This is a genomic window from Caulobacter sp. GW821-FHT11A05 (assembly GCF_058809015.1).
Map to the genome: position 1 here is coordinate 1 of NZ_JBXASF010000018.1, position 57,009 is coordinate 57,009.

The 57,009-nt window shown below is 70.5% G+C and carries 45 protein-coding genes and 1 pseudogene (1 of these 46 only partly in view); 17 read left to right on the top strand and 29 right to left on the bottom strand.

Going from position 1 to position 57,009, the window contains the following annotated elements; genetic code table 11:
• Positions 1-146: 146 nt before the first annotated feature.
• Positions 147-2,213 carry a hypothetical protein gene (locus AC1RSK_RS20885; protein ID WP_492909615.1) on the top strand — a complete coding sequence of 689 codons (2,067 nt, stop codon included), beginning with the start codon at positions 147-149 and terminating at the stop codon, positions 2,211-2,213.
• 163 nt (positions 2,214-2,376) lie between these two features.
• On the opposite strand, the gene AC1RSK_RS20890 is transcribed toward AC1RSK_RS20885, so the two are convergent.
• Positions 2,377-3,042, bottom strand: coding sequence for a transposase (locus AC1RSK_RS20890; RefSeq protein ID WP_492909616.1), 666 nt, complete (start codon positions 3,040-3,042; stop codon positions 2,377-2,379).
• A 105-nt stretch (positions 3,043-3,147) separates the two neighbouring features.
• Positions 3,148-3,342, bottom strand: a complete 195-nt coding sequence (locus AC1RSK_RS20895) for a hypothetical protein (RefSeq protein WP_492909617.1) — start codon at positions 3,340-3,342, stop codon at positions 3,148-3,150.
• A gap of 216 nt (positions 3,343-3,558) precedes the next feature.
• Between AC1RSK_RS20895 and AC1RSK_RS20900 the strand changes: the two genes are divergently transcribed.
• Together AC1RSK_RS20900 and AC1RSK_RS20905 are read left to right on the top strand one after the other, a co-directional pair.
• A complete protein-coding gene (locus tag AC1RSK_RS20900) occupies positions 3,559-4,230 on the top strand; it encodes a response regulator transcription factor (RefSeq protein WP_492909699.1) in 672 nt (223 codons plus the stop codon).
• Position 4,231: 1 nt separating this feature from the next.
• The gene (locus AC1RSK_RS20905) at positions 4,232-8,425 is read left to right on the top strand and encodes an ATP-binding protein (RefSeq protein WP_492909618.1); all 4,194 of its coding nucleotides are present in this window, start codon (positions 4,232-4,234) and stop codon (positions 8,423-8,425) included.
• Here the strand turns inward: AC1RSK_RS20905 and AC1RSK_RS20910 are convergent.
• The 3 genes from AC1RSK_RS20910 to AC1RSK_RS20920 all read right to left on the bottom strand — a co-directional run bounded on the left by AC1RSK_RS20910 (position 8,422) and on the right by AC1RSK_RS20920 (position 13,575).
• Positions 8,422-12,552 carry an ATP-binding protein gene (locus tag AC1RSK_RS20910; RefSeq protein WP_492909619.1) on the bottom strand — a complete coding sequence of 1,377 codons (4,131 nt, stop codon included), beginning with the start codon at positions 12,550-12,552 and terminating at the stop codon, positions 8,422-8,424. The genes AC1RSK_RS20905 and AC1RSK_RS20910 overlap by 4 nt on opposite strands.
• Positions 12,546-13,232 carry a response regulator transcription factor gene (locus AC1RSK_RS20915; RefSeq protein WP_492909620.1) on the bottom strand — a complete coding sequence of 229 codons (687 nt, stop codon included), beginning with the start codon at positions 13,230-13,232 and terminating at the stop codon, positions 12,546-12,548. The genes AC1RSK_RS20910 and AC1RSK_RS20915 overlap by 7 nt, the downstream gene beginning before the upstream one ends.
• A 115-nt stretch (positions 13,233-13,347) precedes the next feature.
• Positions 13,348-13,575 (bottom strand): DUF5961 family protein, encoded by a 228-nt coding sequence (locus AC1RSK_RS20920; protein ID WP_492909621.1) that lies wholly within the window; start codon positions 13,573-13,575, stop codon positions 13,348-13,350.
• Positions 13,576-13,940: 365 nt separating this feature from the next.
• Between AC1RSK_RS20920 and AC1RSK_RS20925 the strand changes: the two genes are divergently transcribed.
• Positions 13,941-14,723 carry an SDR family NAD(P)-dependent oxidoreductase gene (locus AC1RSK_RS20925; protein ID WP_492909622.1) on the top strand — a complete coding sequence of 261 codons (783 nt, stop codon included), beginning with the start codon at positions 13,941-13,943 and terminating at the stop codon, positions 14,721-14,723.
• A gap of 3 nt (positions 14,724-14,726) precedes the next feature.
• Here the strand turns inward: AC1RSK_RS20925 and AC1RSK_RS20930 are convergent, their stop codons facing one another.
• Both AC1RSK_RS20930 and efp read right to left on the bottom strand, forming a co-directional pair.
• Positions 14,727-17,780 carry a DUF2135 domain-containing protein gene (locus tag AC1RSK_RS20930; protein WP_492909623.1) on the bottom strand — a complete coding sequence of 1,018 codons (3,054 nt, stop codon included), beginning with the start codon at positions 17,778-17,780 and terminating at the stop codon, positions 14,727-14,729.
• A gap of 68 nt (positions 17,781-17,848) precedes the next feature.
• Positions 17,849-18,418, bottom strand: a complete 570-nt coding sequence (efp, locus tag AC1RSK_RS20935) for an elongation factor P (protein ID WP_492909624.1) — start codon at positions 18,416-18,418, stop codon at positions 17,849-17,851.
• 125 nt (positions 18,419-18,543) lie between these two features.
• Here efp and epmA point away from each other — a divergent pair, with 125 nt between their 5' ends.
• The 5 genes from epmA (at position 18,544) to AC1RSK_RS20960 (ending at position 22,973) form a co-directional block, all read left to right on the top strand.
• The gene (epmA, locus tag AC1RSK_RS20940) at positions 18,544-19,584 is read left to right on the top strand and encodes an EF-P lysine aminoacylase EpmA (protein ID WP_492909625.1); all 1,041 of its coding nucleotides are present in this window, start codon (positions 18,544-18,546) and stop codon (positions 19,582-19,584) included.
• Between the two features lie 159 nt (positions 19,585-19,743).
• Entirely contained in the window at positions 19,744-20,781 is a 1,038-nt protein-coding gene (locus tag AC1RSK_RS20945) for a lysine-2,3-aminomutase-like protein (protein ID WP_492909626.1), read from the top strand.
• 170 nt (positions 20,782-20,951) lie between these two features.
• On the top strand, positions 20,952-22,151 hold the full coding sequence (locus AC1RSK_RS20950) for a pilus assembly protein TadG-related protein (protein ID WP_492909627.1): 1,200 nt from the start codon (positions 20,952-20,954) through the stop codon (positions 22,149-22,151).
• A 4-nt stretch (positions 22,152-22,155) separates the two neighbouring features.
• A complete protein-coding gene (locus AC1RSK_RS20955; protein WP_492909628.1) occupies positions 22,156-22,578 on the top strand; it encodes a TadE/TadG family type IV pilus assembly protein in 423 nt (140 codons plus the stop codon).
• The gene (locus AC1RSK_RS20960; RefSeq protein ID WP_492909629.1) at positions 22,575-22,973 is read left to right on the top strand and encodes a TadE/TadG family type IV pilus assembly protein; all 399 of its coding nucleotides are present in this window, start codon (positions 22,575-22,577) and stop codon (positions 22,971-22,973) included. Before AC1RSK_RS20955 ends, AC1RSK_RS20960 begins: the two co-directional genes overlap by 4 nt.
• A 3-nt stretch (positions 22,974-22,976) precedes the next feature.
• On the opposite strand, the gene AC1RSK_RS20965 is transcribed toward AC1RSK_RS20960, so the two are convergent.
• The 8 genes from AC1RSK_RS20965 to AC1RSK_RS21000 all read right to left on the bottom strand — a co-directional run bounded on the left by AC1RSK_RS20965 (position 22,977) and on the right by AC1RSK_RS21000 (position 33,356).
• The gene (locus tag AC1RSK_RS20965; RefSeq protein ID WP_492909630.1) at positions 22,977-24,161 is read right to left on the bottom strand and encodes a M48 family metallopeptidase; all 1,185 of its coding nucleotides are present in this window, start codon (positions 24,159-24,161) and stop codon (positions 22,977-22,979) included.
• 212 nt (positions 24,162-24,373) lie between these two features.
• A complete protein-coding gene (ppdK, locus tag AC1RSK_RS20970) occupies positions 24,374-27,040 on the bottom strand; it encodes a pyruvate, phosphate dikinase (protein ID WP_492909631.1) in 2,667 nt (888 codons plus the stop codon).
• A gap of 624 nt (positions 27,041-27,664) precedes the next feature.
• Entirely contained in the window at positions 27,665-29,842 is a 2,178-nt protein-coding gene (gene glyS / locus AC1RSK_RS20975) for a glycine--tRNA ligase subunit beta (protein WP_492909632.1), read from the bottom strand.
• Positions 29,843-29,844: 2 nt separating this feature from the next.
• On the bottom strand, positions 29,845-30,414 hold the full coding sequence (locus AC1RSK_RS20980) for an endonuclease domain-containing protein (protein ID WP_492909633.1): 570 nt from the start codon (positions 30,412-30,414) through the stop codon (positions 29,845-29,847).
• Positions 30,414-31,304: a glycine--tRNA ligase subunit alpha gene (locus AC1RSK_RS20985; RefSeq protein ID WP_492909634.1), complete on the bottom strand. Its 891-nt coding sequence runs from the start codon at positions 31,302-31,304 to the stop codon at positions 30,414-30,416. The genes AC1RSK_RS20980 and AC1RSK_RS20985 overlap by 1 nt, the downstream gene beginning before the upstream one ends.
• Before the next feature lie 100 nt (positions 31,305-31,404).
• On the bottom strand, positions 31,405-32,382 hold the full coding sequence (locus tag AC1RSK_RS20990) for a fasciclin domain-containing protein (RefSeq protein WP_492909635.1): 978 nt from the start codon (positions 32,380-32,382) through the stop codon (positions 31,405-31,407).
• Between the two features lie 132 nt (positions 32,383-32,514).
• Positions 32,515-32,895, bottom strand: a complete 381-nt coding sequence (locus tag AC1RSK_RS20995; protein WP_492909636.1) for a hypothetical protein — start codon at positions 32,893-32,895, stop codon at positions 32,515-32,517.
• Positions 32,896-32,963: 68 nt separating this feature from the next.
• Complete coding sequence (locus AC1RSK_RS21000; protein WP_492909637.1) at positions 32,964-33,356, bottom strand: hypothetical protein; 393 nt, start codon at positions 33,354-33,356, stop codon at positions 32,964-32,966.
• A gap of 411 nt (positions 33,357-33,767) precedes the next feature.
• Between AC1RSK_RS21000 and AC1RSK_RS21005 the strand changes: the two genes are divergently transcribed.
• A complete protein-coding gene (locus AC1RSK_RS21005; RefSeq protein ID WP_487299085.1) occupies positions 33,768-34,106 on the top strand; it encodes a P-II family nitrogen regulator in 339 nt (112 codons plus the stop codon).
• A gap of 23 nt (positions 34,107-34,129) precedes the next feature.
• Entirely contained in the window at positions 34,130-35,653 is a 1,524-nt protein-coding gene (locus AC1RSK_RS21010; RefSeq protein WP_492909638.1) for an ammonium transporter, read from the top strand.
• Between the two features lie 181 nt (positions 35,654-35,834).
• Here AC1RSK_RS21010 and AC1RSK_RS21015 read toward each other — a convergent pair whose 3' ends face one another.
• The 5 genes from AC1RSK_RS21015 to AC1RSK_RS21035 all read right to left on the bottom strand — a co-directional run bounded on the left by AC1RSK_RS21015 (position 35,835) and on the right by AC1RSK_RS21035 (position 41,144).
• Positions 35,835-36,707, bottom strand: a complete 873-nt coding sequence (locus AC1RSK_RS21015) for a 4-(cytidine 5'-diphospho)-2-C-methyl-D-erythritol kinase (protein WP_492909639.1) — start codon at positions 36,705-36,707, stop codon at positions 35,835-35,837.
• On the bottom strand, positions 36,707-38,425 hold the full coding sequence (locus tag AC1RSK_RS21020) for a tetratricopeptide repeat protein (protein ID WP_492909640.1): 1,719 nt from the start codon (positions 38,423-38,425) through the stop codon (positions 36,707-36,709). The genes AC1RSK_RS21015 and AC1RSK_RS21020 overlap by 1 nt, the downstream gene beginning before the upstream one ends.
• A gap of 208 nt (positions 38,426-38,633) precedes the next feature.
• Positions 38,634-40,319: an electron transfer flavoprotein-ubiquinone oxidoreductase gene (locus AC1RSK_RS21025; RefSeq protein WP_492909641.1), complete on the bottom strand. Its 1,686-nt coding sequence runs from the start codon at positions 40,317-40,319 to the stop codon at positions 38,634-38,636.
• A gap of 72 nt (positions 40,320-40,391) precedes the next feature.
• On the bottom strand, positions 40,392-40,841 hold the full coding sequence (locus AC1RSK_RS21030) for a PIN domain-containing protein (protein WP_492909642.1): 450 nt from the start codon (positions 40,839-40,841) through the stop codon (positions 40,392-40,394).
• Between the two features lie 3 nt (positions 40,842-40,844).
• Positions 40,845-41,144 carry a type II toxin-antitoxin system Phd/YefM family antitoxin gene (locus AC1RSK_RS21035; protein ID WP_492909643.1) on the bottom strand — a complete coding sequence of 100 codons (300 nt, stop codon included), beginning with the start codon at positions 41,142-41,144 and terminating at the stop codon, positions 40,845-40,847.
• A 43-nt stretch (positions 41,145-41,187) separates the two neighbouring features.
• On the opposite strand from AC1RSK_RS21035, the gene AC1RSK_RS21040 reads away from it, so the two are divergent.
• Both AC1RSK_RS21040 and AC1RSK_RS21045 read left to right on the top strand, forming a co-directional pair.
• A complete protein-coding gene (locus AC1RSK_RS21040) occupies positions 41,188-42,015 on the top strand; it encodes a uracil-DNA glycosylase (RefSeq protein ID WP_492909644.1) in 828 nt (275 codons plus the stop codon).
• A 175-nt stretch (positions 42,016-42,190) separates the two neighbouring features.
• Positions 42,191-43,816, top strand: coding sequence for a lytic transglycosylase domain-containing protein (locus AC1RSK_RS21045; RefSeq protein WP_492909645.1), 1,626 nt, complete (start codon positions 42,191-42,193; stop codon positions 43,814-43,816).
• Positions 43,817-44,146: 330 nt separating this feature from the next.
• Here AC1RSK_RS21045 and AC1RSK_RS21050 read toward each other — a convergent pair whose 3' ends face one another.
• Complete coding sequence (locus AC1RSK_RS21050) at positions 44,147-44,632, bottom strand: glycosyltransferase (protein WP_492909646.1); 486 nt, start codon at positions 44,630-44,632, stop codon at positions 44,147-44,149.
• Between the two features lie 136 nt (positions 44,633-44,768).
• Between AC1RSK_RS21050 and AC1RSK_RS21055 the strand changes: the two are divergent.
• Positions 44,769-45,842 (top strand): annotated as a pseudogene (locus tag AC1RSK_RS21055) (PA0069 family radical SAM protein); the annotation flags it as partial.
• Between the two features lie 381 nt (positions 45,843-46,223).
• Here the strand turns inward: AC1RSK_RS21055 and AC1RSK_RS21060 are convergent.
• The gene (locus AC1RSK_RS21060) at positions 46,224-47,543 is read right to left on the bottom strand and encodes a class I SAM-dependent RNA methyltransferase (RefSeq protein ID WP_492909647.1); all 1,320 of its coding nucleotides are present in this window, start codon (positions 47,541-47,543) and stop codon (positions 46,224-46,226) included.
• 108 nt (positions 47,544-47,651) lie between these two features.
• On the opposite strand from AC1RSK_RS21060, the gene AC1RSK_RS21065 reads away from it, so the two are divergent.
• Positions 47,652-48,074, top strand: coding sequence for a glycine zipper 2TM domain-containing protein (locus tag AC1RSK_RS21065; RefSeq protein WP_492909648.1), 423 nt, complete (start codon positions 47,652-47,654; stop codon positions 48,072-48,074).
• 55 nt (positions 48,075-48,129) lie between these two features.
• Here the strand turns inward: AC1RSK_RS21065 and AC1RSK_RS21070 are convergent, their stop codons facing one another.
• The 4 genes from AC1RSK_RS21070 to AC1RSK_RS21085 all read right to left on the bottom strand — a co-directional run bounded on the left by AC1RSK_RS21070 (position 48,130) and on the right by AC1RSK_RS21085 (position 51,974).
• Complete coding sequence (locus AC1RSK_RS21070) at positions 48,130-48,852, bottom strand: TlyA family RNA methyltransferase (protein ID WP_492909649.1); 723 nt, start codon at positions 48,850-48,852, stop codon at positions 48,130-48,132.
• A 186-nt stretch (positions 48,853-49,038) separates the two neighbouring features.
• Positions 49,039-50,031 carry an HlyD family secretion protein gene (locus AC1RSK_RS21075; protein ID WP_492909650.1) on the bottom strand — a complete coding sequence of 331 codons (993 nt, stop codon included), beginning with the start codon at positions 50,029-50,031 and terminating at the stop codon, positions 49,039-49,041.
• Positions 50,032-50,052: 21 nt separating this feature from the next.
• On the bottom strand, positions 50,053-50,808 hold the full coding sequence (locus AC1RSK_RS21080) for an ABC transporter ATP-binding protein (protein WP_492909651.1): 756 nt from the start codon (positions 50,806-50,808) through the stop codon (positions 50,053-50,055).
• A complete protein-coding gene (locus AC1RSK_RS21085) occupies positions 50,805-51,974 on the bottom strand; it encodes an ABC transporter permease (RefSeq protein ID WP_492909652.1) in 1,170 nt (389 codons plus the stop codon). Before AC1RSK_RS21085 ends, AC1RSK_RS21080 begins: the two co-directional genes overlap by 4 nt.
• 172 nt (positions 51,975-52,146) lie before the next feature.
• Here AC1RSK_RS21085 and AC1RSK_RS21090 point away from each other — a divergent pair, with 172 nt between their 5' ends.
• On the top strand, positions 52,147-54,225 hold the full coding sequence (locus AC1RSK_RS21090; RefSeq protein ID WP_492909653.1) for a S46 family peptidase: 2,079 nt from the start codon (positions 52,147-52,149) through the stop codon (positions 54,223-54,225).
• Positions 54,226-54,433: 208 nt separating this feature from the next.
• A complete protein-coding gene (gene hisN, locus AC1RSK_RS21095; protein ID WP_492909654.1) occupies positions 54,434-55,258 on the top strand; it encodes a histidinol-phosphatase in 825 nt (274 codons plus the stop codon).
• Here hisN and AC1RSK_RS21100 read toward each other — a convergent pair.
• The 3 genes from AC1RSK_RS21100 to AC1RSK_RS21110 all read right to left on the bottom strand — a co-directional run.
• Entirely contained in the window at positions 55,255-56,226 is a 972-nt protein-coding gene (locus tag AC1RSK_RS21100; protein ID WP_492909655.1) for an alpha/beta fold hydrolase, read from the bottom strand. The genes hisN and AC1RSK_RS21100 overlap by 4 nt on opposite strands.
• A complete protein-coding gene (locus tag AC1RSK_RS21105; protein WP_492909656.1) occupies positions 56,223-56,888 on the bottom strand; it encodes a hypothetical protein in 666 nt (221 codons plus the stop codon). Before AC1RSK_RS21105 ends, AC1RSK_RS21100 begins: the two co-directional genes overlap by 4 nt.
• Before the next feature lie 112 nt (positions 56,889-57,000).
• Positions 57,001-57,009, bottom strand: partial view of an SCP2 sterol-binding domain-containing protein gene (locus AC1RSK_RS21110; RefSeq protein ID WP_492909657.1) — the 3' end only. Its footprint extends 300 nt past the window's final position; 9 of the gene's 309 nt are visible here — the last part of the coding sequence; its start codon lies off the right edge, out of view — the gene reads right to left on this strand; the stop codon is at positions 57,001-57,003.

Consider the following 57,009-nt stretch of genomic DNA (forward strand, 5'->3'; position numbering starts at 1 on the left):
ACCGGCCAGACTTGGCAACCAAACTACCAAGCCTAAACACAGTTGCTCATCCGTCGGCTTCGCCGACACCTTCTCCCGCGAGGGGAGAAGGGCGCCCAGAGGCGAAATCACTTGCCGTTGGTCTGTATTTTTTGTACAGTATAAGCATGCCCGCTTCGATAACGCCCCCTGCCCCGGCGCCAGCCGGCGGCCGCCGCTCGGCCCTGGAAATCATTCGGCAGGCCGGTGGCCGGGCCCTCGTCGCCGAGGTGTTCGGCTGTCCGGTGGATACCGTCTCGGCCTGGAGCGGCGCGGGAATTCCGGACCGGCGGTGGGCAGTCTTCATCACGCGGGGCTGGGCCAGCCACGAGGAACTCAAGGCGACTGCCGTGGCGGCGGGGGTGCGGAAGCATGCCCACGGCCCTTCACCCGCGGCCTTGAAGCGAATGGCCCAGACGCCGGTCGGCGGCGGGCGCACGGCGGCCCTGATCGTCGATGAGGCAGGCGGTGTCACCAAGCTCGGGCGGGCGCTGGGTCTGCACGTGTCGACGGTTTCGGACTGGCGCACCGACGGAATTCCGGAAAGCCGATGGGAGCGATTCCTGGCCGAGGGGTGGGCGAAGGACCAGGAGGAATTGCGAGCCGCCTGCGAGGCGGCGGGGATGGCGTCGGTCGCGGCGCAGCCCCCTGCCCCGGCGATCAACGATTTCGCCCGCCGGCGCGTGCGGGCCGAGAAGGGCGGCCTGACCGCCTTCTGCAAGCTGATCGACATCCCCGGGGCCGGGCCGGGGCGGAGCCTGAAGCTGGCCGCCCACCACAGGCTGTGGCTCGAGAAGCTCGAAGCCGTCGAGCGCGGCGAGATCCGGCGGCTGATGGGCTTCATGCCGCCGGGGTCGGCCAAGTCGACCTATGCGGTGGATGTGTTCACCCCCTGGTTCCTGGCCCGGGCTGAGAACCGCAGCGTGCTGGTGGTGACCTACGCCACCGCCCTGGCCGGGCGGCGCGGCCGCAAGGCCCGGAGCGTGACGCGCCAGCCGGTGTTCCAGTCGCTGTTCGGGGTCACCCCGGAGAAGGGCCGGGCCAGCGCCGTCGACTGGGCCTTGAGCAACGGCGGCGAATGGATGGGGGCCGGGATGCTGGCCGGGATCACCGGCAACCGGGCCGACCTGATCGTCATCGACGACCCGGTCAAGGGCCGGGCCGAGGCCGACAGCCCGCTGGTGCGGCGCCGGACGCGGGAGGAGTTCGACGACACGGTGCGCACCCGGCTGAAGAGCGGCGGGCGGATCGTGCTGATCCAGACCCGCTGGCACGAGGACGACCTGGCCGGGAGCCTGCTGCCGGCCGACTATGACGGGCGCTCGGGACCGGTGCTGTGCCGCGACGGCGAGACCTGGGAGGTGGTCAGCATCCCGGCCCAGGCCGAGCGGGCGGACGATCCGCTGGGGCGGGCGGTGGGGGATTATCTGTGGCCCGAGTACTGGGAGGCCGACCACTGGCCGCAGTTCCGGCTGAACCCGCGCACCTGGAACGCCCTCTACCAGCAGCGGCCGCGGCCCGAGGAGGGCAGCTATTTCGAGCGGGGGTGGTTCCGGCGGTTCCAGGACCATGAGCTGCCCAGGGCGCTGCGCTATTACGGGACCAGCGACTATGCGGTGACCGACGGCGGCGGCGACTTCACGCGGCTGACGGTGTGGGGCGTCGACGAGGCGCTGAACCTGTGGCGGGTGGCCAGCTGGGGCGGCCAGACCAGCAGCGACCAGTGGATCGAACGCCAGTGCGACCTGATCGCCGACTTCCGCCGGGCCGGCGGCGGCATCCGGCGCTGGTTCGGCGAGGCCGGGGTGATCCAGCGGGCGGTGGAGCCGATGCTGGTCGCCAAGCTTCGGGCGCGGCGGCTGAGCTGTGTTCTGGAGTGGCTGAGCTCGGGCCAAGACAAGGTGACCCGGGCGCGGAGCGCCCAGGCCCTGGTGCGCGAGGGGCAGGTCCATGTGCGCGACGACGGCGACGGCGACTGTTTTGTCGACGAGTGCGTGGCGTTTCCGACGGGGCGGTATGACGACGAGGTGGACTGCCTGTCGCTGATCGGGCGGGCGGTTGACCGGCTGACGCCGCCGGTGGCGCACTGGCGGCCGTTGCCGGAGTTTGCGGAGTGTGGGTCGGTTTGGGAGCCGGGGGTGAACAGTGGGTGGGGGCTGCCGGAGTTTGCGGAGGGGGGGAGTGTGTTTGAGTGACGGGGGCGGCGAAGGGCGCCGCGTAACGGCTCCCGCTTCCACCGGCAGCGCCGCATAATCCGGGGACACTATATAGATTTTCGATGCGGCGGCGGCCGGAAGCACGGCGAAAATCTATATAGTGTCCCCGGATTATGGTTCGCTGGCGGGGCGGCTTCCGCCTTCAGTCGAGGGCGCGACGTGGCCGGCCGGGCTTGCCCGGTTCGAAGGAGCGGCCGGAGCGGTTTTCGATCTCGGCGATGAAGGCCTTCGAGCCCAGCGGACGGCCGGTGCGTTCGGCGGCGCGGAGGGCCTGGTGGTCGGCGTCGGGCAGGCCGGCGGCGAGGAAGCCGGCCCAGTCCGGCATGCGGGTCAGCATCGGGCCGATGGAGACGACGCCGTCCGGCCTGGCGTCCAGATGGGCCCGGGCGCTGGACCAGGCCCAGTCTCGCGGCGCGGCGACGAGCCGGGCCCGCACGGGGTTCAGCTCGACATAACGGCAGGCGGCCAGCAGGTGGCGCTCGTCCATCGGCGCCGAGGCGAAACGGCCCTGCCAGAGATAGCCGGTCCAGCCCTCGCGCTGATTGATCCGTCGGGAGTAGCGGCGGTGGGCGTCGGCGAGGGCGGCCCGCAGGCCGTCCTCCGATGTCGGGGTCAGGACCAGATGCACGTGGTTGGGCATCAGGCACCAGGCGAGGACGTCGACGTTCGCCGCCTTGCAGCCCTCGGCGAGCAGTTCGCGATAGGCGCGGTAGTCGTCGTCACCGAAGAAGGTCGGCAGCCGGCGGTTGCCGCGCTGAGTGACGTGGTGCGGGACGCCGGGGACGACGACGCGGGAAATCCTGGCCATGACGGGAGGGTGGCGGAGGCGGGCGAGACTGTCAAAATCTATATAGTGTCCCCGGATTATGGTTCGCCGGCGGGGCGGCTGTGGTCATTGCCCCGCCCCGAAACCTCAGAGCCCGCGGAGCACGACCCCGGCGGTCAGCAGGGCGAAGGCGGCGGCCAGGGTTTCGATGACGTGGCCGCTGACCCAGGGGATGGCGACGCCGCCGTAGTGGGCGACCAGGGCGACGATGGCCAGCACCACGGCGATGGCGAAGACGGGCATGGTGGGGGCGGTCAGGGCGAAGGCGGAACGGGCGGCCATGGGCGGACTCCTGGGCGCGTCCAGGAAGACCAGACGCGGGGCACCATGGGCCGTGGGGGGCGGCATGGCAAATGCGGGGTCTCGAGGCGGCGGGCGGCCGGGCTGTAAACCGCGTGTGAACGGCCGGTCGATTTCCTTGAGACGGCGCTTTCGAAGCGGCCGGCGGCGGGCGTATGGTCGCCCCTAACCTTGAGGGGAGAAGCCCGCTTGCGCGTCGTGGTGGTCGAGGACGAGGTGCTGACCCGTCGGGCCATCGCGCTGGCGCTGCGCCAGGAGGGGTTCTCGGTCTCCGAGGCGGCCGATGCGGTCACCTGCCGGGCGGTGCTGGAAAGCGTGCGGGCCGATGTCATCATTCTCGATCTGGGCCTGCCGGGCGTCGATGGCCTGACCCTGGCCCGCGAGCTGCGGGCGGCGGGGGACACAGGCCTGATCGTGGCGACCCGCGAGGCCAGCCACGAGGCCCGCATCCAGGCGCTGGACACCGGGGCCGACGACTATCTGGTCAAGCCGATCCACTATGGCGAGCTGGCGGCGCGGATCCGCAGCGTCATGCGCCGCCGGGGCCTGTTGCAGGACGGCCGCAAGCGGCTGGCCGGCTGGACGGTCGATCTGAAGGCGCGGACGGTGACGGCGGGCGAGAGCAACGCCGGGCTGACGCGCGGCGAGTATGACGTGCTGAGCCGGCTGATCGAGGCCGAGGGCAAGATCGTCACCCGCGAGCATCTGTTGCAGGTCGTCAGCCGCCGGCCCGAGGAGGCCGACCTGCGCACCGTCGACGTGCTGGTCAGCCGGCTGCGGCGCAAGCTGGCGGTGGGCGGCGACGAGGGGCTGATCGCCACCGCGCCGGGGTTCGGCTATCGCCTGACCAAGACGGCCGAGGCGCTCTGAGTTGGCCGGCGACGGCGATCCGCCCCCCGCCCTGGTCGGCCGCGACCGGGAGAAGGCGCGGCTGAAGGCGGCGATCCAGGATCCGAGCCGGGCGGCGGTGGTCATCCGCGGGGTGTCCGGCGTCGGCAAGACGGCGCTGGTCATGGCGGTGGCGGCCGAGTTGGGCCCGGGGGCGCTGTTCGGGGCCGGCAAGTACGCCGAGGCCGAGGTGCGCAACGGCTTCCTGCCGATCCTGGCGGCGCTGTCGCAGGCCGTCGACCAGGCGCTGGACCTGCTCTACGACCCGCATGCCGGGATCGAGTCCCTGCGGCGGGCTGTCGGGCCGGGGTTCGATCTGTTGTCGCGCAGCGGCTTTCAGGCGCCGGGCAGTCCGGGCGATCCGTCGCCGGCCGGGCAGACCCCGATCACCGCCCAGGCGAGCGCCGCGCGGCTGGCCGACGCGGCGATGCGGGTGGTCGACTGGCTGAGCGGCTTCGGCGCGCCGGTGGTGCTGTTCATCGACGACTGGCAGCGGGCCCCCAGCGAGGTGCTGGCCCTGGCCGCCGCCCTGGCCCGGGACGACCGCCGGCCGCTGTTCACCCTGGTGCTGGCCGAGCGGGACGCGCCGGCCCCGGCCCCCGAGGCGCCCAGGCTGGACGTGCTGGCCATCGACCTGGAGCCCCTGGCGCCCGAGGCGCGGCAGGCCCTGCTGGCCCGCAGCCTGGGCGACGAGGCCAGCGCCGAGGCCGCCCTGCGCTGGCTGGGCGAGGCCGGGGCCGGCCTGCCGCTGGCGCTGCTGGAGAACGCCCGGGCGCTGTCGGAGGCGAAGGCGCTGGTCCGTGAGGGCGAAGGCTGGCGGGTGGACGACGCCCGGGCCGCCGCCATCGACCGCGGCGACCTGACCGCCACCATGGTCCGCCGCAGCCGCGACCTGCCGCCCGAGGCGCGCGACCTGGGGCTGGCCCTGGCCCTCTGGGGCGACCAGGCCGAGGTGGCGGTGCTGGCCCTGGCCCTGGGGCTGTCGCCGGCGCAGGCCGACAGCCGGATCGCGCGCCTGGCGGCCGGCGGCATCGTGCGGCGGATCGGCGACGAGATCGGCTTCCTGCACGACCGCCTGCGGGCCAGCAGCCTGGAGGCGGCGGGACCGGAGGCCTGCATCGCGCTCGCCGCCGGCATGGCCGAGGCCCTGCTGCGGCAGGCCGGCGATCGCTGGAGCACGATCGGCAAGTCGGTGCTGCACCTGCGGCTGAGGGGCGGGCTGGACGGGGCGGCGCCGGACGCCTGGCGGGACGCGTTCGCCGTCGGGGCGCGGGAGGCCCGGGGCGTGGCCGACACCCGCTCGTCGGTGCTGTTCGCCGAGGCCGCCTGGGCCCTGAGGTCGCGGGCGCGATCGGCGGACCGCGACCTGGACGCCGTGCTGGTCAAGGAAGCGGCGCTGGCGGCCGGCGCCCGGCGCGACCCCGGGGCGGTGGCCGAGCGGGCCGACCTGCTGCTGTCGCTGGCCAGCGGGGCGGACGCCAGGGCCGACGCCTACGACCTGGCCATCAACGCCCTGCGGCTGAGCGGCGACGCGGACGCCGCCTGGGCCATGGCCAAGGCCGGCCTGCGCGCCTTTGGCGTCCGCCTGCCGGCGGGCCCGGGGCGGCTGCGGATCCTGACGGCGTCGCTGGTCTGGCGGCTGTGGCTGCGGCTGCGGCCCAGCCGGGCGGGCGACGGCGGCCCCTACCCGACCGACTCGCTCAGCCGCATGAGCCACACCGCCGGCGGGGTGGCCTTCGAGCGCGATCCCGGGCTGGCCGTGCTGGTCGCCCTGAAGACCTCGGTGCCGGTGCACATCCGGGGGCCGCACGACCCCTCCTGGATCTCCGGCGACGCCTTCCTCGCCGCCTGCCTTGGCGATTTCCGGCTGGCCGCGCGGCTGGGCGAGCGGGCCCTGGCCGAGCTGCCCAGGGGACGGGTGGTGCGCGGTCACTCGACCTATCTGGCGGCCTTCTTCGGCGCCATCTGGAGCCGGCCGCTGGCCGAGATGCCGGCCTACTGCCAGACGGCCTACGACCTGGCCCTGGCCGAGGGCGACCTGGTGGCGGCGGGCTATGCCGTGCGCAACCGCATCCTGCTGCTGTGGCGGGTCTGCCCGAACCTGGACGAGCTGATCGCGCAGTTCGCCGACGCCGAGGAGACCGCCGGCCGGCTGGGCGATCCGACCATCATCGCCGGGCTGACCGCCATGACCGACACCATCCGGCGGGTGATGGACGGCTCGTCCGCCGCCCTGGCGGCGGACAGCCGGGCGCCGGTGTCGGTGGCCATTCCCATCGTCCGCATCGAGATGCTGGCGCTGGAGGGCGACTGGCCGGAAATCCGCCGCTTCACCGAGGAGATGCGGCCCCGGCGCGGCGCCTGGAGTTCGCACCCCGGCGGCGCCACCTGGCGCTACTACGAGAACCTGGCCCGGCTGAAACTGGGTCTGCCGGCCCGGCCGGGCGATATCCGCTACCTGAAGACGGCGGCCCGGCTGAACCCGCGCGACCACCGGGCCAAGCTGCTGACCCTGGAGGCCGAGGCCCTGCGCGGCCAGGGCCGGCCGACGGCTGTCGGCCGCTATGGCCAGGCGGTCGAGGCGCACCGGCAGTCGGGCTTCCAGCTCGACGCCGGCGTGGCCGCCGAATGCGCCGCCGACGCCGCCCGGACGCTGGGCGACGACCAGGCGGCCGAGCGCTTCGCCCGGCTGGCGCAGGCGACCTGGGCGGCCTGGGGGGCGCGCAGCAAGCTGCCCCCCGAGGCCCGCGACGACGAACCGACCACCGAGGCCGTGCGCACCCGGCTGGCGGCGGCCGAGAGCCAGGCGGCCCTGGCCCAGAAGGCCGACCGCGCCAAGATGCGCTTCCTGGCCGATGTCAGCCATGAACTGCGCACGCCGATGCAGAGCATCCAGACCCTGCTGGAACTGGCGGCCGACGATCCCGGCGCCGTCGACCTGGCCGGCCTGCGCGACGCCTTCGGCAGCCTGCGGGAGGTGGTCGACGACCTGACCGACCTGGGGGCCCAGGCCGGCGGCGACGCCGTGCTGCGGCTGGGACCGGTCGACCTGGCGGTGCTGGCGCGGACCGAGCTGGGACTGGTCGGGCCGGCCGCCGCCGCCCGGGGGCTGGGGCTGGAGCTCAGCCTCGACCCCGCCCTGCCCGCCTCGCTGGTCACCGATGGGGCGCGAGTGCGGCAGGTGCTGCGCAACCTGCTGAGCAATGCGGTGAAGTATGTCGAGGCCGGCCAGGTGGCCGTCAGGCTGTCGATGCGGGGGACGGACGCGCTGATCACCGTCGAGGACACCGGGGCCGGCGTCAGCGAAGCCCAGAAGACCCTGATCTTCGAGCCCTTCGATCGCGGCGGGCGCGAGGAGCCGGGGGGTCTGGGCCTGGGCCTGACCATCTCGCGGCGGATCGCCGAGCGGCTGGGCGGCAGGCTGGAGGTCGACAACCGGCCGGAAGGCGGGGCCCGTTTCAGCTTCAGCTTCCCCGCCCCGGTCAGCGCCGAGACGCCGGCCGAGCCGGTCAGTCCGCTGATCGCGCCGCTGCGGGTGATGATCGTCGACGATGTGGCCCTGATCCGCCGCAGCTTCGCCGCCGTGCTGCGCCGCGACGGCCACATGGTGGTCGAGGCGGCGACGGTCCGCCAGGCCATCGACTTCTGCCGGGAGCCGCTGGACCTCATCCTGCTCGACCTCGGCCTGCCGGACGGCGACGGGCTGGAGGTGATCGCGGCGCTGCATACCCATTGCGGCGACGGCCACGGCCCGCCGGTCATCGTGCTGACCGGCTCGACGGCGCCCGACCGGGTCGAGGCGGCGCTGGCGGCGGGGGCGGCCAAGGTGCTGTTCAAGCCGGTCGCCGCGCCGGAACTGCGGGCCGCCATCGCCGAAAGCCTGGGCCAGGGCGCGCAGCCGGCGGCGCGGGAGGCGCGTTACGAGGCTGAGCTCAGCAGGCTGGGCGAAGAGGCGCAGGTCGAGGTGGTGGCGCGCGGCCGGGACCTGCTGGCCGCCGTCGCCGCAGGGCCGGACCCGGCCCTGGCGCGGGAAGCCCACCGGCTGGCCGGGCTGGCGGCGCAATTCGGTCTGGCGGAGGCGGCGGGGGTGCTGGACCAGCTGGAGGCGGGCCTGAAGGACGGAGCCATGCCGGAGGGGCTGGTCGCGCGGCTGGAAGCGGTGCTGGCGGGCCTCTAGGCGAGTTCGCGCAAGGCCTCGCAGGCCGTGGCCATAGCTGTTTCGTCCAGATCGGCGGCGGCCCGCTCCGCCGCCGCGAAGGCCGCCTCCCGGTCGGCGAGACCGAACTGGGCGGCGAGGCCGGCGGCCGCGTGGGCCGCCTCGCGGGCCGGGCCGAAGCCGGCGGTCCGCCAGTCGAGCACCTCCGCGGCCCGTTGGCGCAGGACGCCGTCGACCTTGGCCCGCATGGCCTCCGCCTCCTCGCCGAGCACCGCGTCGACCCCGTCCGGCGCGGCGAAATCGCTGGCCAGGCGCGCCAGCTGGACCGCCGTCAGGGGCTTGCGGGCCAGGCGCACCGGCTCCAGCCCGGCCAGGCGGCGGGCCAGGGGTTCGTCGACCGAGGCGCTGAGCATCAGGGCCGGTGTGGTCATCCCCTCCCCGCGCAGCAGGGCCAGCGCCTGCGGGCCGTCGAGGCCGGGCATGCGGACGTCCATGATGAGGAGGTCGAAATGGGTCGCCCGGGCAGCGGCCAGCGCCGCCTCGCCGTCCTCGACGGCGGTCACCGCATGGCCCTGGCGCTGCAGCAGGCGGCAGAGGGTGTCGCGCGACAGTTCGGTGTCCTCGGCCAGCAGGATGCGCAGCGGTCGTCCGGCCTCGCCGAGGCTCCGCAGCATCGTGGGTTCCTCGGGCCGGCGCAGGGGGAGACTGAGGCGGAAAACGGCGCCGCCGTCCGGCCGGTTGTCGCCGGTCAGGTCGCCGCCCATGCGGCGGGCGAGACGGCGGGACAGCGAGAGGCCCAGACCCGTGCCCTCCGCCCGGTCGGAGGCGTCGCCGCGCACGAAGGGCTGGAACAGGCGGGTCTGGTCGGCGGCGGTCAGGCCGGGGCCGTGGTCGAGCACCTCGAAGAGGAGGTCGTCGCCGGCGGTGACACGCAGGACGGTCTCGCCGTCGCCATAGCGTAGCGCGTTGGTCAGCAGGTTGCGGACGATCTGGCCAATGCGCCCGGCGTCGCCGAGGGCGTCGGAGGCGATGTCGCCCTCGGTCTCCAGGCGGAGCGCGCGGCCCCGTCGGGTGGCGTCAGGGGCGGCCAGCTGAAGCTCGATCTGAGCCAGCCGCACCGGCCGAAAGGCCGCCTCGACGATGGCCACCCGCTCGGCCTCGACGGCGCCCAGTTCGGTGAGGTCGTCGACCACGGCGCTCAGGGAGCCAAAGGCCTCGCGCAGGCGGTCGACATCGAGGGTGGCGGGATCGTCGGCGGCCAGGTCGAGCAGGCCCTGGATGCCCTGCATCGGGGTGCGCAGCTCGTGCGCCGCGCCGGCCAGCAGGCGGGTCTTGGCGCGGCTGGCGCGATCGCCCTCCTTCGCCAAGGCTTCGGAGGGTGGGGCGTCGGGGCGTTCTTGCGGCGCCAACGAAGGTTCGGCGTCCTTCAGCATGGCGTGGGCGCCGAGCGTTCGCCAGGCGGTCTGTTCGGCGGCGGCGAAACGCGTCGCCAGGTCGGGGCGGCCGGCCTGCAGGGCGGCCGCGCGGGCGGCGACGGCGACCACGCCCTGTTCCAGTGGAAACCCCGACTGGGCGGCCGCGACCACGGCGGCCTCGTAGGTGCGCATGGCGGGACCGGCCTGGCCCTTGCGCAGCTGGCCCTCGGCCTTCAGGGCCAAGGCCCGGTGGGCGTAGGAGACGGGGTTGAAGCGGGCGCAGCGGTCGACGACGAAAGTCTCCCAGCGTCGTATCGGCATGCCGAGCCGGGCCCGCGCCAGGCCGCAGTGGAAGGCCCAGATGGCGGTGACCGGATGGTGCTTGAGGCTGTCGAAGCGGGGCCCCATGCGGGTCCAGACCGACAGGGTGGTCTCCCAGGCGCCGTAGGCATTGGCCAGCAGCGCCTCGAAGGTCATGCAGGCCATGGCGACGCGCTCGAGGTCGGGGCCGCAGGATTGCTCGAAGGCCGGGCTGTCGAACACCTCGCCGGCCAGGCGCCAGGGTTCGGGGCCGCCCTCGGCCAGGTTCAGGGCCATCTGGGCCAGGGCGTCGATCAGCGGTTCGGTGGCCTGGTCCTGGAAGCGCGCGGCGTTGGCCTTGCACTGGCTAAGCACCTTGCGGTGGGCGGCCAGGGTGATCGGCATGCGCATCGAGGCCAGGGCTCGGTCGCGATTGGCGTAGGCGGCGACGCCGAGGTCGCCTTCGCCGAGGGCCATGGCCTGCAGCCGCTCGGCCTCGGCCATCTGGCGGGTGGCGTCGATGGTCAGGCCGAGGCCGAACTGCAGGGCCAGCTGCATGGCGGCGGCTCGCAACGGGTCCTCGTTGTCCAGCCGGGCGAAGGTCGCCTCGCCCCAGCGGCTGGCGGCCTTCCAGTCGCCGGTCAGGCAGGACAGCATGCAGCGCAGGCCGGCCGCGAAGGGGCCGCCGCGCAAGGCCGGGTGAATGGCCGAGCGGGCGGCCATGATCACCGCGATCCCCGGGTCGCGCTCGAAGGCGATGGCCCCGACGGTGTTGAGCAGCCGGTGGGCGGCGGCCCCTTGCCGGGGGGCCGCGCGGGCCGGCGCGTCGGAGGTCAGGCGCAGGGCGAGGAGCGCCGCCAGGATGGCCGGCAGGGAGGCGCGGTCCGGGGCCGACAGGCCGAAACGGCGGACGGCGTCGCGGCCGATCTGGAAGGCAGCGGCGTGGTCGCCCGACAGCCGGGCGGCGAAGACGGCGGTCTCGGCCGCCTCCAGCCGCTGGGCGTCGTCGCCGGCCCGCTGGTCCATCAGCGCCGCCAGCTCCCGGCCGGCCGCCAGGTCGCCGTCCTGCACGGCGGCGAGACCGGCCTCGCGGACGGCGGCGTAGGTCTGTTTGTGCGCCGCCTCCTCCAGCTTGAGAGCGGCGGCGGCGAAGGCGCGGGCCTGGGCGGCGGCCCCGGTGGCGCGGGCGGCAGCGGCTCCGGCGGTGAACAGCGGAGCCCAGTCGGGGCTGACGCCGGCCGCCCCCGCCTCCAGCCGCAGGCGCAGCATCGCCTCCTGGTCGGCGCCGGCCGTACGACGCAGCTGTTCGGCCCAGAGCCCCGCCAGATGGCGGCGCGCCGGCTTGGCGAGGCCATCGAGGACGGCGGCGCGGATGGTGTCGTGGCGCAGGCGGACCTGACCGCCGGCCGGCTCCAGCAGGCCCTCGGCGGTGAGGGCCGCCAGGGCCGGGGCGAAGCCTTCACCGAGATCGCAGACCGCCTCGAGCCCCGCCCGTGGCGCGGCGTCACCATAGACGGCGACCGCGTCCAGCAGGCGGCGCAGGTCCGGCGCGGTTCCGACGATACGGCCGAGCAGCAGCTGGGCGGCGTCCTGGCCGAGAGCCGCGGCCCCGGCGGCCCGATCGAACCGCCAGCCGCCGGCCGCGCGGACCAGCGCCCCGGCCTCGGTCAGGGCGGCGAGGCCCTGGATCAGCGCCAGCGGCGTCACCGGCCCCGGCCAGAGGGCCAGCACGGCCGAGGCGGTGACGGCGTCGCCGTCCAGCCGGGCGGCGGCGATGGCGTGCAGCGCCTCGCGCGGCAGCGGGCCGAGATCGAGGGTGACGTCGCCGGTCGTCGCCGATTCCTCGCCGCTGCGTTCGGTGGCGATCAGGGTGACGCCCGGCAGGTCGGGTTCCCGGGCCAGCCGCTCGTAGAGGATGGCCGCCTGCCCCCGCGCCCGGCCCCAGTCGTCAAGCACCAGCAGGATCGGCAGACCAAGACCTCCGACCCAGCGCAGGAAGCGGATCGCCGCATAGGCCAGCCGCTCAGCGGCGGCTTCCGAGGTCAGCGGAGCGCCGGACGGGGTCTCATCTGTTCCAAAGGCCGGATCGAGGGCGGCCAGCACGCCGGCGGCGGGGCCCAGGGCGGCGCGCAGCGAAGACAGCCCGGCTTCAGGATCGTGCAGCTGTTCCAGCGCCTGGTCCAGCAGCCGGGCCAGGGCCTGGCCGGCGGCGCGCGCCCCGGTCTCGCCCTCGGCGTGCTTGCCGAGCGCGACCAGCGCTTCCTGCTCGGCGACGGCCTGCATGGCCTCGCGGGCCAGGGCGGTCTTGCCGGCCCCGGCCTCGCCGCGTAGCACGATCAGGCGGACGGCGGGATCGGCCAGGGCGACCATCAGCCGATGGCGCTCGGCCTCCCGCCCCAGGTTCGAGGGGCCAAGGTTTGCCGCCGCTAGCATTCGACCGCTTCGAGCCCGGTGCGGTAGCCGAAGCCCGGGGCGGTGACGATCAGCCGCTCGCCGCCGGCCACCTCGGCGGTCTTGCGGCGAATGCGGCTGACCAGGATGTCGACGGTGCGCAGGTCGCCCTCGTCGGGCTTGCGGCTGATGCGTTCGAACAGGGCCTCGCGGGCCACCACCTTGCCCCCGGCCGCGACCAGCAGGGCGAGGATGGCGAACTCGCCGCGGGTCAGGGGGATGTCGGCGCCGTCGGCGCTGAGGGCGTGGGCTTCGGCGTCCATGCGGAACGGACCCAGCGCCAGCTTGCGGCGGGGGCTGCGCCGGCGCAGCACGGCCAGCACCCGGGCGCAGAGCTCGCCCAGATGCACCGGCTTGGTGATGTAGTCGTCGCAGCCCAGTTCGAGTGCGGCGATGCGGTCTTCGGGCGCATCGCGGCGGGAGACGATGATCAGGCCGAGGTCCGGGGTGTCGGTGAACTCGGCGGCCAGCGACAGGCCGTCGAGGTCGGGCAGGCCGATGTCGAGCAGCAGGCAGTCGGCCGGCGCTTCACGCAAGAGGTGGCGGCAGGCCTGGGCCCCGCCGGCCGTACGCACGGCATAGCCGGCCTGTTCCAGCGCCCGCGCGTAGAGTTCGCGCAGCGGCGCTTCATCCTCGACGACGATCAGACGCTGTCCCGACATGACGCTCCCCCCTGGATGCCAAGTTGGCGGAAGCCTGGGCGTGGCGCAATCCGTCCCCGATCATCGGGAAGTGGGGACACATTGAATTTGCGAGCAAATTCAATGTGTCCCCGTTTCAGTCGCAGGGCGCCGCCGTTCCGTCCGACAGATCGAGGCGCAGGCATTCGCGGCGGCCGTTCTCGCAGTCCGTGATCATCAGCACCACATCGCCCAAGGCGTCGGCCGGGGGATACCAGCGATCGACGAAGGCGAAGGCGGCGTCCTCGACGCTCTCGGCGCGCACGGTGTGGCCGGCGTCGCGACTGTCGTCGGCGGTGTGGACCATGAACGAGCGATCTGGCACGGCGGCGTCCTCCATCCTGCCTCAACGCCTGAGGCGGGGAATGGATTCACCATCCCGGCCGCGACAATACACCATACCGCAAATGGGGATCGCGCCGCCCGTACTTGCTGGTAACGTCGGCGCATCACGGCATCGGCGAACCCGCCGTGACGGGTGTGGCCGCGCATTGCCGCGGCGCCGAGCGACGGATCGTTCGGAGGGGCGAGGCGGGGATTTGGGGCCGCATTGACCTTCCGGAGGGGGCGATCCGCGGCGCCGGCGCGGCCACGCTCCGCGCCGTTTTCCACCGCAAGGCGCCGCTGGGTCATGGTCGACGGACGGTTTCGCCTATGCCAACAGCGTCTCCACATCTCAGGAGACGCGCCATGAACCTCGATTCCTCCATCGCCGCCGTGGTTACCGGCGGGGCCTCGGGCCTCGGCGCCGCCACCGCCCGCCGCCTGGCCGCCGACGGCGTCCGGGTGGCGATCTTCGACCTCAACGCCGAGCTCGGCGAGGCGCTGGCGGAAGAGATCGGCGGCGCCTTCTGCCAGGTCAACGTCGCGGACGACGGCCAAGTGACGGAAGCCTTCGCCAAGGCGCGCGCCGCCCACGGCCAGGAGCGCATCCTGGTCAACTGCGCCGGGGTCGGCGGCGGCGCCAAGACCGTCAGCCGCGACAGGGAAACCCGCGAGATCAAGGAATATCCGCTCGAGAACTTCGAGCGCATCCTGCAGATCAACCTGATCGCCACCTTCCGCTGCATCACTCGCAGCGCCGCCGGCATGCTGACCCTTGAGCCGCTGGAAGACGGCGACCGGGGCGCCATCGTCAACACTGCCTCGGTGGCGGCCGAGGACGGCCAGATCGGTCAGGTGGCCTATACGGCGTCGAAGGCCGGCATCGTCGGCCTGACCCTGACGGTGGCCCGCGACCTTTCCAGCGAGGGCATCCGGTGCAACACCATCCTGCCGGGTATCTTCGACACCCCGCTGCTGGGCCGCGCGCCGGAGCATGTGAAGTCCGCCCTGTCTGCCTCGGTGCCCTTCCCCAAGCGGCTAGGCCGGCCGGAGGAGTACGCCGCCCTGGCCCATCTCATGATCACCAACGGCTACATGAACGGCGAGGACGTGCGGCTGGACGGGGCCATCCGGATGCAGCCGCGGTAGGGTCTACTCCTCCTCGGCCGGCTTCTTCGCCGGCTTCGGCCCGACCCTGAACTTGCCGACCAGCCGCGGCCCGCCCTCCTTGGCGCCGGCCAGGTCGATCTCCATCCGCTCGACGGACTGGTCGGGCCGGCCGTAACTTCTGAACAGCAGGGCCCGGACGGTGGTGGCGCCGTTGGGATCGAGGGTGTCTGGCCGATAGACGTGGACGCGAATCTCGTACTGGCCGTTCGGCGACTTGCGCAGCAGGTACTCCTCGGGCCCGAAGCCGGCGGTCATGTCGTCGGACATGCGGCCGCCGATGGCGGTCTTGGGGGAGCTGTACTTGGCGGTCTCGCCGCTCGGCTCGGCGACCCACAGGTCCATGTCCGAGGCGTCGGTGTTCCACTCCAGCACCACCCGGATGTCGACATCCAGCAGGGCGACGAGGCGGGGGTCGAGCGGTGACTTGCCGCCGAGGGCCTTAAGCTTCGGAATGAGGGCGTTGGCCTCCATCAGCGAGATGACCTCGATCCCGTTGTAGGCCTCGCTCCAGGGGGTGGTGATCACCTTGTTGAGGAGCTCGCCGGCCTGCTCGTAGCGGGCCTTGCGCAGGGTCGGCGAGACGCCGGGCTGTTCGGCCGCCGCGATCAGGGCCAGGGCCAGGTTGCGATGCGGCTGCGGCCGGTCGGGCTCCATCCAGGCGATGCGGTCGTAGAGCCACAGGCCCCGGGCGGTGTCGCCGTAGCGCATCATCCGGTCGGCGACGATGATAAGGGTGGCGGTGTTGGCCTGCGGCATGTCGAGGGCGCTCAGGGCCATCTGGATAGCCTGCGCCTTGCGGTCCTTGCGAAATAGCCACTCGGCGACATCGAGGTAGAAGGCCGGCAGGTCGCCGTGCTTGGCCTGCTGCTCGGCGTAGGTCTTGTCGAAGTCGGCGCCGGACGCGTCGAGGGCCTGCAGATAGGGCCGGTCGGGGTTCCAGGCTTCCACCTCGATGGCGATGGCCTTGCGGGCGGGCGGCGGCGTCGGGCGCCGGACGACGGCGGTCCCGCCGGTGTCGACCACACCCTCGATCGAGGATTGCTCGGCGGTGACCACCGTGATGGGGGCGCTGGCGCCTGCCTCGCTGCGATTGAGGCGCGAACCAGTGATCAACATCTCGCCGACCTCGCCCCGATCTTCGGCCGCCGGTGGGGGTTCGGGCGGCGGCGGCGGGACCGGAGAGAGCTGACCATTCCGCCGCGCCTCGGCCGGGGTGGGAATCCGCGGCAGCGGCTTTGGCCTCTCAAGTTTCGGCGGCGCCTTGAAGTCGGTCTTCCACCAGGCCTTCTGGGCGTCCCACTGACCGATTACCTGTTCGAGGCGCGCGGCCTTGCGGCCCGCCTCCATGGCGGCCTTGCCGTCGACGATGGCCCGGTACTGGGCCAGCTGGTCCTTGCCCAGCGACTCCGGCGGATCGATGCCGGCCTGGGCGTAGTCGTTGATGGTTTCCAGGACGATGAAGGAGGCGGCTGGGGTGGCGACGCTGTAGCGGCGGGCCAGGGCGACCAGTCTGTCCTGGTCGGGCTTGTCGTTGAGGTCGGCGTCGGCGACGGCGCGGGCGCCCCAGAAGGCGCCGGCTGCGTCGTGGTCGGCGATGCCGCCCATGGCGCGGGCGTAGCGGCGGGGCTCACCGCCGCCGCGCAGGCGGACCAGCACCTCGCCGGAGGGTTCCGCCAGGCCGACGACACGGAAGGCGCCGCCCTCGTCCTGCAGCACGACCGCCTCGAGGGGCTCGCCAGAGGCGTCGGTGATGTCCTCGACGACGCGGCGCAGGCTGGACAGCCGCTTCACCGCCACGGCCGGATCGGCGCCGGCCAGGTCGATGTGGAAGCCGTCCGACCGCCGGGCCAGGGCCGACAGCCGGGCCGGGTGGGCATCGGGGGCGGTGGAGATGGCGACCAGGGTGCAGCGCAGCCGCTGGGCCTTCCAGGCGTCCAGGGTGATGCGGCCGTCGGTGAACAGCAGGCAGACGTCGGCGGCCGGCTCGGACCGCTCCAGCACGCTGGAAAGCGAGGTGGCGCCGCCGTAGCGGACGGCCTTCAGGGCGGTCTCGACCTGGGCGGCCGAGGTGAAGGTCTGGCGGCTGGGGGCGTCGCTGGCGAAGGTCACCAGCTCGATGCTGGCCGGACGGGCCTCGCCCAGGTAGCGGGCCAGCAGGTCGGTCTCGCGGGCCAAGTCGTCGTCGCGGCGCGACAGCGAGCGGTCCCAGTAGACGCGCACGCTGCGCGGCGGCTCGGCGGCCTTGGGGGCCGGCGCGCTGTCAACGATGTCGAAGAAGTCGTCGCCCGAGCTGTGGTGGGTGAGGGTCATGGCGCTGGTCGGCCGGCCGGCGGCGATGGTCAGGGCGCCGTCCAGGATCTCGTCCTTCCAGGTCGTGCCGACCTGCATGCGCCCGCCTTTGTCGACGGCGATGACCACGGCCTTGGCGCCCGGGAAGGTGACCTGCGGCGGTTCCACGCCACGGGCGGTCACCTCAATCTTGCCCTCGCCGAGCGGCTTGCCGGTGACCAGCGGCAGCACATAGGGCCGGTCGGCCGACAGCGGGGTGGCGAACTTCAGCTGGATGGTGCGGCCGCGGCCCGGAAAGATCGGGTAGACGTGGGTGCGGAAGGCGTTGTTGCGGGTGACCTGGGCCAGGCCCGGATCGACGCCCCGCCGGACCGTCGCCTCATAGGCCTGCTGGGCCTTGCGCTGGCCGACCAGGACGCCGGGCCGCAGCTGGCCATTGACGTCGAGAGCGTAGCCGATGATCTGCGAGCCGGCCGGCAGGTCGAGGGTGAAGTCGCCTTCCAGCGGCGCCGAGCCGGGGTTCTCGAAGCGGGCCGTGACGGTTGTTACGGCCGCGGCGCCGACGATCTGGACGTCGATGTCCATCTGGGCGATGCGCAGGTCGGCGTTCTCGCCCTTGACGCCGAACTTCTCGGCGGAGAGCTGGGGGTTCAACGGTTTCGGAGCGTCGGCGGCGGGCGCCGCATTGCCGACGCCGAACGCCAGGACCAGCCCGACCAGTCCCAGCCAACCCTTACGCCACGCCATCACATCCCCCGCGCTTGTTGGCGGGAGGATGGATGTTTTACAATTGTGCGTCAAGCAGCCAGAGCCGCTTAGTCCTTGGCGCGCTCGTAATAGCTGCCGTCTTCCAGCAGCACGACGACGCGGGTGCCCGAGGCGATGTAGGGCGGGATCATGATCCGGGCGCCGTTGGTCAGGGTGGCCGGCTTGTAGGACGAGGAGGCGGTCTGGCCCTTCATGGCCGGCTCGGTGTCGACGATCTCGTAGGTGGCGCGGGCCGGCAGCTCGATGGCCAGCGGCACGCCCTCATGCAGGGACAGGTAGACCGCCATGCCCTCGACCAGCCAGATGCCCTTGTCGCCGACGGTGTCCACCGAGACCACGTACTGGTCGAAGGTCTCGGGGTTCATGAAGTGGTAGCCCTCGCCGTCCTGGTACAGGAAGGTGTGCTCGCGCTCGTCGACGAAGGCGCGCTCGACCTGTTCGGTGGTGCGGTAGCGTTCGGAGACCTTCACCCCGTCGGTGATGCGGCGCATGTCCAGCTGGGTCACCGGGGTGCCCTTGCCGGGGTGGATGTTCTCGATGCTGAGAACGACGTAGAGCTTGCCGTCGACGTCGACGACCGAACCTTTGCGCAGCGAGCTGGCGGCAACCTTGGGCATGGTATCCTCGTGAGCGGGAACGGCGCGCCATCTCTAAGATGGGGGGCTCGATTCCGTTGAAACCTGTTGGGGCCGGTCTCTATAGGGTCCCGAGCAATTCCGCCAGTGTCGGGCCGGAGCGACAGATGACCCTCCCCTCCCCCTGGTGGGACAAGGACCGCCACGCCGACCGCCGGCCGTTCCTGATGGCGCGCAACCGGATCACGGCCGCCGTGCGCGGATGGTTCGGCGAGCGGGGGTTCACCGAGGTCGAGGCGGCGGCGCTGAACGTCTCGCCGGGCAACGAGGCGCACCTGCATGGGTTCGCCACCGAGGCCATCACCACGGGCGGCGAGCGGGCCACCCTCTACCTGCACACCTCGCCGGAGTTCGCCGCCAAGAAGCTGCTGGCGGCGGGGGAGACCAGGATCTTCGACCTCGCCCGGGTGTGGCGCAATCGCGAGCGGGGACCGCTGCACAGTCCCGAGTTCACGATGCTGGAGTGGTACCGCACGGGCGAGCCCTACGAGCAACTGATGGACGACTGCGCCGGCCTGCTGGCGCTGGCGGCGGAGACGGCGGGGACGCGGCGGTTCGCCTTTCGGGGCCTGGAGGTCGATCCGCTCGCCGAGCCGGAGCGGCTGACGGTCGCCGAGGCCTTGGAGCGATTTGCCGGCGTCGACCTGCTGGCGACGGTGTCGGCGGACGGCTCGACCGACCGCGATGGCCTCGCGGCCCAAGCCAGGGTGACGGGCGTCCGCATCGCCGACGACGATACCTGGGCGGACATCTTCAGCCGGCTGCTGGTCGAGAAGGTCGAACCCAACCTCGGCGTCGGCCGGGCGACGATCCTCTGTGAATACCCGATCAGCGAGGCGGCGCTGGCGCGGCCCAAGGCGGCTGACCCGCGCGTCGCCGAGCGGTTCGAGCTCTATGCCTGCGGCGTCGAGCTGGCCAACGCCTTTGGGGAGCTGACCGACGCCGCCGAGCAGCGGCGCCGGTTCGAGGCCGAGATGGACGAGAAGGCCCGGGTCTACGGCGAACGCTATCCCATCGACGAGGACCTGCTGGCGGCGTTGGCGGTGATGCCTGAGGCCTGCGGCTCGGCGCTGGGCTTTGACCGACTGGTCATGCTGGCCACCGGGGCGGCCTGCATCGAGCAGGTGCAGTGGACGCCAGTTCCGTAAGCCCTCACCCATGCTGTCATCCTCCGGGCGCCCGCAGGGCGAACCGGGGGACCCAACCTTCCGCGTGAAGACTGCCGGGAGTCCTTCCGGACCGACCATGGGTCCCCCGGTTCTCGCTTCGCGAGCCCGGAGGATGACATTGGGGGGAATGGGCGCCATATGCCGCCCGTGAAGACCCTCCGCACCCCCGCAGAACTCGCCGACGCCGGCCTGATCGCGCCTGAGCGGCTGCCGGCCCTGGAGGCGGTGGCGGCGCGCTATGCGGTGGCCATCACGCCGGGCATGGCCGACCTGATCGACGCGACCGATGCCGCCGACCCCATCGCCGCCCAGTTCCTGCCCCGCGAGGAGGAGCTGACGCTCGACCCGCTGGAGCGGGCCGATCCGATCGGCGATGAGGCCCACTCCCCGGTTCACGGCGTCGTCCACCGCTATCCCGACCGGGTGCTCTTGAAGCTGACCCACACCTGCGCCGTCTACTGCCGGTTCTGCTTCCGGCGCGAGATGGTCGGGCCCGAGGGGCACGGCAACATGAGCTCCGGTCAGCTGGACGCGGCGATGGCCTACATCGCCCAGCGGCCGGACATCTGGGAGGTCATCGTCACCGGCGGCGATCCGCTGGTTCTGGCGCCGCGCCGGCTGCGCGAGACGATGGACCGGCTCGCCGCCATCCCGCATGTGAAGATCGTCCGCTTCCACACCCGCATTCCCGTGGTCACGCCCGAGGCGGTCACCGAAGAGCTCGTCGCCGCCCTGCGCGGCGCCGGCAAGACGACCTGGATCGCCCTGCACGCCAACCACCCCCGCGAGATGACCGCCGCCGCCCGCGCCGCCTGCGCCCGGCTGGTCGACGGCGGTATCGCCATGGTCAGCCAGACGGTGCTGCTGAAGGGCGTCAACGACGATCCCGAGACGCTCGGCGCCCTGATGCGAGCCTTCGTCGAGACGCGGATCAAGCCCTACTACCTGCACCACGCCGACCTGGCCCCCGGCACCGGCCACCTGCGCACCAGCATCGAAGAGGGCCAGGCGGTGATGCGGGCCCTGCGCGGCGCCTACAGCGGGCTGTGCCAGCCAACCTACATCCTCGACATCCCCGACGGCCACGGCAAGGTCCCGATCGGGCCGGGCTACCTGGGTGAAGGCGTGGTCGAGGACCCGGCCGGGCGCACCCGCGCCTATCCGCCGCAGGCCTAGTCGCGAGCCCCGCTGGCACAAGGAAATTCGCGGAAAGCGAACCCGCCGCGCTCCGCACGCTGACGACGCAAATTACGGCAAACGTCGCCTTCATCACCTTTGAGAACGCGCCCTAAACCGCGTTGGCCCACACTCCAGGCTTCTCCAAGAGCCTGTATGGGGGGCGAAGGATGCGAGGCTTCCGTAAAGACGCGCGCGGCAATGTCGGCATCATGGCGGCGCTGACCGTGTCCATGGTCACGGCCGGCGCCGGGTTCGGGGTCGAGGCCGGCTACTGGTTCTACGACACCACCCGCATGCAGCAGGCCGCCGACGCCGCCGCCTACGCCGCCGCCGCCGAGCTGCGGTCGGGCTCGACGACGGACCAGATGCTGGCCGCCGCCCAGGCCGCCGCCCAGTCCAACGGCTTCGCCGTCAGCGTCGACCAGATCCAGATGACCACTCCGGCGACCGTCAACGGCAGCGCCAACGAGAACGCCGTCTCGGTGCTGCTCGAGCGGACCGAACAGCGACTGTTCTCGGCCATGTTCACCAGCACCCCGATGCTGGTGCAGGCCAAGTCGACCGCCGCCTACGCCGTCGCCTCCGACACCTGCATCCTGGCCCTCGACCGGGCCGCCTCGCAGGCCATCAACTTCGCCGGCAACACCACCGCCAACTTCACCGGCTGCGTGGTCATGGCCAACTCCCTGGCCAGCGACGCGGTGCATTCGCAGGGCTCGTCGGTGGTCAACGCCCCCTGCGCCGTGTCGGTCGGCGGGGCCGATGTGACCGCCGCCTTCAACCTGGCCTGCGGCGCGGTGGTGACCGAGGCCCCGCCGGCCGCCGATCCCTTCCGCTCGGTGCCCGAACCCTCAGACAGCGGCGCCTGCAAGAACGGCTCGGGCCGCAACCTCGACCCCGGACGCTATTGCAATGGCCTGACCCTCAAGAACACGGTCAACCTGGCGCCGGGCGTCTATGTCATCTCCGGCGGCACCCTGCGGATCAACGCCAACGCCAACATCAACGGCACGGGCGTGACCATCTATCTGGCCAATAACGCCAATGTCGACATCAACGGCAACGCCACCCTCAACCTGTCGGCCCCGACCACGGGCGACTATCGCGGCGTGCTGTTCATGGGCTCACGGTCCAACAGCGACGTCGGCAACACCTTCAACGGCACGGCCGACTCCCAGATGACCGGCGCCCTCTACTTCCCCAAGCAGCAGGTCAGCTATCTGGGCAACTTCTCCGGCCAGAACGGCTGCACCCAGGTGGTCGCCAAGACCATCAGCTGGTCGGGCAGCACGACCGTCGCCGTCGACTGCAGCGCCCTGGGCCTTCGGCCCATCGTCGCCGGCGGTCTGATCAGCCTGGTGGGGTAGGACCATGCGCAACCTTCTCCAACGCCTCCGTGGCGACCAGTCCGGCGGCGCCGCCGTCGAGTTCGGCCTCATCGCCCCCGTCCTGATCGGGGTGGTGCTCGGCCTCAGCCAGGTGGGCGGTGTGGTCTACAACCGCCACGCCATGCACAAGGCCGTCAACGCCGGGGCCCAGGCCCTGATGACCAGCGGGGCCAACCCGGCGGCCGTCCGCGCCGTGGTGCTGGAGGCCTGGCCCAACCGCAGCGAGGGCGCCGACGTCACGGTCGAGGAGTTCTGCACCTGCGCCGCCGTCCGCCATGCGTGCACGACGGTCTGCAGCGACAGCAGCTATCCGCAGTACTTCACCCAGATCAGCGCCACCCACACCATGACCGGCCCGACCGGTCAGCAGACGCTGGCCACCAGCGAACTGGTCCGCACCCGATGATCCGGCGGCCACGGCGAGGCCCGGAGTCCGGCGCGGCGGCTGTCGAGCTGGCCCTGGTGCTGCCGGTGTTCTGCGCCCTGATCTTCGGCATCTTCAACTATGGCTGGGCCCTATATGTCGGCAGCGACGTGCGCCATGCGATCGAGCGCTGCAGCCGGCTCTTGCTGGTCGATCCGCACACCAGCCAGACGCAGCTGAGAACGGCGGTGTCGGGCCGGCTGAAGGTGGCCCGGATCGAGGACCTGAACCTGACCCTCACCAACCAGACGCTGGACGGCGGCACGCCGGTGGCGCGGATCAGCTGGACCTACAGCTACACGGTCGCCGTGCCGTTCGTGCCGCAGGCGGTGTTCAACTTCGACAACCACATGATCGTGCCGCTGCGCGAGGCCTGAAGATCAGGGCTTGGCGGGCGGGTGGGTCGCCTTCCAGTCCATGGCGTTGCGCACCCGCCAGCCGACCGAAGGGTGGTCGTAGAACAGGATCTCCTCCAGCTTGCCGGGCGTCGCGGCCCGGTACTCGATGGTCTTGACCAGGGCCTTGGCCAGGCCGTCCGGCTCGCGGGCGACCTCGAGGCTGTAGTTGTCGGCATCGACCTCGGCCGTGCGGATCAGCGTGTTGACGATCGGCGTGCCCAGCAGGCCCAGCACCACCAGGATGGCGGTGAAGACCGGATAGCCGGCCGGATCGCTGATGCCGCGCACGTCGCCGGCCCCCGGCAGCCGGCTGGCCAGCGGGAACAGCCGGTCGACCAGCCAGAAGGCCAGCACCAGCAGCGGGATCATCAGCCCCAGCTGCCAGAGGATGTGGTTGCGGGCGTAGTGGCCCATCTCGTGACCGACGACGCCGCGTACCTCGGCGATGTCGGCGCCGGCCTTGAACATGGTGTCGCTCATCGCCACCCGGGCCGAGCCGAACAGGCCCGAGACGTTGGCGGTGTAGCGGTTGGACTGCTTTGAGCCGTCGTAGACGAAGATGCGGTCCGGCGAGATGCCGTTGGCGGTGGCCATCTCGACGACGGTGTCGCGCACCGGCCCGGGCGGAGCGGGCTTGTAGTCGTTGAAGATCGGCTCGATGAGGATCGGCGAGGCCAGGATCAGCAGGGCGCCGGTGAGCGCCGACAGGCCGGCGCCCCAGATCCACCAGGTGCGCGGGGCGGCCCGCAGCAGGGCGTAGAACAGCATCAGCAGGACCGAGCCAATGACCAGGCCGATGGTCGATGAGATGGCCCATTCGGTCAGCCATCCGGCGAAGGGCTGGCTGGTCAGGCCGTAGGACTTCTCCCGCCACCAGCTGGTGTAGATCGACCAGGGCAGGGTCAGGACGGCGGTGATCAGCTGGGCGGCAAACACGACGAGCAGGGCGGCCAGCCAGGGGCGGCGCTTGCGCGCCTCGATCCGCGTGCGCAGGCGGGCGAGGACGCCGGTGCGCAGCAGGATGAAGACCACGGCCAGGGAGATCAGCGTCCCCCAGAGGATCAGCCAGTGGCCGCCTTGCGTGTAGGCCGTGGCCTTGGCGTGGGCCTCCGGCGGCAAGGTGGCGAGATAGCGCGCCGTCTCGGCGGCGGGATCGAACGTGGCCATGAATAGTCTCCCCGACTCTCGGGATGAGGCCATGCGGTGGCAAAGCTGTCAGGTGAATTCGCCGACAGGATGTCTCCCACTCCGACTACCCCGGCGAAAGCCGGGGCCCAGTGTCCGCAAGTGTACCCGGCGCGGCTCAGGTCAGAGCCTCACCCTTCGATAGGTTGCCAGCTGGGTCCCGACTTTCGTCGGGATAATCGGAGTTTGTAGTTTCAGCCCTTGGCCAGCGCCGCCTGCGCCGCCGCCAGGCGGGCGATGGGGACGCGGAAGGGGGAGCAGCTGACGTAGTCGAGGCCGACGTCTTCGCAGAAGGCGATCGAGGCCGGGTCGCCGCCGTGTTCGCCGCAGATGCCGAGTTTGACGTCCGGGCGCACCGCCCTGCCCCGTTCGGCGGCGATGCGGATCAGGTCGCCGACGCCTTCCTGGTCCAGCGACACGAAGGGGTCTTTTTCGAAGATGCCCTTCTCGATGTAGTCGTTGAGGAACTTGCCGGCGTCGTCGCGGCTGATGCCGAAGGTGGTCTGGGTCAGGTCGTTGGTGCCGAAGCTGAAGAACTCGGCGTTTTCGGCCAGGTCCCCGGCCCGGATGGCGGCGCGGGGCAGCTCGATCATGGTGCCGACCAGGTATTCGAGGCTGACGCCCTGTTCGGCGATCACGGCCTTGGCGGTGCGGTCGGTGAGGTCCTTGAGGAACTTCATCTCCGTGCCCTTGCCGACCAGCGGGTGCATGATCTCCGGCACCGGCGCGGGCTTGCCCGACTTGGCGATCTCGCAGGCGGCCTCAATGATGGCGCGGACCTGCATCTCGTAGATCTCGGGGAAGCTGATCCCCAGGCGGCAGCCGCGGTGGCCGAGCATGGGGTTGCTCTCATGCAGCTCGCGGGCCCGGCGCATCAGCTTGCCGGCGTCCAGGCCCGTGGCCTCGGCGACGGCGGTGAGGTCCTCCTCCGAATGCGGCAGGAACTCGTGCAGCGGCGGGTCGAGCAGGCGGATGGTGACGGGCAGGCCTTCCATGATGGTGAAGAGCTCGACGAAGTCGGCCTTCTGGAAGGGGGCGATCTTGGCCAGGGCGGCGCGGCGGCCGCTCTCGTCGTCGGCCAGGATCATCTCGCGGACGGCGGCGATGCGGTGCTCGTCGAAGAACATGTGCTCGGTGCGGCACAGGCCGATGCCCTCGGCCCCGAACTGGCGGGCGGTCTTGGCGTCGAGCGGGGTCTCGGCGTTGGCGCGGACCTTCAGGCGACGCATCTTGTCGGCCCAGACCATCAGGGCGGCGAAATCGCCGGTCAGTTCCGGCTCGATCATCTTCACCGAGCCGGCCAGGATCTCGCCGGTCGAGCCGTCGATGGTGACCGTCTCGCCTTCATTGAAGACCTTGCCGCGAACCGAGAAACTTCGTCCTTTCAAATCGATGGCGATGTCGCCGGCGCCGCTGACGCAGGGGATGCCCCAGCCGCGGGCGACGACGGCCGCGTGGCTGGTCATGCCGCCGCGGGCGGTGATGATGCCGCGGGCGGCGTGCATGCCCTTGATGTCTTCCGGGCTGGTTTCGTGGCGGACCAGGATGACCGCCTCGCCGGCCGAGCCGCGCTTTTCGGCGTCTTCCGATGAGAAGACGATGGCCCCGACGGCGGCGCCGGGGCTGGCCGGCAGGCCCTTGGCGATGACGCTGCGCACAGCGTCGGGCGAGATGGTCGGGTGCAGCAGCTGGTCCAGCGCGGCCGGGTCGATGCGGGAGACCGCTTCGCCCTCGGTGATCAAGCCCTCGCCGGCCATGTCGACGGCGACCTTGAGGGCGGCCTTGGCGGTGCGCTTGCCGTTGCGGGTCTGCAGCATCCACAGCCGGCCCTGCTCGACGGTGAACTCGACGTCCTGCATGTCGCGGTAGTGGCGCTCCAGCCGGGCGGCGACATCGCGGAATTCGGCGAAGACTTCTGGCAGGGCCTCTTCCATCGACGGGTTGCGGTCGCCCATCTCCTCGCGGGCCGCCTTGGTCAGCGACTGCGGGGTGCGGATGCCGGCGACGACGTCCTCGCCCTGGGCGTTGATCAGGAACTCGCCGTAGAGGGCGGCCTCGCCGGTCGAGGGGTTGCGGGTGAAGGCGACGCCGGTGGCGCTGGTTTCACCCAGGTTGCCGAACACCATCGACTGGATGTTGACCGCAGTGCCCCAGCTTTCGGGGATGTCGTGCATGCGCCGGTAGAACTTGGCCCGGTCGTTCATCCAGCTCTGGAAGACGGCGCCGACCGCGCCCCACAGCTGTTCCTGCGGGTCCTGCGGGAAGGGTTTGCCGAGCTCGCGCTCCACGGCCTGCTTGTACTCGGCGACGATGGCTTCCCAGTCCTTGGCGGTCAGGGCGGTGTCGACGTCGACGCCCAGGCGGTCCTTGTGGTCGTCGAGGATCTCCTCGAACGAGTGGTGGTCGAGGCCGAGCACCACGTTGGAGTACATCTGGATGAAGCGGCGGTAGCTGTCGAAGGCGAAGCGGCGGTCGCCGGACAGTTTGGCCAGGCCTTCGACGGTGGCGTCGTTGAGGCCGAGGTTGAGGACGGTGTCCATCATCCCCGGCATCGAGGCGCGGGCGCCCGAGCGGACCGAGACCAGCAGCGGGTTGGCGGCGTCGCCGAAGGTTTTCTGGGTGATCTTCTCAATATGGCCGATGCCGCCGGCCACCTGGGCCGCGAGGTCGGCGGGGTATTGGCGGCCATTGGCGTAATAGCTGTTGCAGGCCTCGGTGGTGATGGTGAAGCCGGGGGGCACCGGCAGGCCCAGCGACGACATCTCGGCCAGGTTGGCGCCCTTGCCGCCCAGCAGGTTCTTCATCGAAGCGTCGCCCTCGGCGCCGCCGCCTCCGAAGCTGTAGACCCAGCGGTTCGTCATCAAGCCGTCCTCAATAAGCGTCGCGATTCCGAAGGCGCCTGTTCGGATGCGGGTCAGATACCCTCCCAGAGCGCCGGGGGGAACACCTTCCGACAGGGTTTGATCCCGCAGCGCAGCAGAAGATGGGGGCGAGAGCCGGCTATCGAAGCGGCGAGCCATTATACCGCCGGTCGTCTCGCCTACAAAAAGGCCGGCGCCGGCAGGAAAGCGCGGAGAGCCGGGTAAACGCCCGTGGCCGTTGAGTTTTGCGTGGCGTTGGCGGCCGGGAATGTAGGCCGGGCGTTGATGGGCGCGTTGATGCCGGCGCGGGGAATGTTGACGGGCGGTGACAGACGGCGGTCTACGCGGGCCGGCGAGGGCGTCGCGGAGGGCGGTTTGGGTGGTGAATATGTCTAGACATATTACTTAAGCCTTTGGCGAATAATCGTTTTTAGACCGTTCTCGACACCCCTCCCTCCCCGAATTGGGGAGGGCAGGCGCGCGCCGCGCGCCGGGTGGGGAAGTGGGCCACCGGCCGCCGCCGGTGAGGCTTCTCAGCGGGTCGTCTCGAAAGTCAGTGACCGACTTCCCCACCCGACGCGCGTAACCGCGCGTCTGCCCTCCCCAATTCGGGGAGGGAGGGCGCTACCCCGTCACCAGCGAGAAGTCGGCGACCTTGCCCATGGCGGACTGGACCTGTTGCAGCAGGCGCAGGCGGTTGTCGCGTTCGGCGGCGACGTCGCTGTTGACCAGGACGGCGGTGAAGAAGGCGTCGACCGGGCCGCGCAGGGCGGCCAGCGCCGTCATGGCGCCGGTGAAGTCCTCGGCGGCCAGGGCGGCGTCGAGCTTCGGGGTCAGCGCCTGGAGGGTCGCGAACAGAGCGGCCTCCTCGGCCGGCTGCGAGACGGCGGAGGGCGCGCCGGTCGGCAGCGGACCCTTCTTCTCCTCGGCCTTGAGGATGTTGGCGGCGCGGCGGTAGCCGGCCAGCAGGTTGGCCCCGTCGTCGGTCTTCAGGAAACCATCCAGAGCCTCGACCCGGGCGACGATGCGGACGAGGTCGTCGTCGTTGAGGGCGAAGACAGCGTCGACCAGGTCGAAGCGCTTGCCCTGGTCGCGCAGGGTGACCTTCAGGCGGTCGGCGAAGAAGGCAACGAGATCAATCGCAATCTTCGTCGATAGTTGCATATCGAATCCAACGGCCAGCTCTTGAGCACGCTCATTGAGCAAACCCAGAACTCGGGGATCAGCTTGAGTGCGGACCATCAACTCCCGCTCAGCTGTGGTTCCCTCGTTGAGCGCTTCGGTATGCTTCGCGACTGCCATCGGCCCGACAGCCTTGAACGCCAGAAGCGTCAGAAGTGGAACTCGAAGGTCGTTTTCAAGAATGAGCCTAATTGCGCCAAGGGCAGCTCGCCGCAGCGCATAGGGGTCCTTAGACCCCGTTGGCCGTTCGTCGATGAAGAAGAAACCAGCCAGGGTGTCGAGCTTGTCCGCCAACGCCACCGCGATGCTCACCGGCGCGGTCGGCACGACATCGCCCGGGCCCTGCGGCCGGTAGTGGTCGCAGATGGCGTCGGCCAGCACCGGATCGAGGTTGTCGGCAACGGCGTAGTACCGGCCCATGACGCCCTGCAGCTCGGGGAACTCGCCGACCATTTGGCTGGCGAGGTCGGCCTTGGCGAGGCGGGCGGCCTTTTCGGCGGTGTCCGGATCGGCGCCAACCAGCGGGGCGATCTCGCGAGCCAGGGCGGCGATGCGGTCGACGCGCTCGGCCATCGTGCCGAGCTTGGCGTGGAAGGTCACGCCCGAGAGCTTCTCCAGCCACGCGTCGAACCCGCTCTTGCGATCCTCATCCCAGAAGAACCGCGCGTCGCTCAGCCGCGCCGACAGCACCTTCGCGTTCCCCGCCGCGATGACCTTGCCGCCGTCCTCGGCGGCGATGTTGGCCACCACCAGGAAGTGCGGGGCCAGCTTGCCGGTCGCCGGGTCGCGGACGGCGAAGTACTTCTGGTGGGTGCGCATGGAGGTGCGGATGACCTCCGGCGGCAAATCCAAAAACGCCGGGTCCATGTCGCCCAGCACCGGGGTCGGCCATTCGGCCAGGCCGGCGACCTCGTCCAGCAGGCCCTCGTCCTCGACCAGTTCGAGGTTGCGGGCAAAGCAGAGGGTGCGGGCGCCTTCGAGGATGCGCTCCTTGCGCTCCTCGGCGTCGAGGACGACGTAGTGGCCGAGCAAGGCCTCGCGGTATTCATCGAAATCGCGGGCCCGGAACACCTGGCCGCTGCCCATGAAGCGGTGGCCCTGGGACAGGTCGCCGGCCTCCAGGCCCTCGAAGCTGATCGGCACGATCTCGCGGTCGAAGACGCAGAGGATGCGCTGCAGCGGGCGGACCCAGCGCAGCTTGCCGCTGCCCCAGGTCATCGACTTGGGCCAGGGGAAGTTCCGCACTGTGGCCTCGACCAGCTCGGCGACGATCTCGGCGGTCGGCCGGCCCTTGGACTGGATGCGGCCGAACCAGACGCCGTCCTGCTGCACCAGCTGCTCGCGGGTCAGGCCGGTCTTGCGCAGGAAGCCGTCGATGGCCTGGTCGGGGGCGCCGACGCGGGGGCCCTTGAGCTCCTCGTCACGGTCGGCCTGGGCGATGGGCAGGCCCTCGACCACCAGGCTGAGGCGACGGGGGCCGGCGAAGGCCTTCATCCCCTCGCTGATCAGGCCGGCGGCGCTGAGGCCGTCGCGCATCATGCGTTCGAGGTCGCGGGCGGCCTGGGCCTGCATGCGCGCGGGGATTTCTTCGGAGAAGAGTTCGAGAAGGAGTTGGGGCATGGCTACTCTCCCTTCCCCTCAATGGGGAAGGGTCGGGGATGGGGTGCGGGCTCGGTGGGAGTGGAAGGGCGCGTTTGGGCGCCAGCGCCTTGCGGACCGGTGATCAGGACGCCGATCTCGGCGGCAAGGTCCCAGGGACGTCCGAAGGCGTCCTGGTCGCTGACGCGATGGACGCGGTAGCCCTGTGAGGCGAACCAGGCGTCACGCTCCTGATCGTGAAGTTGCGCCTCCGGCAACCGGTGGCGCGCGCCATCGACCTCGACCACGAGCCGCGAGGCGTGATGGATGAAGTCGGCGATGTAGCGGCCCATCGGGGCCTGACGGCGGATACCGAGCTTGAGGGCGCGAAGGGCCTTCCAGAGCTTCTCTTCGGAGGCGGTCATGTCGCGGCGAAGAGCGCGGGCGCGGCCAACAGCGCCGGGGCTGTGCCGGTCGTGGTCGAAGGACGCTTTGCCGATGACGGTGGGCAGGGGGAGGTCGGAGCCCGTTTGAGCGCTTCCGGCCCGGCTGGCGCGAACACCCCCTCCCAACCCTCCCCCATCGAGGGGGAGGGCTTTATCGGGCGATGCCATCACGCGGCTTCCTGCTGCTTCAGCCATTCGCTGGCGCAGAGTTTACAGAGGTCACGGATGCGGCCGATGTAGCTGGCGCGCTCGGCCACGGCGATGGCGCCGCGGGCGTTCATGACGTTGAACAGGTGGCTGGCCTTCAAGACATGGTCATAGGCCGGCAGGACCAGCTTCTGGCCCTGCGGACCCACCCCCTCATCGAGGATGCGGACGACCTGGCGCTCCATGTCCTCAAACTGGCGCTTGAGGGTGTCGACGTCGGCGACCTCGAAATTGTAGGCGCTCTGCTGGCGCTCGTTCTCGAGGAAGACCTCGCCGTAGGACATGCCGCGATCGTTGAAGGGCAGGTCGTAGACGTTGTCGACGCCGAACACGTACATCGCCAGGCGCTCGAGGCCGTAGGTCAGCTCGCCCGCGACGGGGTTCACGTCCAGGCCGCCGACCTGCTGCATGTAGGTGTACTGCGACACCTCCATGCCGTCGCACCAGACCTCCCAGCCCAGGCCCCAGGCCCCGACCGTCGGGTTCTCCCAGTCGTCCTCGACGAAGCGGATGTCGTGCACGCGGCTGTCCAGGCCGATGGCGGCCAGGGAGCCGAGATACTGGTCCTGCATGTCCGGCGGGTTGGGCTTCAGCAGCACCTGGTACTGGTAATAATGCTGCAGCCGCATGGGGTTTTCGCCATAACGGCCGTCGCCGGGGCGGCGGCTGGGCTGGACGTAGGCGGCGTTCCAGGGCTTGGGGCCCAGCGCCCGCAGCACCGTCGCCGGGTGCAGGGTGCCGGCCCCGACCTCGATGTCGTGCGGCTGCAGGATGACGCAACCTCGGTCGCTCCAGTAGTTGTGGAGCGTCAGGATCAGGCCCTGGAAAGAGGTCGGTTTGGCGGCAATCATCTTGTCTGTTCGCAGGCGCAAAAAAAGTCGGCGGACCATAGGGCCCGCCGACCTCGGCTTCAATCCCGACCTGAGCCGGACGAAGGCAAGTCTGTAGGGGCTAGTTGCCCTTGGCGGCCGTGCGCTTGCCGGCCCGCGACAGCGGCGGGTACTTGGCGCGGTTCTCGGCGGTGTCGAGCACCGGGCCGTTGGTCACCTTGGCCGGCTCGGCGGCGGCCGTCGCGACGCTGGCGGCCGGGTCGGCCGGCGTGGCCGGGGCCAGGCTCGGGTCGGCGGGGGTCGCCGGCGTGGCGGGCGTCGCCGGAACCTCAGGCGTCACGGCCGGCGGCGCGGTGTTGTCCTCCACCGGCGGCGTGGCGTTGGGGTCAGCCGGATCAGCGGGCGGCGCGGCGGCGGGGACCTCGGTCTTGTCCTCCGGCTGCTGCTGCCAGCTGGCGCGGATGATGCGGCCCTGCGGCATGTCGGTGGTCATGTTGGCGGCGGTCGGCGTGCCGGCCGGCATCAGCACCTTGTCGACCACATGGACGATGCCGTTGGTGGTCTTGACGTCGGCCTGGGTGATGGTGGCGTTGCCGGCCATGATCGCCGCGCCGCTGCCGTCGAGGACGATCTGCGGGCCGGCGACGGTGGCGATCGAGCCCTTGGCGCCCTTGACCTTGGAGGAGTCCACGCTGGCGTTGATCAGGTGGTAGGTCAGCACCTTCTGCAGCTCGGTCGGGTTGGCTTCCAGCCGCTGCAGCTCGCCGGCCGGCAGGGCCGCGAAGGCCGCGTCGGTGGGGGCGAACAGGGTCAGGTTCTTGTTGGTCTTGATCAGGCTGGTCAGGTTGGTCTCGTCCAGCCCGCGCAGCAGCACGGTGAACTTGCCGGCGGCTTTCAGGGTATCGACGATGTCACCCTGGGCGACCACGGCGCCGGCGACAGGCGTGGCGGCGGGCGGCGTGGCGGCGGCCGGCGGCGTTGCGGACGCAGCGGGCGCAGCGGGTGGTGTCGCAGCCGGAGCCGGCGTCTGGGCCAGCGCCGCGCCGCCGGTCAGCAGGGCGATCGTGGCGGCGGCGCTGAGGAGGGTGAACTTGTTCATGGGACATCCTTTCGGGGGGCTCGGGGAGGAAGGGTCACCGGCGACCGGAGGAAGACGGGCGCCAGCGACGAAAAGCGGCGGACGGCCCGGTTGAAGGGGTCGCCGCCGGCAGGGGGATAGGGTGGGAGCGGCCTAGTTGCCGCGGGCGGAGCTGCGCTTGCCGGCCCGCGACAGCGGCGGGTACTTGGCGCGGTTCTCGGCGGTGTCGAGGACCGGTCCGTTGGTGACCACGGCCGGTTCGGCGGTGGCCGAGGCGACGGCCATGGTCGTGTCGCTCACAGGCACGGCGGTCGTGGCGGCGGTGGCGGGGCCTTCGACCTTCTGCTGCAGCTCGGCGGCGCGCAGTTCGTCGTTCTTGTCGAAGGTCGAGCGCTTCTGGTTGGGGTCGATCGGGCCGCTGGGGGTGGTGGTCTGGGTCGGCGGATCCGGATCCTGGGCGGTCTGGGCCGAGACCTGCGAGGCCAGAAGCAGGACGGCGCCGGCGGCGGTGGCGAGAAGGATGTAGGGTTTCATGACGCTATCCTTGGAACTCTGACGCGGAACAGAGGCCGGCGGGACGCCGGCCTCTTCACGGGTGATGGTCAGTTGCCGACCGCGCGGGTTTTCTTGCCGCCGTTCGAATCGGGACCGCCGTAGGCGCGGCGGGTCGCCGGGGTGTCGGGCACCGGCGGATTGGAGACGACGCTCGGATCGCCGGCCTTGAGCAGATAGGCCTGGGCGACGGGGGTCGGCGAGCTCAGCGGGATGGCGGCCGGCTGGCCGGCCTCGGCGGCGACGTCGGTGGCGCTGGACGGGGCCGGCGGCGCGGCGACATCGGCCGCGGTGTTGCCCTCCATCGTGCCTTCCTCGGCGGGCGGGGGCATCGTCTGGCCGCCGCTCGGCTGGCTTTGAGCCAGGGCGGCCCCGGCCAGGAGAGTGGCGAACGACAGCGCCGCCAGGGCGGCGGCGGTCTTGAGGACGGGGGTGGCGCGCATGTCTTCCTCGACGGTCTTGGTTCATCCAAGGATGAACCGGTGAGCCCCCCGTCAGCGGCACAGCGCTTGCGACAGCGGTTGCGTTGCCCGGCATCACGCGGTCGTGAAGTTAAGGGCTGGCCGACAACGCGAAGTTCCCGCCAACGCGGGCCGCGGGGGCGCCCGCCCGCCCCCCGATGGACCCTCGAGGCGGCGCCTTATTATTGAGCAGAACGGCACGCCGTCGCCCAGCGAACAGGCGCGCCGCCTCTTTCTTGCCGATTCCCTAACGCCGCGCGCCCGGCTCGGCCGATCCATCCCGCTAGCTTGCCCCGCGATCGGAGAAGGGGCGCTCAACGCGTCTCGCCGCCGGTCGCCTTTGCACAAGAAACAGAGGGGCGCGCGTCCTTAACCGGCGGGCGGACAAGGCGGATGAAACTGATCATAGCGGTGGTCAAACCCTTCAAGCTGGACGAGGTGCGTGAAGCCCTGGTCGCGGCTGGCGTCGAGGGGATGACCGTCTCCGAGGTGAAGGGCTACGGCCGTCAGAAGGGCCAGACGGAAATCTACCGGGGCGCCGAATACCAGGTGAACTTCGTGCCCAAGGTGAAGGTCGAGGTGGCGGTCGACGACAGCGCCGCCGGCAAGGCCGTGGAGGCCATCAAGGCCGCCGCCGCCACCGGCAAGATCGGCGATGGCAAGATCTTCGTCCTCAGCCTCGAGGACGCGGTGCGGATCCGCACCGGCGAGTCCGGCGCCTCGGCGCTGTGATCAAGAATCAAGGGGATAGAGCAATGAAAACAAGCATGTACGGCAGGTTGGCGGGGCTGATGCTCGCCGCCGCCATCGTCGGGGCGCCGCTGGCCGCTCCGGCCTTCGCCCAAGAGGCCGCGCCGGCTCCGGCCGCCGCCGAGGCCGCGCCCGCGGCTCCGGCCGCCGCCGCCCCGGCCCCGGCTCCCGAAGCCGCCCCCGCCGCCGAGGAAGCCGCTCCGCCGGCTCCCGAGAAGGGCGACACCACCTGGATGATGATCTCCATGGTGCTGGTGCTGCTGATGATCGTGCCCGGCCTGGCGCTGTTCTACGGCGGCCTGGTCCGCTCCAAGAACATGCTGAGCATGCTGGTCCAGGTGACCACCGTGGCCTGCATCGGCATCATCGCCTGGACCTTCTGGGGCTACAGCCTGTCGTTCACCGACGGGGCCGGCCTCAACAAGTTCATCGGCGGCCTCAGCAAGGTCGGGCTCAACGGGGCGATCTTCAACGCCGAGGGGGCCTTCACCAACGTCGAGACCTTCTCCAAGGGCGTGGTCATCCCCGAGCTGATCTTCGTCGCCTTCCAGGCCACCTTCGCGGCCATCACCGCGGCCCTGGTGCTGGGCGGCGTCGCCGAGCGGATGAAGTTCCTGGCCGTGGTGGTGTTCGCCATCCTCTGGCCGCTGCTCAGCTACTACCCGATGGCCCACATGGTCTGGTGGTGGGCTGGCGCGACCAGCGCCTTCGGCCAGACGGCCGACGGACTGGCCGGCGGCGCGGGCCTGCTTTGGGGCTGGGGCGCGCTCGACTTCGCGGGCGGCACCGTGGTGCACATCAACGCCGGTATCGCCGCCCTGATCGGCTGCCTGATCCTCGGCAAGCGCACGGGCTACCAGAAGGAGCCGATGCAACCCCACTCGCTGACCCTGACCATGGTCGGCGCGGGCCTGCTGTGGGTCGGCTGGTTCGGCTTCAACGCCGGCTCCAACCTGGAAGCCAACGGCTATGCGGGCCTGGCCCTGATCAACACCCTGGTGGCCACCGCCGCGGCGGGCGTCAGCTGGCTGATCGTCGAGCAGGTCACCCGCGGCAAGGCTTCGGGCCTGGGCCTGGCGTCGGGCATCGTCGCCGGCCTGGTGGCCATCACCCCGGCCGCCGGCTTCGCCGGTCCGGTGGGCGCCATCGTCCTGGGCCTCATCGTCTCGCCGATCTGCGTCTTCTTCTGCTCGGTCATCAAGAACGCGCTGAAGTATGACGACAGCCTGGACGCCTTCGGCATCCACGCCATCGGCGGCATCGTCGGCGCCATCGCCACCGGCATCCTGGTCAATCCGAAGCTGGGCGGCGCGGGCGTGGTGGACTTCACCAACGGCTCGACCGGCTACGACTTCGGCTTCCAGATCATGGCTCAGATCAAGGCCGTCGGCGTCGCCATCGTCTGGTCGGCCGTGGCCTCGGCCATCGTCTTCTTCCTGATCAAGCTCATCTTCGGCCTGCGCGTCAGCGCGGAAACCGAAGAGGACGGCCTGGACATCGCCGAGCATGGGGAGCGCGCCTACCACTAGTTTTCGGTAGGCAAGCTTCCCCTCTCCGGGGGGAGATCAGCGGGGGGCGTGACGGGCAACCGTCACGCCCTTCGGCGTTTTGGGGGGCGGTGCAGGATAGATACGGGGACACTATACCTATCTCGTCAACGCTCGTTGCGGCCCCGCAGTCGGAACCGAGATAGGTATAGTGTCCCCGTATCTATCCCCCCAACCTACACCGCCGCACCCACCAGTCCGGCCGCATGCTCTCCAGCCGTTCGGCCAGGCCCTCGGCCTCGATGTCGCCGGCGCAGAGGGCAAAGCAGGTCGCGCCCGAGCCGCTCATCCGGGCCAGCAGGGTCTCCGGCTCGCCGCGCAGGGTCTCCAGCACCTCGCCGATGGCGGGGGTCAGGGCGACGGCGGGGGCTTCCAGGTCGTTGCGGCAGGTGGCCATGACGGCGGCCACCTCGACCGCATCCTCGAAGGTTTCCGGCAGCCAGGGCCGCATCGCGTCGCCCGGCGCGCCGGCCTCGTCATAGGCGCGGTAGACCGGCCCCGTCGGCGAGGCGACGCGCGGGTTGACCAGCACGGCGTCGAGCACCGGCATCCCCGGCGCGAGGACCAGCTTTTCCCCGCGGCCCTCGCCGATCACCGTCTCGCCCCACAGGCAGGCGACGCCGTCCGAGCCGAGCTCCGCGGCGATGGCGTTGAGCGCCTCGTCCTGCAGCGGCAGGTCCAGCGCCTGGCGCAGGAGCCGCAGGGTGGCCCCGGCGTCGGACGAGCCGCCGCCCAGGCCGGCGGCGACCGGCAGCTGTTTGTCGAGGATCAGGCGGAACGGCGGCAACGGCTGGCCGGCGACCTTCATCAGGGCCCAGGCGGCGCGCAGGACCAGGTTGTTGGGCTCCATGGCCAGGCCATTGGCAAACGGCCCGGTGACCTCGAAGTCGAGCGCCTCGGCCGGCTGCACGGCCACCCGGTCGCCGACGTCGGCAAAGGCCATCAGGCTGCTGACCGGATGGAATCCGTCCGCCTGCAGGGCCCCGACATGGAGGTAGAGGTTGATCTTGGCGGGCGCGAACCAGCTCAGGGACATCAGCGCTCGGCCACGACCGGCTTCACGCCCTGCAGTCCGTTCTTCAGCTTGCCCTCGGCCCGCGCCTGGATGGCGGCTTCGGGCTTCAGCTGCACCACCCGGGTCCACTGGAAGCGGGCCTCGATCTGGCGGCCGACCTGCCAGTAGGCGTCGCCCAGGTGATCGTTGATGTCGGGATCGGCCGGCTCCAGCGTCACCGCCCGCTCGAGGTATTCGACGGCGTTGCGGTAGTCGCCCATGCGGAAATAGGCCCAGCCCAGGCTGTCGATCATCGCCCCGCTGCGCGGATTGGCGGCGACGGCGCGCTGGACCATGTCCATGGCCGGCCCCAGGTTCTGGCCGCGGTCGATCCAGGCATAGCCGAGGTAGTTGAGCAGTTCCGGCTCGTCCGGCTGCAGCTCCAGCGCCTTCTTGAGGTCGGCCTCGGCCCCCGGCCAGTCGTTGGCCCGGTCCCGCGCCACGGCCCGCATGTAGAACAGCCGCCAGTCGGCCTTGTCGCCGTCCATGGCGATGACCCGGCTGATGGTCTCGACCGACTCCGCATAGCGCTCGTTGGCGCGTAGCAGGTCGGCATAGGTCAGCAGGGCCTCGCGCTGGCCGCTGGCCGCGCCGTCGGCGGCCATCTTCAGCGCCTTGTCCTTGTCGCCGGCCGCCTGCAGCGACCAGGCCAGCCGCGAGCGGGCGGTCCCGTACTCACGCGTGCCGGCCCGCACCTGGGCATAGGCGGAGCGGGCGTTCTCGGCGTCGTTCAGGCCGGTGTAGACGTCGCCCAGCTCGACCCACAGCTCCTCGCGGTTCGGGTCCAGCCGCGACGACAGGCGCAGGTAGGCCAGGGCCAGCGGGTACTGCTTTTCACCCAGCATGGCCGAGGCGGGGATCAGCAGGGCGCGGCCGGCGCCTTCGCGGACGGTCGGCATGGCAGGCGCCTTGCGATGCTTGGCGGCCCGCTCGCGGGCGGCGGTCAGCACCAGATCGGCGGGACGGGCCTGCAGGGCGGTGTCGTAGACGGCCACGGCCTCGGCCCCGCGCTTGCGGCGCTCCAGGAAGGCCCCGTAGTCGGGGGCGAAGATGGCCGAGGCGTCGCCGAAGCCCATCAGGATCTTGTAGTTGGCCTCCGCCTCGTCGAAGCGCTTGAACCGCTCGAACAGCTGGGCCTGGCTGAGCAGGCCGAACACCTCGACCAGCCGGTCGCCGCGCAGGGTCGGGCGGGTGAGGGCCTTTTCCTCATCGCCGGCCGCGGCGGCCGCCCAGGGGGTCAAGAGGACCGAGGCCTGGCGGTGCGGGAAGCCGACGGTCTGGTCGACCATGATGGCCTTGGCGGTGGCGGCGTCGTCGGTGGCCAAGGCCTCGACGGCGCGGGTCAGGAGGCCCAGGCGCACGACCATGACCGAGGCTTCGCCCTCGGCCGGGGCGGTCTTGGCGGCCTTGGCGATGTCGCCGGAGAACAGGGCCGCCTGGAACACCCGCTGCTTGAGGGTCTCGGACTCGGCGCCCAGCGAAATGGCCCGGGCGAAATAGCTGGCCGCCTCGTCGTTCTGGCCGTCGGCCTGGGCCTTCTGGCCGGCCAGGAACTGGCCGTAGCCCGACTGGCCCTCCGTATCGAGCGAGCCCTGGACCGGGCGAAGGCCGGCGTCCTCGGCGCTGGGCCCGCCGGTGGTGGCGCAGGCGGTGAGCAGCAGGGCGCAGGACGCGGCGGAGACGAGGGCAAGGCGCTTCATGGTGCGTAACTTGCCCCAATCGGTGGCGGGAGCAAGGCGCTTCGGTCTCCAGGGGACTGGTTGCGCGCGCAAACGGGCTGGCAGTTGTGTTCATGCGTCTGGAGCGCGCTACCTGTCCCCGATCGGCGCTGATCGGGGACAGGTAGCGCGACTTCAGGCGATTGCGCCCGAACGGCTGGCGTCGGTGCGACGCGCAACCGGTCCCCAGCTACATGTTCGGGTAGTTCGGGCCGCCGCCGCCTTCGGGCGTCGTCCAGACGATGTTCTGCGACGGGTCCTTGATGTCGCAGGTTTTGCAGTGGACGCAGTTCTGGGCGTTGATCTGGAACTTCGGATTGGCGCCGGCGTCGTCGTACAGCACCTCATAGACCCCGGCCGGGCAGTAGAGCCGGGCCGGCTCGCCGTACTGGGGCAGGTTGACGTTGATCGGCACCGACGGGTCCTTGAGCTTCAGGTGCGCCGGCTGGTCTTCCTCGTGGTTGGTGGCCGACAGGAAGACGCTCGACAGCTTGTCGAAGCTGATCACCCCGTCGGGCTTGGGATAGACCTTCTGCTTGTAGTCCTTGGCCAGGCCCGTCGAGGCGGCGTCGGTCTTGGTATGTTGAAGGGTGCCGAAGAAGGAGAAGCCGCCCAGGAGGTGGGTGCACCACATGTCGAACATGCCGGCGGCGCCGCCGAACAGCGTGCCGAGCATGCCGAGCAGCGGCTTGGCGTTGCGGACGACCTTCAGCTCCTTGGCCACCCAGCTGTTTTCATAAGCCGCCTGGTATTCGACCAGCTCATCGGCCTGGCGGCCGGCCTGCAGGGCCTTGAAGGCTTCCTCAGCGGCCAGCATGCCGGTCTTCATGGCGTTGTGGCTGCCCTTGATGCGCGGCACGTTGACGAAGCCGGCCGAGCAGCCGATCAGCACCCCGCCCGGGAAGGTCAGTTTCGGCACCGACTGGTAGCCGCCCTCGGTGATGGCCCGGGCCCCGTAGGCGATGCGCTTGCCGCCCTCCAGATAGGGCTTCACCGACGGATGGTGCTTGAAGCGCTGGAACTCGTCGAAGGGCGAGAGGAAGGGGTCCTTGTAGCTGAGGTGCACCACGTAGCCGATGGACACGTAGTTGTCCCCGAAGTGGTACATGAAGCTGCCGCCGCCGGTGTCCATGTCCAGCGGCCAGCCGGTGGTGTGCTGGGCCAGGCCCGGGCGGTGGTTGGCCGGCGGCACCTGCCACAGTTCCTTGATGCCGATGCCGTACTTCTGCGGGCTCTTGCCCTTCTGCAGGTCGAACTTCTGGATGAGGATCTTCGACAGCGAGCCACGCACGCCCTCGGCGAAGAAGACGTACTTGCCGTGCAGTTCCATGCCGGGCTCGTAGCTGCCCTTCTTGACGCCGTCCTTGCCGACGCCGACGACGCCGACGATGACGCCCTTCACCGAGCCGTCTTCACGGTAGACGAGGTCGGAGGCGGCGAAGCCCGGATAGATCTCGACGCCGAGGTTCTCGGCCTGGGTCGCCAGCCAGCGGCAGACGTTGCCGAGCGAGGCGATGTAGCAGCCGTCGTTGTGCATGAACGGCGGCATGGCGAACATCGGCAGGTCCAGCTCGCCCTGCGGGCCCAGCACCAGGAACTTGTCCTTGGTCACCGGCGTCTCCAGCGGCGCGCCCTGTTCCTTCCAGTCGGGGATCAGCTCGGTCAGGGCCTTGGGATCGATCACCGCGCCCGACAGGATGTGGGCCCCGACTTCCGAGCCTTTTTCCAGCACGGCCACCGAAACCTCGGTCCCGGCCTTCTCGGCCAGCTGCTTGAGGCGGATCGCCGCCGCCAGGCCGGCCGGGCCGCCGCCGACGATGACGACGTCGTACTCCATGGCTTCGCGTTCTTCGGCGGCCGTGTCGATGTCGCTCATGGTCAGTCCCCGGTTCGATCCTCTTTGGTGCTTATCGTTACCCGACCTAACGGCGGTCAAGCGGGAATGGGGTCAAAAGGGACCGAATAGAGCGGACAACAAGGGGTTTGCTGGTTGCGAGAACGGATTGGCGATGGTGACCCCGGCCCAGGTGAATCCGTCTTGCATATCCTCGGACAACAGGATCGAGCACCCAGCCGCGGCCGACGTTGCCAGAATCAGGCAATCCCAGATCTGCAGGCGGTGAACCGCAGCCAGCGCGAGCGCCTCCGACATCACCTCCGCGTCGGCCGACGCAATCTGGAGCGCCTCACGCCAGACGTCTATCTCCCGCAGCGCCGCCGGGCCGCTCCGCCCTCCCTTCCGGGTCAGGACGTTGAACAGTTCGCCGAGCACCTGCGTCGGCACAATCACGTCATGGGCGCTAAGCGCCTGCATCACAGCGCGCGCCTCGGATTGCCTTACCGGGCCATCCAAGCCTTCGGCGTAGGCCAGAACGTTGGTATCGATCGCGATCCGCAACGGTCAGTCTTCGTACAGTTCATCACGCGTCCAGGGCCCGGCGTTGACTGGCTTCACGGTGGCCAGATGCTCCAGCAGCCGGCGATAGGCGGCCTCCCGCTCCGCTCGCGATTTTCCGACAGGCTCCAGTCGCCCCACAGGGCGACCGTGAGAGGTGATGATAAAGCTCTTTCCTTCATCGACCTCGCGAAGCATTTCGGCGAAGCGACGGTTGGCGTCGGTAGCGGTGATCATCTCGGACATAGGGATAAAGTAGTGAATTTCACTACTTTTGTCCAGATTGTCGCCGGACAGGCCGGACACCAGGGGTGACCGCCAGCCACAAGCCCCCTATCCTCCCCCTCCAATGACTCCCGCCTCCGACCGCCGCGCCGCCGAGGCCCTGCTCGCCTTCTGGGCGGAAGCCGGGGTGGACGCGCTGTACGCCGACGCGGCCATCGACCGGCTGGCCGAGGGGGCCGAGCGGTTGAAGGCCAGGGCCCGACCTGCCCCGCCACCGCCCGCGCCGACGCCGATCCGTCCCGCGCGGCCGGGCGTGCCGAACATCGACATCAGCGCCGCCCTGGCCCAGGCCAAGGACATGGCCGCCGCCGCCCAGACCATCGAGCAGCTGGCCGAGGCCATCGCCGCCTTCGAGGGCTGCCCCCTGCGCTATGAGGGGGCCCGGCAGTCGGTCTTCTATCGCGGCGTCGTCGATGCGCCGGTGATGGTCATCGGCGAAGGGCCCGGAGCCGACGAGGATTCGCAGGGCCAGCCGTTCGTCGGCCGGGCCGGCAAGCTGCTCGACAAGATGCTGGCCGCCGGCGGCCTGACCGACCGGGTGTTCATCACCAACACCGTCTTCTGGCGTCCGCCCGGCAACCGCACCCCGACGCCGGCCGAGCAGGCCGTCTGCGCCCCCTTCCTGGAGCGGGCCGTGGCGCTGGTGAAGCCGCGCATGCTGCTGCTGGCCGGCGGGGCCTCGGCCAAGGCCGTGCTGAAACGGGACGAGGGCATCCTGTCCATGCGCGGCCGCTGGTTCGAGTGGAAGTCGACGGACGGCGCGCTCGACCTGCCCGCCATGCCGACACTTCACCCCGCCTTCCTGCTGCGCCAGCCGGCAGCCAAGAAGAAGGCGTGGCAGGATCTGCTGACCCTGACCGAAAGGCTTGATCGCCAGGGACGCCCTGCCTAAAGCTGCACGTCTCTTGCAGTGGGGGCTCCACTGAAGCGCGATGCGGCCTTTTGGGTTTCGGGTATTCGAAGCCGTCCGCGCTTAACCTTTTGTCGGGTTCGACCCTGTATCGGGGCCGGCGAAGTCGAGTTCGGGGGTTTGCGGCATGGTTGCAGCCGGTGTGAGGCTTTTCAGAGTGGCTGCGACGCTGATCGTCGCGGTGCTGACCCTCGCCTGGATCGCCGCCCCTGCCCTGGCCGCCGACGGTCCCCTCTCCAAACCCGATGAAGCCCGCTACCGCGCCGCCTTCGCCGCCGCCGACCGCGGCGATTTCGACGAGGCCGACGAGGCGCTTGAGAAGGTCCGCGACCGTTCGCTGATCGGCCATGTCCAGTTCGTCAAACTGATGCACCCGACCGCCTATCGAGCCACCTATTCGGAGCTGACCGACTGGCTGGGCGACTACGCCGACCTCGGCGGCGCCGAGCGCATCTACACCCTGGCCCAGAAGCGGCAGCCGCGCGGGGCCCGCGAGCCCAAGGCCCCCGCCTTCCTGGCCGCCGCCCGCGTCTGGATGCAGGCCGGGCCGGACGTCTCGGCCGGCGACGCCAGTTTCGCAGCCCGCGACGCCTACTACTCCGGCCGCACCGCCGAGGCCTGGGCCCTGGCTCCGTCGGCGGGCGAGCCCTGGATCGCCGGCCTGGCCGGCTGGCGCCTGGGCAAGGTCAACGAGGCCGCGACCTTCTTTCTCAAGGTGGCCGAGGACGACGGCAACGACGACTGGCTGCGCTCGGCCGCCTGGTTCTGGGCCGGCCGCTGCGCCGAGCGGATGGGCGACCGGCTCGCCGCCCAGGGCTATTTCCGCCGCGCGGCCGGCACGCCCTATACCTTCTACGGCCTGATCGCGACGCGGAAGCTGGAGCTGGACGGCGGCCGCACCATCGCCCTCAGCCAGGCCGCATCGCCGCCGCCGGTGGTCGATCTGCCGCCCCCGCCGGTTCGCAATCCGTTGCTGATCCAGGTCTCCACCCGCGATCAGCGCAAGGCCGACTCCCTGATCGACCGCGACGAGCGGGCCCAGCGGGCCGCCGCCCTGGCGCAGATCGACCGCCCGATCGAGGCCGCCCAGGAACTGCGCGTCGGCCTGGCCCTGGCCCGCAGCGACACGGACCAGAAGGACTGGCAGACCCTGATCGTCGCCCTCAAGGTGCCGCTGCAGGTCGCGCCCAGCCCGACCGCCGGCCCGACCCCCGTCAAGAAGAAGGCCCGCCCCTACCGCGCCGAGCCCTATGACGTTCCCGAGCTCTATCCCGACGGCGGCTTCACGCTGGACAAGGCGCTGGTCTATGCCCTGGTGCGCCAGGAGAGCCGCTTCAATCCCTACGCCTACAGCCACGCCGGGGCGGTCGGGTTGATGCAGGTGCGGCCGACCTCGGCGGCCGAGGCGGCCGGCGACGACAACCTGCTCTACAACATCATGCCGCTGTTCGACCCGCCGGTGAACCTGCGCATCGGCCAGGACTACATGACCTGGCTGATGGAGCGGGGCCTGGGGGGCGGCGACGACGCCTACGACCTGTTCCGCGTGGTGGCGGCCTACAACGGCGGGGCCGGGGCGGTGATCAAGACCCGCAAGCGGATGGAGCCGGACGCCGACGCTTTGCTGTTCATGGAAAGCCTGCCGGCCCGCGAGACGCGCGAGTATGTGGAGAAGGTGGCCTTCGGATACTGGACCTATCGCCGGATGTGGGGCCAGCAGAGCCCGACGCTGGACCAGGCGGCGCGGTATGACCGGCTGGTGGACCTGCGCAGCGATCGGTGAGCCTCCCCGCCTATCGAAGCGGTCAACGATTATACCACGCTCCCGCCTTGGGAAGCCGGGCGTTCGCCGCAAGCTTCTGATTTAGTGTGATAATTCGGTAGCGACCAGCGCTGTGAAGGTTGGCGCCGGCGTTGACAGGGCGTAGGCGCCGGGGCGGGGATTGTTGATGGGTCGGTGATGCGGACAGGTCAACGCAGAGGGGACACATTGAATTGCCGCGCACCGCTGGAGCAGGCCTGACGATGCCGCCGGCGGCAATTCAATGTGTCCCCGCTTCCTTCGATGAATATGTCTAGACATAATGCGGAAACCCCCGGCGGGCGGGCGTTTCTAGCGGGTGATCAGGGCGTCGAGCCGGTCGATCCGGCCCCTCAGCCGGCCCAGCAACGCTCGCCCCTCGCCGCCCAGTTGGTCGTGGAGCCGGCGCGAGATCAGCAGACCCTCGTCGCCTTTCAGCGGCAGGCGCAGGGTCTCGGCAAGCCAGCGTGAGGGCCGGCGCCCGTCCTTGGAGACCGTGAACCGGCCGGCTCGCTCCCAGCTGCGGGCCATGTGCATGGCGGCCGCCGTTTCCCAATCGGGCGACAGCTTCACCCCGGGCGGCAGGATCAGCAGCCAGTCGCCCCGAGCGGCGGCGCAGGCGGCGCTGACGCCGCCGGTCAGGACCTTGGCGCCGGCGTCGTCAGCGATCTCCAGCGTCGCGTCGCTTGAGCCCTCGTCGGCGACCAGCACCTCCTTGACCAGCCCCTCCAGGGCCGCCCGGACCAGACTGGACAGGGTCACCGGCAGGGTGCGGGCGGCATCGCGTGTCGGGATCACCACGGAAATCATCCCCCGTTAATGGCCGCAGTCGGGCCGGCTGGAAAGCGTCTTGTGCCCCCTTCGTGCCAGCCATTAACCATCCGTTCAGAATCTCAGTTCTTGTTTTGTTCGCATTGAGGCGTATGCTGCGCCCGTGCCCCCCATACCGCTCCAGACCAAGGGCCGCGGCGCCCGCACCAACGACACCAGCCGCTTCCTCTCGATGTCCCGGGAGGAGTTCGACGATGGCTGGACGGCCGAGGACGACAAGCCAAAACCGCTGCGCACGGTGATCCAGGCCGACCACGCCAAGACCATCATCGCCAGCAACGACAGCCCCGACATCGGCTTCAACCGCTCGATCAATCCCTACCGGGGCTGCGAGCACGGCTGCATCTACTGCTACGCCCGGCCGGCCCATGCCTATCTCGGCCTGTCGCCGGGCCTGGATTTCGAGAGCAAGCTGTTCTTCAAGCCGTTCGCCCACGAGCTGCTGGCCAAGGAGCTGTCGAAGAAGACCTACAAACCCCAGGTCATCCACATCGGCGGCGACACCGACCCCTACCAGCCGGCCGAGCGCAAGCTGCGCGTTACCCGGCGGGTCATCGAGACCCTCTACCGCTTCAAACACCCCTTCACCCTGATCACCAAGTCGGCCCTGGTGCTGCGCGACCTCGATGTGCTGGCGCCGGCCGCCGCCGAGGGGCTGTGCCGGGTGGCGCTGTCGATCACCACCCTGGACCGCAAGCTGGCCCGCAGCATGGAGCCGCGCGCCGCCACGCCGGGCAAGCGGCTGGAGGCGGTCAGGGCCCTGAGCGCGGCCGGCGTGCCGACGGCGGTGATGTTCGCCCCGGTCATCCCGGCCCTCAACGACCATGAGCTGGAGGCGGTGCTGGAGGCCTCGGCCGAGGCGGGGGCGAAGACGGCCGGTTATGTGGTCGTCCGCCTGCCGCGCGAGATCTCCTCGCTGTTCCAGCAGTGGCTGTCGTCGGACCATCCGGGCCGGGCGGCGCGGGTGATGTCGCTGATCCGCCAGACGCGCGGCGGGGCCGACTACACCGCCGACTGGGGCACAAGGCAGAAGGGCGAGGGCCCGGTCGCCGAGTTGATCGCCGCCCGCTTCGCCGCCGCCAAGCGGCGGTTCGGCCTCGACGGTGAGATGCCGGCAATGGACCTGGCGGCCTTCAAGGTTCCGCCCAAGGCCGGCGACCAGATGGATCTGTTCGGCGAGGTGGTGAAGACCGTGGCGCCGCAACCCGACGTGGCCGGCCTGCGCGGACCGACGGCCAATCCGGTGCACGGGTTTCCGCTGAGCGAGACGGCGAATCCGCTGCCGGTTGGGGCCGGCCCGCTCAAGAAGCACAGTTTTTGGCGGACGGGCGAGGAGCCGACGGCGGCCGAACTCCCCATCCTCCCCCGTTCACGGGGGAGGGGGACCGTCGCCGAAGGCGATGGTGGAGGGGGCGAAGGCCGTGCGCGGGCGTCTGGGGTTTCGAAGAAGCCGAAGAAAATAGGGTAGGCTTGGAGAGGACAGAGCCCCTGCCCTCGCCCCCACCACCGCTTCGCGGTCCCCCTCCCCCGTAAACGGGGGAGGATGGGGGAGGCGCCGTCAGCGCGAAAACACACCCACCAGCTCGACGTGCGGCGACCACAGGAACTGGTCGACGGGCAGCACCCGGTCCAGCCTGAAGCCGGCGTCGACCAGCACCCGGGCGTCGCGGGCGAAGGTGGCCGGGTTGCAGGAGACGCCGACCACCCGCGCCACCTTGGAGCGGCCGATCTCGCCGGCCTGTTCGAGGGCCCCAGCGCGCGGCGGGTCGAAGACCACCGCGTCGATCTTGGCCAGCTCGCGGGCCAGAACCGGCCGCTTGGTCAGGTCGCGGGCCTCGGCGGTGATGCTTTTCAGGCCCGGCGCGGCGCCGGCGGCGGCCTTGAGGGCGGCGATGGCCGGGGCGGAAGAGTCGACGGCCAGCACCGTCCCCACCTGCGCCAGCCGGAAGGTGAAGGTGCCCACGCCGCAGAACAGGTCGGCGATGCGGGCGGCGCCGCCGACGGCCTCGACGGCGAAGGCGGCCATGGCCTCTTCGGCCTGGGGCACGGCCTGCAGGAAGGCGCCGGCCGGCAGGACGACGCGGGCCGGGCCGAGGGTAACGATGGCTTCGCGGGCGACATAGACCGCCTCGCCGGCCAGGGTGACACGGGCGAAGTCGGCCTGCTGGGCGATCATCGCCGCCCGCACCCGGGCGTCGGCCGACAAGCCGCCGCTCTTGGCCTCGACGCCGGTGATGTCGATGTCCAGGCCGGTGCGGGTCAGGGTGACGTGCAGGGTCGGGGCAGACTTCGGATGTTCCAGGAACGGCTTGGCCAGGGCCCGCAGCGCCGGCAGGGCGACGACCAGGCGCGGATCGCTGATCGGGCAGACCTCGATGGGCACCAGCTTCCAGCTGCGCCGCTCCTTGAAGCCGACCACCGCCCCGCCCTTGGCCGCCCGCGCATGCAGGGCCAGGCGTCGGCGCGAGGCCGGCGGCGAGGCGAAGGTGGCCAGGACGTCGGTTTCCAGGTTCTCGCGTGACAGCGCCTCGACCACCCGTTCGCGCTTCCAGGCCAGATACGGCTCGGCCGTCCAGTGCTGCAGGGCGCAGCCGCCGCAGACGCCGAAATGCGGACAGGGCGGGGTCGCCCGGTCGGAGCTGGTCGAGAGCAGCGCGTCGATCTCGCCGCGCTCGCCGTCGATGCGGGCGCGCACGGTTTCGCCGGGCAGGGTCAGGGGGACGAAGACGCGATCGCCGATTCCGTCGCCTTGGGCGCCGATGCGTGTGATTTCGATGTCACGGGTGGTGGTCAGCGGCTTGCTCCTGGCGGAACCCGCCGGTTGGCAGGTTGTTATGGCTGTGAGCGTCCTGGCGCAAGCCATGGACGCCGGACACATCGATGAACCTCTCGGTCAGCCCTCGTTCAGGAACCGGTCTTCATCATCCATCAGGCGACCCCGGCGCCCCCCTGGCCGGGCCAGCCCGCAGAGAGAGAGGTATCTGTTATGCGTAAGCTGATTTCCCTGGCGGCCATGGCCGCCCTGGCCATTCCGGCCTTCACCGCCCCCACCGTGGCGGCGGCCCAGTCCTATCGCGACTACGGCTATGGCTCTTCGCCCTGCCACTATGAAAAGAAGCAATCCGAGCGGAAGGGCACCGTCGCCGGCGCCCTGATCGGGGGCGCGCTGGGCGCGGCGGTGGCCGGTGACGGCAACCGTGGCGAAGGGGCCCTGCTGGGCGGCACCGTCGGCGCCTTCGCCGGCAAGGAAGTCGGCCGCAAGAACACCCGCTGCGCCAGCTATCCCAAGCGCATCAGCTATCGCCGCGACAACTGCCGCTGGGTGCAGGAATATCGTGGCGGCCGCTGGCGCGGGTTCGAGGTCTGCCGCAACCGCAACGGCAACTGGCGCCCCAGCGGTCGTTATTGATCGCCGACTGACCTGAAACGATGAAGGCGGGCCCCGGGAAACCGGGGCCCGTTTTCTATTTGCGGGCCCAGAGCAGGAATTCGTGATTGCCGTCGCCGCCGGTGATCGGGCTGTCGGTGGTGGCTTCGACGCTCCAGCCCTGCGCCGCGACCCAGGCGGCGACCGTCTCCAGGCAGTCCTGACGGACGGTGGGATCGGTGACCACGCCCTTGCCGACCCGCTCGCGGCCGGCCTCGAACTGCGGTTTGACCAGCAGGACGAGGTCCGCCCCCGGGGCCGCCAGCGCCAGGGCCGGGCCGAGCGCCTTGGTCACCGAGATGAAGCTGAGGTCGCAGACAACCAGCTGCGGCGGATCGGGGATCAGGCCGGTGTCGAGGGCGCGGACGTCCTGGCTGGACAGTTCGATGACCCGGGGGTCCTCGGCGATGCGCGGATGCAGCTGGCCCTGGCCGACATCGACAGCGAAAACCCTCGCCGCGCCGCGCAGCAGACAGACCTCGGTGAAGCCGCCGGTCGAGGCGCCGACGTCGAGCACCGTGCGGCCCTCGACGGTCACCGGCCACAGGGTCAGGGCATGCTCCAGTTTCAGGGCGCCGCGCCCGACATAGGGATGGGCGGCGACGGCGGCGATCTCGGCGTCTTCCTCGACGGCCTGCGAAGCCTTGCTTATGACCCGCCCATCGACGCTGACCCCGCCCGCCTCGATGGCGGCGCGCGCCTTGGCCCGGCTGTCGAACAGGCCGCGGTCGATCAGCAGGAGGTCGAGACGTTTGCGCATTTCACTCCTATTCCTTCTCCCGCTTGTCGGGAGAAGGTGGCCCGCGAAGCGGGTCGGATGAGGGCAGCACCGGCCTCAACGGAAAAGGCAGCGCCAAGGCGGAAGCTGTCCACCTTCGGCGCTGCCCTCATCCGTCGGCCTACGGCCGCCACCTTCTCCCGACAAGCGGGAGAAGGATCAGCTCGCTCACTTCTTCTTCGTCTCGTCGGTCTTCGGCTTGGCGCGCACGGCCCCGGCCTTGAAGCCCGGCTTCATGAACTTGACCAGCACCCGCTGGCCGACCAGCAGCGGCGCGCCGTCGGCGCTGACCACCACCTCGACCACCCGCTCGTCACTGCGCTGGCTGGGATCGTCCGAGGCCAGCTTGCGGGCCCCGAACACTCCGGCCCGGCGCAGCACCTTGCCGACGTAGACCTTGCCCGGATCCGACTCCGGGGTGATTTCCACCTCCTGGCCGTCGCGGATGTTGGGGATGTCGGCCTCGACGATCTCGGCGCGGACGATGCGGGCGGTGTTGGGCTCGAGGTCGAACATGGTCGAGACGTTCAGGGTCGAGGCGCCGGCCCCCGGGTTGGCGTAGCGACGGGCGATACGGCCGTCGATCGGCGCCCGGATGACCGTCAGTTCCTGGGCGTATTCCGCCTCGCGCAGGGCGGCCTGGGCGGTGGCGACATTGGTGCGCTGGGCGACGATCTGGGCCTCCCAGTCGCGGATGTCGTCCATCTTCTGGTCCATCCGCTGCTTGGCCACGAAGTTGCTGGCCTGCAGCTCTTCCAGGCGGCGGTACTCGCGGCGGGCGGCGTTCAGCTTGACCTGCATCACGCCGATCTGGGCCTGGGCCTGGGCCACCCGGGCGCGGGCGCTGGCCACGGCCAGGCGCGGATCGTCGTCTTCCTGGCGGGCCAGGATCTGGCCGGCGGCGACGGCCTGGCCTTCCTCGACGTAGACGGCCTTGACTACCCCGCCGCGGCGGGCCGCGACCTGGATGATGCCGCCCTCGACGTCGGCCTTGCCGTTGCCGATGGCCGCGAAGGGGCTAGGCGGGATCAGCTTGGCCGCCGCCTCGGTCTTCTTCTTCTTGTCGGCGCTGGCGCCCTTCATGGCGAAGAAGCCGCCGACACCCACCACCACGAGGACGGTGATGATCCAGAACCAGGGTCTACGCAGGAAGCCGGGCATGTAGGGGTCGTCCTTGAAAAATCAGTGCGAGAGCGACGGCGGATTGGGATCGGGCGTGCGGCGCACGTCGTCCAGGATCCTGCCGTCCTCGATGTGGATCACCCGGTCGGCATAGGCCTCCAGGCGGGGGTCGTGGGTGACGCAGATCACCGCCGCGCCATGCTCGGTCGCGGCGCGGCGCAACAGGCGGATGACGACCTGGCCGTTCTGGCCGTCGAGGGCCGAGGTCGGCTCGTCGGCGAAGATCAGGTCGGGATTCTTGGCCAGGGCGCGGGCGATGGCCACCCGCTGCTTCTCACCGCCCGACAGCTCGGAGGGCCGCTGGTTGATCTTGGGCGTCAGGCCGACCTCGTCGAGCGCCAGCAGCGCCCGGCGGCTGGCCTCGGCCGGCGAGGCGCCCTGGTACTTGAGGGCGGCCATCACCTGCTGCTTGGCGGTCAGGGCCGGGAACAGGTTGAAGCCCTGGAAGATGAAGCCGCAGTGGTCGAGCCGGAACTTGTCGATCCGCCCGGACGACATGTCCCACAGGCTCTTGGCCTCAAGCGCCGAGACCTTGCCCTCGTCGGGCTCCAGCAGGCCCGACAGCGCCGCCACCAGGGTCGACTTGCCCGAGCCGGAAGGCCCCATGACCATGGTCACGTCGCCGTGGCGGGCGTCGAAGTCGATCCCCTTGAGCACCTCGATGAAGGTCTTGCCGGTCTTGAACCGCTTGACGATGCCGGTGGCCTTGAGGGCGACCGTGCCCAGCGTGTTGCTGGTCTTTCTCTTCGCGCTCATCGCAGCAGGTCCGCGGGCTGGCTGTTCTTGAGCACGCCGAGGGACAGCAGGCCCGACAGCATGGCGATGAGCAGCAGGAAGATGGAAACGGCGATGACGATGGTCGGCGGGAAGGCCATCGGCAGGGCGCCCATGGCCGCCAGCAGCGATACCCCCCAGGTCAGGAGCAGCGACATCAGGATGCCGACGACGCCGACCCAGAAGCTCAGCTCCATGACGATGACCCGCAGGCTGCCCATAGACACGCCCAAGGCTCGCAGTGAGGCGAACTCCTTGATGTTGGCCATGATCGCCCCGCGCAGGGTCTGCCAGGTGATCACCACCCCGATGAAGCCGGAGATGATCACCGCCGCGATCAGGATGATGGCGATGAAGCTTTCCTTGAACAGGGCGCCCTCGTTGGCCTCGGCCAGTTCGGCGCGGGTCCAGGCCTTGAACTTGCCGTCGCCCAGCTTGTTCAGCTGGGCCGCGACGATGTCGGCGCGGGCCGGGTCGGCGATCTGGACCATCAGCGGGGCGACGCGCGGGCCGGTGTCGGCCTCGCCCAGCAGGCGCAGGGTGTCGCGCGACATCACCACGGTGGGCTGCATCATGTTGGGATAGCCGGTGGTGACCACGGCCACGGTCACCGTCTTGCCGTTGTAGATGGCCTTGTCGCCCAGCTTGACGCCCAGCCGCTTCAGGGCCGTCTGGTCGATGGCCACGGTGTAGGGTTGGCGCAGGGTCTCGACCATGTCGTTGGTGTAGTCGGTCGGCACCGTCACATAGCCGGGGATGGCGTCGATGATGTTGACGCTGACGAACTCCATCTTGCGGTTCTTCGGCACGGTTCCCGGCGGCGCCGTGGGATCGATCTCGGTGATGTTCTGGAAGCGACCGCCGGAGCCGTCGATCGGGGCCACCTGCACCACCTCGGGATGGCCGATGACGATCGGCATCAGGCGGCGCGGCAGGCCGGACGGGCCGCCGTTGAACAGCGCCGTGGCCCCGGGGCCCAGCACCATGATGTCGGCGCGGGCGCGGTCGATCTGGGCGGTGAAACCCTTGCCGATACCCATGAACATGCCGATGAAAAACAGCACCAGCAGGCCAGAACAGGCCAGGGCGATGACGGCGGCCATGTAGCGGCGCCATTCGTAGATCAGCGTAGCCAAAGCGAGCGACATAGGCGCCTGCAACCCTCCCGAACTGAACGCGGGTATGAACGCAAGCAACGCATCCGTCCAAGTTAAATCGGGGTAAGGCCAGCCGGAGAAACTAGCCAGAGGGCAGGCCAGCGCGCTATTGCCGCAGGAAGACGCACGAAACTGCCGTCAATCCTCAGAGAAAAGAGCGTTTATGACCCGTATCGCGTTGATGGCCGGCATCGCCGCCGCCACCGTTTGCGCCGCCGGCGCCGCCACCCCCGCCCTGGCCGACGAAGGCATGTGGACCTTCGACAACCTGCCCACCGCCAAGATCGAAAGCGAATACGGCGTCAAGCTGGACGCCAAGTGGCTGGACCATGTGCGACTGTCGGCCGTGCGCATCGCCGGCTGTTCGGCCAGCTTCGTGTCCAAGGACGGGCTGATCCTGACCAACAACCACTGCGTGGTCGGCTGCACCAGCGCCCTCAGCTCGGCGACCACCGACTATGTGAAGAACGGCTTCCGCGCCAACCTGCGCGAGGAGGAGCTGAAGTGCCCGGGCCAGACGGCCGAGGTGCTGCTCTCCATCACCGACGTCACCGCCGAGGTGCGCGCCGCCGGGGCCGGCAAGACGGGCGAGGACTTCGTGAAAGCCCGCGACGCCGCCGCCAGCGCCGCCGAGAAAAACGTCTGCGGGGCCGAGGCCGGCGTCCGCTGCCAGGCCATCAGCCTCTACCGGGGCGGCCAGTACAAGGTCTACAAATTCCAGCGCTACACCGACGTGCGCCTGGTCTTCGCGCCGGAGTTCGACATCGCCTTCTTCGGCGGCGACCCGGACAATTTCAACTTCCCCCGCTACGACCTGGACGCGGCCTTCCTGCGCGCCTACGGCGCCGACGGCAAACCCGTGCAGAGCAAGCATTTCCTCAAGTGGAACGCATCCGCGCCAAAGGAAGGCGACCCGACCTTCGTGGTCGGCAACCCTGGCTCCACCGAGCGGCTGCTGACCGTTTCGCAGCTGGAGACCCAGCGCGACCTGACCATCCCGATCGGCCAGCTGCAGCGCTCCGAACTGCGCGGCCGCTACCTCGAGTACGCCAAGGGCGGCGAGGAGCAGAAGCGGGTCGCCGGCGACGCCCTGTTCGGGCTCGAGAACGGCTTCAAGGTCTATTACGGCCGCTTCCTGACCCTCAATGACAAGGGCTTCATGGACGCCAAGCGGGCCGCCGAGGCCGAGCTGCGGGCCAAGGTGAAGGCCGATCCGGCCCTGTCGGCGAAGCTCGGCGATCCCTGGGCCGACGTCGAACAGGCGCAGGTCGCCTACCGCGATAACTGGCTGGAATATCGTCAGCTGGAGACCGAGGCCGGCGGCGGCGCCCGCCTCTACAACTGGGCCCAGACCCTGGTCCGCGCCAGCCGCGAGAAGGCCAAGCCGGCGGCCGAGCGCTCGGCCGACTACAGCGACGCGGCCCTGGCCCGCATGGAACGCGGCGTCCTGGCGCCCAACCCGGTCGTCGCCCCCATCGACCAGCTGAAGCTCGAGCACTGGCTGCTGAAGACCCGCGAATACCTGACCGTCGACCATCCCGGCGTGAAGAAGATCCTCGGCAAGGAAAGCCCGCAGGGCCTGGCCGCCCGCCTGGTCTCCGGCAGCAAGCTGGGCGATCCGGCCCTGCGCAAGGCGTTGTGGGACGGCGGCCTGCCGGCCCTGGAAGCCAGCGACGATCCGATGATCCAGTTCGTGCTGGCCACCGAGGGCCAGGGTCGGGCGCTGAAGAAGGTCTGGGAAAGCCAGGTCACCGCGCCGGTCGATTCCGCCGCCGAGCGCATCGCCCAGGCCCGCTTCGCGGTCTACGGCGAGAGCGTCTATCCGGACGCCACCTTCAGCCTGCGCCTCAGCTACGGCAAGGTTCAGGGCTGGACCTGGCGTGGGACCACCGTGCCGGCCTTCACCAAGATCGGCGGGACCTTCGACCGCGCCACCGGCGAGGCCCCCTTCGCCCTGCCGAAAAACTGGCTCGACAAGAAGGCGTCGCTGAACGCCGAGACGGTGTTCGACTACGCCACCACCAACGACATCATTGGCGGCAACTCCGGCTCGCCGGTGATCGACGCCAAGGGCCAGGTGATCGGCGCCGCCTTCGACGGCAACATCCACAGCCTGGGCGGGGCGTACGGCTATGATGGGACGGTCAACCGGACGGTGGTGGTCTCGACGGCGGCGATCACCGAGGCGCTGACCAAGGTGTATGGGCAGACGAACCTGGTGAAGGAACTCACCGGCAAGTAGGCGGAGGTCGGGCGTCGTCCGCGGTCGAACCGCAACCGACGGCGCCCGATAATCCGGGGACACTATATAGATTTTCGATGGCTGATCTGCGCGGGCGAAGCGCGGCTCGTTGTCCGAAAATCTATATAGTGTTTCCGGATTATCGTCTTCTGACGGTGGGGATTATCCGGCTTGCCTACCAAACGGCGGCGGCTTACCCCTCCGCCCCATGGCCCTCTCCCCTGCCCTGCTCGCCGAACTCGACGCCTTCCTGGTCGAGCTCAACCGCGCCTCCGCCGCCGCCATCCTGCCGCTGTTCCGGGCCGATCACGGCCTTGAGGACAAGGGTCTGGCCGGGCCGCCGGGCACGGTCTTCGATCCGGTCACCGAGGCCGACAAGGCCGCCGAGCGGGCCATCCGCGCCCTCATCAACGACCGCTATCCGGACCACGGCATCATCGGCGAGGAATACGGCGAGGAGCGCGCCGATGCCGATTTCGTCTGGGTGCTGGACCCCGTCGACGGCACCCGCGCCTTCATCGCCGGCCTGCCGCTATGGACGACACTGATCGGCCTGCGCCATGAGGGCCGCCCCGTGCTCGGCTCGATCGGCCAGCCCTACATCGGCGAGCTCTACATCGGCGGGGCGGCGACCGGCTCGCGGCTGATGGCCCGGGGGCAGTCGACGCCGCTGCGCGTCCGCCCCTGCCCGAAACTGACCGAGGCCATCATCTGCACTACCGACCCGGCCATCCTGACTGGCCCCGAGCTCGGCTCCTGGACCCAGGTGCGCGCCACGGCCCGGCTGGCGCGCCTCGGCCTCGACGCCTATGGCTACGCCATGGTCGCCATGGGCAAGATCGACCTGGCCCTCGACACCGGCCTGAAGGTCTGGGACGTCGAGGCGGTGATCCCGGTCATCGAAGGGGCCGGCGGCATCGTCACCCAATGGGACGGCAGCCCGGCCCGCACGGACGGCGGCCAGTTCGCCTTCGCCGGCGACCGCGCCTGCCTGGAGGCGGCGCTGGTCACCCTGAAGCGGTCAGCCCACTAGGCCTTCGGGATCAGTCGATCCACGAACCCGTCGAAGGCCGCCCAGACCTGGCCGCGGATGTCATCGGTTTCCTGCAGCAGTTCGTGGAAGGCGCCAGGAATCTCGCGCCATTCGCCCTTGAGCATGCGGGCGACCACGGCCTGCTGGTCGCCGTTGTCGACCAGGGCCTCGGCCCCCGCCCCGAGCGCCAGCACCGGAATGTCGATCGCCGCCACCCGCGGGTCCCGCCTGAGCCAGCGCGAGGCGCTGAAAGCGAAGTCCAGCCAGCGCCAGGTGCCGGCCCCCAGCCGCATCTCGGGGCAGGCCTTCAGCTGCGCCAGGGTGCGGGCGTAGCGGGCGGGGTCGTGGGTCAGGATGTTGCCTTCGAACGGCCCGCCATGCGGATCGCCGGGGTTGCCCAGGATGTAGTTTCCGCCCTGCACCCGGGCCATCAACCAGGCCAGCGCCTGCGTCACGCCCTTCGGCCGGCCCGGCGTCTGGAGCCCCAGCATCGGGGCCGACAGGAAGGCTCCGACGAACTGCCTGGCATGTCCGTGGGCCAGCGCCAGGGTGGTCAGGCAGCCGCCCATCGAATGGCCCATGGCCAGCCAGGGCCGTGGCATCCGGCCTTCGAAGTGGTTTATCAGGCAGCCGTAGTCGGTGACGAAGTCGGCGAAGCCCGACGCATGGCCCTTCAGCGGGTCGGGCAGCAGCCGGTGCGACAGCCCCTGCCCGCGCCAGTCGTGGACCACGACGACGAAGCCCCGCGCCTGCAGCTCGGCGACCACCTCGAAATACTTCTCGATGACCTCCGACCGCCCCGGGCTGAGCAGCACCGAACCCCTCGTCGCTCCAGAAGAAGGGGGGCCGTCCGGCGTGAAGATCGCCCCGCGCAGCCGCGCCCCGCCCGCGCCGCGAAACCATTCGGCCACGCCGTTCGGCGGGACCGGGGCCTCTGGAATGTCGAGCAGGGGGGCGGCCAGGGTCATTTCTTCGGGCGCTCGTCGAGTTCGATGCGGCTGGGCGCGCGCGCCAGCTTGAGGGTGACGACGCCCGGCATCAGTTCGGGGTCATAGGCGGGGCCCATCTTGGCCATCGGCAAGGGTTTGGCGACACCCTTGGCGTCGATCGCCGTGCCGGAGCCGGCCCCGTGCAGCACCACCCGCTTGATCTTCGGGGCGGCGAAACCGATCAGCCCGGCCTTGGCCTTGATGGCCGCCTGGCACTGGCTGACGGCGGCGGCCAGGTCGGTGGCGCTCAGCGTCGCGGCCGGGGCGACCTTGGCCAGCATGGCCAGCTCGCCCTTGAATTTCGAGTTTTCCGGCGCGGCCATCTCGATCTTGGCCTTGGCCTTGATGTCGGCCAGGGTCGGCAGGCGCATCACCCGCCCGTCGGCGCCCAGCGGCAGCGGCGTGCGTGTCCCGTCGGCGGCCACCAGGGTCAGGGTCAGCGGCCCGCCCGATTCCATCTTGTAGAAATAGGCCATGGTGAAGCGGGTGCGGTCGGCGGCCGGAATGCCCAGGTACAGGTCGAGATAGGGAAACAGCTTGCCGATCTCGATGGCCTTCGACTTGGCGAAGGCCTGCCCGGCAAAACCGAGCGGCAGCAGGGCGATCAGGCCCGTCAGGGCGGCGCGGCGGGTGGTGGTCATCGAATGCCTCATGGCGGAACGCCCCCCGGCCTCCCCTGAACCAAGAAAGCAGAACGGCGCGGAAGGGTCACCCCCTCCGCGCCGCCCGCGAAACTCAAATGCGGTCCGGCGCCTACTGCAT

Bases quoted from the DNA above. Each gene is read 5' to 3' on its own strand.
- AC1RSK_RS21100 (WP_492909655.1), bottom strand. From the start codon at position 56,226: ATGACCCTGGCCGCCCCCCTGCTCGACATTCCAGAGGCCCCGGTCCCG.
- AC1RSK_RS21000 (WP_492909637.1), bottom strand. From the start codon at position 33,356: ATGCGCGCCACCCCCGTCCTCAAGACCGCCGCCGCCCTGGCGGCGCTG.
- AC1RSK_RS21005 (WP_487299085.1), top strand. From the start codon at position 33,768: ATGAAACTGATCATAGCGGTGGTCAAACCCTTCAAGCTGGACGAGGTG.
- AC1RSK_RS21010 (WP_492909638.1), top strand. From the start codon at position 34,130: ATGAAAACAAGCATGTACGGCAGGTTGGCGGGGCTGATGCTCGCCGCC.
- AC1RSK_RS21080 (WP_492909651.1), bottom strand. From the start codon at position 50,808: ATGAGCGCGAAGAGAAAGACCAGCAACACGCTGGGCACGGTCGCCCTC.
- AC1RSK_RS20895 (WP_492909617.1), bottom strand. From the start codon at position 3,342: ATGGCCGCCCGTTCCGCCTTCGCCCTGACCGCCCCCACCATGCCCGTC.
- AC1RSK_RS20890 (WP_492909616.1), bottom strand. From the start codon at position 3,042: ATGGCCAGGATTTCCCGCGTCGTCGTCCCCGGCGTCCCGCACCACGTC.
- glyS (WP_492909632.1), bottom strand. From the start codon at position 29,842: ATGCCCCAACTCCTTCTCGAACTCTTCTCCGAAGAAATCCCCGCGCGC.
- AC1RSK_RS20950 (WP_492909627.1), top strand. From the start codon at position 20,952: ATGCGAGGCTTCCGTAAAGACGCGCGCGGCAATGTCGGCATCATGGCG.
- AC1RSK_RS20945 (WP_492909626.1), top strand. From the start codon at position 19,744: ATGCCGCCCGTGAAGACCCTCCGCACCCCCGCAGAACTCGCCGACGCC.
- AC1RSK_RS21090 (WP_492909653.1), top strand. From the start codon at position 52,147: ATGACCCGTATCGCGTTGATGGCCGGCATCGCCGCCGCCACCGTTTGC.
- AC1RSK_RS21020 (WP_492909640.1), bottom strand. From the start codon at position 38,425: ATGAAGCGCCTTGCCCTCGTCTCCGCCGCGTCCTGCGCCCTGCTGCTC.
- AC1RSK_RS21075 (WP_492909650.1), bottom strand. From the start codon at position 50,031: ATGCCCGGCTTCCTGCGTAGACCCTGGTTCTGGATCATCACCGTCCTC.
- AC1RSK_RS20955 (WP_492909628.1), top strand. From the start codon at position 22,156: ATGCGCAACCTTCTCCAACGCCTCCGTGGCGACCAGTCCGGCGGCGCC.
- AC1RSK_RS20990 (WP_492909635.1), bottom strand. From the start codon at position 32,382: ATGAACAAGTTCACCCTCCTCAGCGCCGCCGCCACGATCGCCCTGCTG.
- AC1RSK_RS20910 (WP_492909619.1), bottom strand. From the start codon at position 12,552: ATGCTAGCGGCGGCAAACCTTGGCCCCTCGAACCTGGGGCGGGAGGCC.
- AC1RSK_RS21025 (WP_492909641.1), bottom strand. From the start codon at position 40,319: ATGAGCGACATCGACACGGCCGCCGAAGAACGCGAAGCCATGGAGTAC.
- AC1RSK_RS21015 (WP_492909639.1), bottom strand. From the start codon at position 36,707: ATGTCCCTGAGCTGGTTCGCGCCCGCCAAGATCAACCTCTACCTCCAT.
- AC1RSK_RS21065 (WP_492909648.1), top strand. From the start codon at position 47,652: ATGCGTAAGCTGATTTCCCTGGCGGCCATGGCCGCCCTGGCCATTCCG.
- epmA (WP_492909625.1), top strand. From the start codon at position 18,544: ATGACCCTCCCCTCCCCCTGGTGGGACAAGGACCGCCACGCCGACCGC.
- AC1RSK_RS20965 (WP_492909630.1), bottom strand. From the start codon at position 24,161: ATGGCCACGTTCGATCCCGCCGCCGAGACGGCGCGCTATCTCGCCACC.
- AC1RSK_RS21085 (WP_492909652.1), bottom strand. From the start codon at position 51,974: ATGTCGCTCGCTTTGGCTACGCTGATCTACGAATGGCGCCGCTACATG.
- AC1RSK_RS20980 (WP_492909633.1), bottom strand. From the start codon at position 30,414: ATGGCATCGCCCGATAAAGCCCTCCCCCTCGATGGGGGAGGGTTGGGA.
- AC1RSK_RS21040 (WP_492909644.1), top strand. From the start codon at position 41,188: ATGACTCCCGCCTCCGACCGCCGCGCCGCCGAGGCCCTGCTCGCCTTC.
- hisN (WP_492909654.1), top strand. From the start codon at position 54,434: ATGGCCCTCTCCCCTGCCCTGCTCGCCGAACTCGACGCCTTCCTGGTC.
- AC1RSK_RS20930 (WP_492909623.1), bottom strand. From the start codon at position 17,780: ATGGCGTGGCGTAAGGGTTGGCTGGGACTGGTCGGGCTGGTCCTGGCG.
- AC1RSK_RS20960 (WP_492909629.1), top strand. From the start codon at position 22,575: ATGATCCGGCGGCCACGGCGAGGCCCGGAGTCCGGCGCGGCGGCTGTC.
- AC1RSK_RS21105 (WP_492909656.1), bottom strand. From the start codon at position 56,888: ATGACCACCACCCGCCGCGCCGCCCTGACGGGCCTGATCGCCCTGCTG.
- AC1RSK_RS20985 (WP_492909634.1), bottom strand. From the start codon at position 31,304: ATGATTGCCGCCAAACCGACCTCTTTCCAGGGCCTGATCCTGACGCTC.
- AC1RSK_RS21060 (WP_492909647.1), bottom strand. From the start codon at position 47,543: ATGTGTCCGGCGTCCATGGCTTGCGCCAGGACGCTCACAGCCATAACA.
- AC1RSK_RS20915 (WP_492909620.1), bottom strand. From the start codon at position 13,232: ATGTCGGGACAGCGTCTGATCGTCGTCGAGGATGAAGCGCCGCTGCGC.
- efp (WP_492909624.1), bottom strand. From the start codon at position 18,418: ATGCCCAAGGTTGCCGCCAGCTCGCTGCGCAAAGGTTCGGTCGTCGAC.
- AC1RSK_RS20885 (WP_492909615.1), top strand. From the start codon at position 147: ATGCCCGCTTCGATAACGCCCCCTGCCCCGGCGCCAGCCGGCGGCCGC.
- ppdK (WP_492909631.1), bottom strand. From the start codon at position 27,040: ATGACGAACCGCTGGGTCTACAGCTTCGGAGGCGGCGGCGCCGAGGGC.
- AC1RSK_RS21070 (WP_492909649.1), bottom strand. From the start codon at position 48,852: ATGCGCAAACGTCTCGACCTCCTGCTGATCGACCGCGGCCTGTTCGAC.
- AC1RSK_RS20925 (WP_492909622.1), top strand. From the start codon at position 13,941: ATGAACCTCGATTCCTCCATCGCCGCCGTGGTTACCGGCGGGGCCTCG.
- AC1RSK_RS20995 (WP_492909636.1), bottom strand. From the start codon at position 32,895: ATGAAACCCTACATCCTTCTCGCCACCGCCGCCGGCGCCGTCCTGCTT.